Origin of the sequence: Streptomyces sp. AB3(2024) (assembly GCF_041862025.1) — a bacterium.
GTDB lineage: Bacteria > Actinomycetota > Actinomycetes > Streptomycetales > Streptomycetaceae > Streptomyces.
The window spans coordinates 1-42,337 of sequence record NZ_JBGWAB010000065.1; the positions used below are offsets into that span (position 1 = coordinate 1).

The following is a 42,337-nucleotide window of genomic DNA, read 5'->3' on the forward strand; positions in this document are numbered from 1 at the left end:
CATAGCGTTAGGGAAACGCCCGGTTTACATTCCGAACCCGGAAGCTAAGCCTTTCAGCGCCGATGGTACTGCAGGGGGGACCCTGTGGGAGAGTAGGACGCCGCCGAACAACCCGCCCTTTTAGCTCAGTCGGTAGAGCGTCTCCATGGTAAGGAGAAGGTCAACGGTTCGATTCCGTTAAAGGGCTCTGATAAAAAAGGCCCCCGCCATCAGGCGGGGGCCTTTTTTGCGTTGTGCCCACGACAGGGCCGGCGCCCGAAGAACAATGGCCGCATGACGACCGCCCTGATCCTCATCGACCTGATGCCCCGCATCGTCGCGCTGCCGTTGGCACCCCACACCGGGACGGAGGTCGAGGAGCGCTGCCGACGACTGGGCGAGGTGTTCCGGGCCGAGGGGCTGCCGGTGGCCGTGGTGCGGGTGGAGCGGCCGAACGTCGCGGAGCAGCCGCCGGGGAGCGGGCTCGTGGACGGGCTCCGGCAGCCGGGGGACATCGAGATCGTCAAGCGCACCGTGGGCGCCTTCCACGGGACCGGCCTGGACGAGCGGCTACGGGAGCGGGGCGTGGACACGGTCGTCGTCGCCGGTCTGGTCACCACCATGGGGGTGGAGTCGACGGCCCGAGCCGCCTGCGATCACGGCTACGACGTCGAGTTCGTCGAGGACGCCATGTCGGGGTTCGCGGCGGACGAGCACGCGTTCGCGGTGGACCGGATCTTCCCCAGGTTCGGGGCCGTCCGGACCACCGCCGACTACGTCTGAGACCGGGACGGTCAGTCGCCCGTGCGCTGGCCCGGAACGCGGAACGCCAGGATGGCCATGTCGTCCGAGGCCGGTTCCGCCGCGAAGCGCTCCACCGCCCGCAGGATGCGGGAGGCCACCGCGCCGGCGGTGAGGCCGGTGCAGGTGGTGAGGACGTCGGCCAGGCCGTCGTCGCCGAGCATGCGCGTGCCCTCGCGGCGCTCCGTCACCCCGTCTGTGACGCAGAGCAGTACGTCGCCCGGGTCGAGGGTCAGGGTCTGCTCGTAGAGGTCGAGGTCCTCGATGACACCGAGGAGCGGCTGTGGTTCGGCGGCCGGGGTGACCTCTCCGTCCGGGCGCAGGCGCAGCGGGAGCGGGTGGCCCGCGCAGACGACCTTCATCAGGGCGCCGCCGTCGGGCTGCGGGTGAAGTTCCCCGTAGAGGAGGGTGAGGAAGCGGCTGCGGGCGCCCTCGTCCAGGATGGCCGCGTTGAGGCGCTCCAGGACCGCCGGGCCGCCCAAACCCTCGCGGGCGAGCAGGCGCAGGGCGTGGCGGGCCAGGCCGGTGACGGCGGCGGCCTCGGGGCCCGTCCCGCAGACGTCGCCGATGGCGAAGCCGTACACGCCGTCGCGGATCGGGAAGACGTCGTAGAAGTCGCCGCCCACCTCGTTGCCCTCGCCGGCGGCGCGGTAGATGACCTCGACCTCCATGCCGGGGATCGCGGGGGAGCCGGGCGGCAGGAGGCTGCGCTGGAGGGAGCGGCTGATGGCGGTGCGCTCGGAGTAGAGGCGGGCGTTGTCGAGGGCCAGGGCGGCGCGGCGCGAGAGGTCGTCGGCGAGTTCGAGGATCTCCTGGCGGAAGTGCTCCTCGCTGGGCTTGCCGAGGGTGAGCAGGCCGATGACGCGGTTGCGGGCGAGGAGGGGCAGTACCACCGTCTCCCCGCCGACCGCGAGGGCGGCCTCCGCCCAGGGCCGGGCGCCGGCCTCGCGGACCGGGTCGGGCGGGCTGACCCGGGAGAGCAGGGCCTTGAGGCCGTCGATGCGTTCCTCGTCCTCGTGCAGGACGTAGGCGAGGGAGGGGTCGGAGGTCTGGTCGGCGATGGTGTAGACGGCGCACCAGGTGGCCAGGGTGGGGACGGTCATCTGGGCCATCAGGGCCAGCGTCTGGTCCCGGTCGAGGGTTCCGGCGAGCAGGTCGGAGGCCTCGACGAGGAAGGAGAGGGAGCCTCGGCGCAGCCGCTCCAGCTCGCCGAGCCGGGCGGACTCGACGGCGAGGGCGAGGCGGTCGGCGGCGAACTGGAGGCGCAGGGCCTCTTCGTTCGTGTAGCGGCCGGGGCCCTCGGCGGCCACGCCGAGGGAGCCGGTGAGCCGCCCCTCGACCTTGAGGGGGACGGTGACCACCGAGCGCATGCCGGTGGACTCCAGGAGCGGGACGGCTCCGGGCACGGCGGCGAGGTCGTCGTGGACGGCGGGCATCCGGGCCGATCCGTAGCGGCTGGCGCCGGCCTCGACGGGGACGCGGGCGAAGCGCTGCCGGGTGGAGGGCAGCCCGGTGGTGGCGCGGACCTCCAGTTCCGTCTCGTCGTCGGTGGCGAGGAGGAGGAAGGCGGCGTCGGCGTCGAGCATGTCGCGGGCCCGTTCCACGGTGCGCTGGAGCAGGCCCTCCAGATCGTCGGGGGCGGGGGAGCCGATGAACAGCTCGAAGGGGTCCGCGGCGCGCGGCTCGGTGAGCTGGCCGCCGTCGGATACGGGTACCCGGGCGGGGGTCTGGAGCAGGGCGCGCTCGTCGTCGTGGACGAGGAGGCAGACGATGGAGGGTTCGCCGTGGGCGTCGCGGACGCGCAGGTGGGAGGCGTAGACGGGGATGACGCGGCCGTCGGCGCCGCGGATGCCGTAGCTGCCCTCCCAGCGGGACAGGCGCAGGGCCTCGGCGACGCCGGTGCCGGTGCCGGGGGTCTGGGGCCAGGCGGCGAGCTCGGCGAGCGGGCGGCCCAGGGCCTTCTCGGCGGGGTGGCCGAAGATGTGCTCGGCGTCCTCGTTCCAGGCGGACACGGCGTCGGCGGAGTCGATCTGGACGACGGCCACGCGGACCCGGCTGTCGGCCAGGGGCAGCATCTGGTCGGGGACGACGGGTCCCGCGGAGCGGGTACCGACCGGCCGGTCCGGGAGGTCGAGGCGGAACCACACGTGTTTGTGGTTGGTGGTGTACTCGACGCCCCAGCGGGTGGCGAGGGCGGCGCAGAGCATCAGGCCGCGGCCGCTCTCGCGGTCGGGATCGGCGTACGGGCGCTGACCGGGGGGCTGGAGCGGGAGCTCGCGCTCCGGATAGCGGTCGGCGATCTCGACGCGTACGCCGTCCCCGGAGCGCAGGCAGAGGACCTCGGCCCGGGTGCCGGCGTGGACCACGGCGTTGGTGACGAGTTCGCTCGTCAGCACCACGGCGTCGTCGACGATGTCCGCGAAGCCCCAGCCCTGGAGCGTGTCGCGGACGAACGCGCGGGCGGCGGCGACCGAGCGCCCCTGTGGGTCGAAACTGGCAGCCGCCCGTGCCGTGATCACAAGTCTCCTTCGACGCGGTGGGACATCGGAAGCCAGGTTACTTACCTTCGTGGTCGTGAGGAGGCCGTCGTCGGGGATTCCACCCGCGGGGTGCTGCCGGTGTGCGATGGTGCCGGAGTGTTATGGCCTGGTTGGGCCGGGGTGAAACACTGGGCAGTCTTGGAGTGCCGGTCGTGGGTAGTCGGATGTCCGGTGGAACAACGGTCGACCCTTTCGGGAGGGACACGGTGGAGTCTGGCGCGGCGGTGCGGCGTACGGGAACGCGCCCGAAGGGCGGACGGTCCCGGCGGGGCGGCACGACGGAAGTCGATACCGCCGCGCTGAACCGGCTGCTCACGGCCCTGGTGTCGATGCGGGACGGGAACTTCCGCAAGCGGCTGACGGTGTCCGGCGAGGGCGAGATGGCGGAGATCGCCGCCGTCTACAACGAGGTCGCCGACCGCAACCTCCACCTGACCGGGGAACTGTCCCGGGTCCGGCGGATGGTGGGGCGCGAGGGGAAGCTGAGCGAGCGGCTGGAGACGGGTGCCTGTGAGGGCTCCTGGGCGGCCGCGATCGATGCCTCCAACCAGCTCGTGGACGATCTCGCCCGGCCGGTGTCCGAGGTGGGGAGGGTCCTGTCGGCGGTGGCCGAGGGTGACCTGGACCAGCGGATGGACCTGCGGACGCAGACCCCGGAGGGGGTCGGGCATCCGTTGCGCGGGGAGTTCCTGAAGGTCGGCCGGACGGTCAACAACCTGGTCGACCAGCTGTCGGCGTTCACCGACGAGGTGACGCGGGTGGCATTGGAGGTGGGCACCGAGGGCAAACTCGGCGGTCAGGCCCAGGTGCGCGGAATGTCCGGTTCTTGGAAGGACCTGACCGATTCCGTCAACACGATGGCGTACCGGCTCACCGCCCAGGTGCGTGACATCGCCCTCGTCACGACGGCGGTGGCGAAGGGCGATCTGTCGCGCAAGGTCACGGTGCACGTGGCCGGCGAGATGCTCCAGCTGAAGAACACCGTGAACACCATGGTGGACCAGTTGTCCTCCTTCTCCTCCGAGGTGACGCGCGTCGCCCGCGAGGTGGGTACGGAGGGCGAACTGGGCGGTCAGGCCAAGGTGCCCGGGGTCGCGGGCGTGTGGAAGGACCTGACCGACTCCGTCAACACGATGGCGGGCAACCTGACGGCCCAGGTGCGGGGCATCGCGCAGGTGACGACGGCCGTCGCGAACGGCGACCTGTCGCAGAAGGTGCGGGTCAGCGCGCGCGGAGAAGTGGCGCAGCTGGCCGAAACGATCAATCAGATGACCGAAACCCTACGGACCTTCGCGGACGAGGTCACGCGTGTGGCCAGCGAGGTCGGGGCCAAGGGTCTGCTCGGCGGCCAGGCGCAGGTGCCGGGGGCCGCAGGTACGTGGAAGGACCTCACCGATTCGGTGAACACGGTCTTCCGCAACCTCACCACTCAGGTGCGCGACATCGCGCAGGTGACGACGGCGGTGGCCAACGGCGACCTGTCGCAGAAGGTCACCGTCGATGTGGCCGGCGAGATGCTGGAGCTGAAGAACACCGTCAACACGATGGTGGACCAGCTCCAGTCCTTCGGTGCCGAAGTGACCAGGGTGGCCCGTGAGGTGGGCGTCGAGGGCGAGCTCGGCGGCCAGGCGCAGGTGCCGGGGGCCGCAGGTACGTGGAAGGACCTCACCGACTCGGTGAACACCGCCTTCCGCAACCTGACCGGGCAGGTCCGCAACATCGCGCAGGTGACGACGGCGGTGGCCAACGGCGACCTGTCGCAGAAGGTCACCGTCGACGTCTCCGGCGAGATGCTCCAGCTGAAGAACACCGTGAACACGATGGTGGACCAGCTGTCCTCCTTCGCCGACCAGGTCACGCGGATGGCCCGGGACGTGGGTACGGAGGGCCGGCTCGGCGGGCAGGCGCGGGTCGAGGGGGTGTCCGGCACCTGGAAGGAGCTGACCGACTCGGTCAACTTCATGGCCGGGAACCTGACGTCCCAGGTGCGTCAGATCGCGCAGGTCACGACGGCGGTGGCGCGCGGTGACCTGTCGCAGAAGATCGACGTGGACGCCCGGGGCGAGATCCTGGAGCTGAAGAACACCATCAACACGATGGTCGACCAGCTCTCCGCCTTCGCGGAGCAGGTGACCCGGGTGGCCCGGGACGTGGGGACGGAGGGCCGGCTCGGCGGGCAGGCGCAGGTTCCGGGAGTGGCCGGGGTCTGGCGCGATCTGACGGACTCGGTGAACGGCATGGCCGGGAACCTGACCTCGCAGGTGCGCAACATCGCGCAGGTCGCTACGGCGGTGGCGCGCGGTGACCTGTCGCAGAAGATCGACGTGGACGCCCGGGGCGAGATCCTGGAGCTGAAGAACACCCTCAACACGATGGTCGACCAGCTCTCCAACTTCGCGGAGCAGGTGACCCGGGTGGCCCGTGAGGTGGGCACCGAGGGCATCCTGGGCGGTCAGGCCGAGGTCAAGGGGGTCTCCGGGACCTGGAAGGACCTGACCCAGTCCGTCAACTTCATGGCGAACAACCTGACCTCGCAGGTGCGCAACATCGCCGAGGTGACCACGGCGGTCGCCATGGGCGACCTGTCGAAGAAGATCACGGTCGACGCCAAGGGCGAGATCCTCGAACTGGTCACCACCGTGAACACGATGGTGGACCAGCTGTCCTCCTTCGCGGAGCAGGTGACCCGGGTGGCCCGTGAGGTGGGCACCGAGGGCATCCTCGGTGGTCAGGCGCGGGTGCGCGGGGTCACGGGCATCTGGAAGGACCTCAGCGACAACGTCAACACGATGGCCGGCAACCTCACCGCCCAGGTGCGGGGGATCGCGCAGGTCTCGGCGGCCGTGGCGAACGGCGACCTGACGAAGAAGGTCACCGTCGAGGCGCGCGGCGAGGTCGCGCAGCTCGCCGACACGGTGAACACGATGGTCAAGACCCTGTCGTCCTTCGCGGACGAGGTCACGCGCGTGGCCCGTGAGGTGGGTACGGAGGGCCGCCTGGGCGGCCAGGCGCACGTCCCCGGGGTCTCCGGGACGTGGAAGGACCTCACCGACTCGGTGAACTTCATGGCCTCCAACCTGACCGGCCAGGTCCGGCAGATCGCCATGGTCACGACGGCCATCGCCAAGGGCGACATGACCAAGAAGATCGACATCGACGCGCGCGGCGAGATCCTGGAGCTCAAGACGACCATCAACACGATGGTCGACCAGCTGTCCTCCTTCGCCGACCAGGTGACCCGGGTGGCGCGCGAGGTGGGCACCGAGGGCATCCTCGGCGGCCAGGCCCGCGTCCGTGACGTGGACGGCACCTGGCGGGACCTCACGGAGTCCGTGAACGAGATGGCCGGGAACCTCACCCGGCAGGTGCGCGCCATCGCGGCCGTGGCCACCGCGGTGACCCGCGGCGACCTGAGCCTGAAGGTCGACGTGGACGCGGCGGGCGAGATCCAGGTCCTCCAGGACAACATCAACACGATGATCGTGAACCTGCGCGACACCACCCTGGCCAACAAGGAGCAGGACTGGCTCAAGGGCAACCTCGCCCGGATCTCCGCGCTGATGCAGGGCCGGCGGGAGCTGGACGACGTAGCTTCGCTGATCATGAGCGAGCTGACCCCGGTGGTCTCCGCGCAGCACGGCGCGTTCTTCCTGGCGCTGCCCACCGGCGGGAGCACCGAGATCGGGACGGACGGGCCCGGGGAGGGCTCGTACGAGCTGCGGATGCGCGGGAGTTACGCGTACGCGGGCGGTCAGATGCCCATCTCCTTCCGGCCCGGCGAGGGTCTGATCGGCACGGTCGCCGAGGAGAAGCGGACGATCCTGGTCGAGAACACCCCGCCCGGTTACCTGAAGATCTCCTCGGGGCTCGGGGAGGCCCCGCCCGCGCACGTGATCGTGCTGCCGGTGCTCTTCGAGGGGAAGGTGCTCGGCGTGATCGAGCTGGCGTCCTTCACGCCGTTCACGCAGATCCAGAAGGACTTCCTCAGCCAGATCGCCGAGATGATCGGTACGAGCGTCAACACCATCTCCGTCAACTCCAAGACGGAGATGCTCCTCAAGCAGTCGCAGGAGATGACCGAGCAGCTGCGCGAGCGTTCCGACGAGCTGGAGAACCGTCAGAAGGCCCTGCAGGCGGCCAACGCGGAGCTGGAGGAGAAGGCCGAGCTGCTGGCGCAGCAGAACCGGGACATCGAGGTGAAGAACACCGAGATCGAGGAGGCCCGGCAGGTCCTGGAGGAGCGCGCCGAGCAGCTCGCGGTCTCCATGCGGTACAAGAGCGAGTTCCTGGCGAACATGTCGCACGAGCTGCGGACCCCGCTCAACTCGCTGCTGATCCTGGCCAAGCTGCTCGCCGACAACGCCGACGAGAACCTCTCGCCGAAGCAGGTGGAGTTCGCCGAGACCATCCACGGCGCGGGCTCGGACCTGCTCCAGCTGATCAACGACATCCTCGACCTGTCGAAGGTCGAGGCGGGCAAGATGGACGTCTCGCCGACGCGGATCGCGCTGGTGCAGCTCGTCGACTACGTCGAGGCCACCTTCCGGCCGCTGACGGCGGAGAAGGGGCTCGACTTCTCGGTACGGGTCTCCCCGGAGCTGCCCGCCACCCTGCACACCGACGAGCAGCGACTGCTCCAGGTGCTGCGCAACCTCCTGTCGAACGCGGTGAAGTTCACCGACAACGGGGCGGTGGAGCTGGTGATCCGGCCCGCGGGCGGCGATGTGCCGGCGGCGATCCGGGAGCAGCTGCTGGAGGCCGGCTCGCTGCGCGAGGCGGACGCCGACCTGATCGCCTTCTCGGTGACCGACACCGGGATCGGGATCGCGGCGAGCAAGATGCTGGTGATCTTCGAGGCGTTCAAGCAGGCCGACGGGACCACGAGCCGGAAGTACGGCGGTACGGGCCTCGGTCTGTCGATCAGCCGGGAGATCGCCCGGCTGCTGGGCGGGGAGATCCACGCGGCCAGCGAGCCCGGCCGCGGATCCACGTTCACGCTGTACCTGCCGCTGCACCCGAGCGAACTGCCGCCGCAGGGGTACGCGCCGCCCACGCCGGGCGGGGCCCGCGGGGAGTACCGCAGGGCCGCCGACGGGGCGCGTCCCGCGCCCCAGCCGGTTCCGGCGGTGCCCGCCCCGCTCGCGCAGGCGCCGGTGCGCCAGGCGCTCCCGGCGGCGGAACCCGCCGGGCAGGGCTCGTCGGCGCTCTTCCGGCGGCGCCGCAAGCAGCTGACCGACGCGATGCCGCGCACCGAGGTGCCGGGGCAGCCGTACGGGGAGGGCTGGGAGACCGAGGAGCCGGCTCCGGCGGCGCCGCGGACGTACGACTTCCACGGGGAGCGGGTGCTCATCGTCGACGACGACGTGCGCAACGTCTTCGCCCTGACGAGCGTGCTGGAGCAGCACGGGCTCGCGGTGCTCTACGCCGAGAACGGGCGGGAGGGCATCGAGGTCCTGGAGCAGCACGACGACGTGTCCCTGGTCCTGATGGACATCATGATGCCGGAGATGGACGGGTACGCGACGACGTCCGCGATCCGGCGCATGCCGCAGTTCGCGGGCCTGCCGATCATCGCGCTCACGGCGAAGGCGATGAAGGGGGACCGGGAGAAGGCCATCGACTCCGGGGCTTCCGACTACGTCACCAAGCCGGTCGAACCCGACTACCTCCTGTCGGTGATGGAGCAGCACATGCGCGGAGACTGATCGGCGGGCGGGCGGTGACCGGAGGGCACGGGGGGAACCTTCTGCCCTCCCGTCACGTTTCCGCTTCGTGCACAGTGACATCTTGGTGACAGGGTGTGGCGATCTCGGGACTGGGGCTACGATGACCGGCACAAGGACGGACGGCGCAAGGATGCCGTCCTCTGGGGCGGGGCCCGGCGCGCATGCCGGAGCCAGGAGCCGGGGAGGCCCCATGCCGGGGCGAGGAGGACAGGGCATGGTGCAGAAGGCCAAGATCCTCCTGGTCGACGACAGGCCGGAGAATCTGCTGGCGCTGGAGGCCATCCTCTCCGCGCTCGATCAGACACTGGTCCGGGCGTCGTCGGGGGAGGAAGCGCTCAAAGCGCTGCTGACGGACGATTTCGCGGTCATCCTGCTGGATGTCCAGATGCCGGGCATGGACGGATTCGAAACGGCCGCGCACATCAAGCGGCGCGAACGGACCCGGGATATCCCGATCATCTTCCTCACCGCGATCAATCACGGTCCGCACCACACCTTCCGCGGTTACGCGGCGGGCGCGGTGGACTACATCTCGAAGCCGTTCGACCCGTGGGTGCTGCGCGCCAAGGTCTCGGTCTTCGTCGAGCTCTACACCAAGAACTGCCAACTGCGGGAGCAGGCGGCCCTGCTGCGCCTGCAGCTTGAGGGCGGCGGCTCCCACAACGGCGACGGCCGCAAGGAGACCGCCGGGCTGCTGGCCGAGCTCTCCGCGCGGCTCGCCGCGGTCGAGGAGCAGGCCGAGGCCCTGACCAAGCAGCTCGGCGAGGACGAGGCCGATGCCGCGGTCGTGGCCACCGCCGCGCACCTGGAGCGCAAGCTGACCGGGCTGCGCCGGGCCCTGGACGCCCTGGAACCGGGCGCCGGCGGCGGGGCGCCGATGCTGCCCGCCCAGGGCTGACGGACGGCGGGGCGCGCGGCGCCGTGCCGCCGACGGGCCCGAGGTCCGCAAGCGGTGCTTCCGTGACGGTGCCTGGCCGGGTGTCAGGTGTGCCGGTACGTCAAAGCGCCTACGGACGGGGCGACACGAACGGGTGAAGGGGTGGGCACGCGTGTCCACCGGGGTGCGCACCGGTAATCTCGGGCCCATGGCCTCAAGTACGTCCGGCAAGGGTTCCCAGAGCACCGCGGGCACCGCGAAGGGCCGCACCGGCCGTACGACGGCGCCGGCGAAGAAGGCGGCTCCCGCCCGCAAGCCTCCCGCGAAGAAGGCCGCGGCGGCCAAGCGGCCCCCGGTCAAGAAGGTCGCCGCCAAACCGGCGGCGTCCCCCACGGGGGGCGTGCTGCGGCTCGTGCGCGCCTGCTGGCTCGGTCTCGCGCACGCCATCGGCGCGGTCCTGCGCGGGCTCGGCCGCGGCGCGAAGAACCTCGACCCCGCGCACCGCAAGGACGGGGTCGCGCTGCTGTTGCTGGCCCTGGCGCTGATCGTCGCCGCCGGGACCTGGTCGAACCTGAGCGGGCCCGTCGGGGACCTGGTCACGATGCTGGTCACCGGCGCGTTCGGGCGCCTGGACCTGCTCGTGCCGGTGCTGCTGGGCGTCATGGCGGTGCGGTTCATCCGCCACCCCGAGCAGACCGACGCCAACGGCCGCATCGGCGTCGGCCTGACCGCCCTGGTCATCGGTGTCCTCGGGCTGGTCCACATCGCCTGCGGGGCGCCGGGCCGCGACGAGGGCACCACCGCGATGCAGAACGCGGGCGGGCTGATCGGCTGGGGTGCCTCCAAGCCGCTGATCTTCACCATGGGCGCGCCGCTGGCCGTGCCGATGCTGGTGCTGCTCACCGTGTTCGGGCTGCTCGTGGTCACCGCGACCCCGGTCAACGCGATCCCGCAGCGGCTGCGGGCGCTCGGGATCCGGCTCGGGATCATCGCGCCGAACGAGTACGACGAGAGGTACGCCGAGCAGGAGGCCGCCGGGCGCCGGGACCGCCACGACGCCGAGCAGTGGCGGGCCCGCACCGGGGCTCTCGCGGGCCCCGGCGGACCGAGTGGTCCGGACGATCCCGCCGACGCCGCCGAGGAAGCGGCGTTGGCCCGGCGGCGCAGGCCGCGGCGCACCGCCGCGCGGCCCGGCGGGCGGGAGATGGACGCGGTCGACGTGGCCGCGGCGGCCGCCGCCGCGCTGGACGGGGTGGTCTACGGGGGGCTGCCCCCGTCCCCGCTGGTCGCCGACCTCACCCAGGGGATCTCCGTGGAGCGCGAGGGCGTCGAGGTCACCGCTCCGGTGCCGCCCGCCCGCGAGGAGCGGCCCGCGGCCTCCGCCTCCGCGGCCTCCGTCGCGCCCGTCGTCCCGGCCGGGGCCGAGGCGCCGCACGAGCGCACCGCCGCGGCCTCCGGGACCCTGTCGGTGCCCGACCTGACGAAGGCGCCGCCGGAGGCCCAGCCGCTGCCGCCCCGCGCCGAACAGCTCCAGCTGCGCGGGGACATCACGTACGCACTGCCTTCGCTGGACCTGCTGGAGAAGGGCGGGCCCGGCAAGACCCGCAGCGCCGCCAACGACTCGGTGGTCGCCGCGCTGACGAACGTCTTCACCGAGTTCAAGGTCGACGCGCAGGTCACCGGCTTCACCCGGGGCCCGACGGTCACCCGCTACGAGGTGACGCTCGGCGCCGCCGTGAAGGTCGAGCGGATCACGGCGCTGGCGAAGAACATCGCCTACGCCGTGGCCTCTCCGGACGTGCGGATCATCAGCCCGATCCCCGGCAAGTCGGCGGTCGGCATCGAGATCCCGAACACCGACCGGGAGATGGTCAACCTCGGCGACGTGCTGCGCCTGGCCGACGCCGCCGAGGACGACCACCCGATGCTGGTCGCGCTCGGCAAGGACGTCGAGGGCGGCTACGTCATGGCCAACCTCGCGAAGATGCCGCACGTGCTGGTCGCCGGCGCCACCGGCTCCGGCAAGTCCTCCTGCATCAACTGCCTGATCACCTCGATCATGGTGCGGGCGACGCCGGACGACGTGCGGATGGTGCTCGTCGACCCCAAGCGCGTCGAGCTCACCGCGTACGAGGGCATCCCGCACCTGATCACGCCGATCATCACCAACCCCAAACGGGCCGCCGAGGCCCTCCAGTGGGTGGTGCGCGAGATGGACCTGCGCTACGACGACCTGGCGGCCTTCGGCTACCGGCACATCGACGACTTCAACCGGGCGATCCGGGACGGCAAGATCAAGCTCCCGCCGGGCAGCGAGCGGGAGCTCAGCCCGTACCCGTACCTGCTGGTGATCGTCGACGAGCTCGCCGACCTGATGATGGTGGCCCCGCGCGACGTCGAGGACTCGATCGTCCGCATCACCCAGCTCGCCCGCGCGGCCGGCATCCACCTGGTGCTCGCCACCCAGCGGCCCTCGGTGGACGTGGTCACCGGCCTGATCAAGGCGAACGTGCCCTCGCGGCTCGCCTTCGCCACCTCCTCGCTCGCCGACAGCCGGGTCATCCTGGACCAGCCCGGCGCCGAGAAGCTGATCGGCAAGGGTGACGGACTGTTCCTGCCGATGGGGGCGAACAAGCCGGTCCGCCTCCAGGGCGCCTTCGTCACCGAGGACGAGATCGCCGGGATCGTGCAGCACTGCAAGGACCAGATGGCGCCCGTCTTCCGGGACGACGTGACCGTCGGGCAGAAGCAGAAGAGGGAGATCGACGAGGAGATCGGCGACGACCTCGACCTGCTGTGCCAGGCGGCGGAGCTGGTGGTCTCCACCCAGTTCGGCTCCACCTCCATGCTCCAGCGCAAGCTGCGCGTGGGCTTCGCGAAGGCCGGCCGGCTCATGGACCTGATGGAGTCCCGGGGCGTGGTCGGTGCGAGCGAGGGCTCCAAGGCGCGTGACGTCCTGGTCAAACCCGACGAACTCGACGCGATCCTCGCGGTGATCCGGGGCCAGGACGCACCCTAGAACGGGGATCCGTCAGGCTCACCCGACCGTATGGGATCGGCGGGCAACCGTTTCCCCCGGGCGTGCGTCAAGTTGAGGGAGGCAGCGGCGGGTGTTCCCGAAGCCATTCGGATGGCGTAGGGAGTGCACCCCTCCGGTTGCCCCACCCTTTCGTCACCCCCCTAGACTGGGAAGCCAGCAGGTGGCTACACGCTCGAAAGGCGCCCTCGTGTCCATCGGCAACTCCAACTCCCCCGAAGAAGAGCGTCCTTCGACCGACGACCGGTCCGAGGACCGCATCGTCGAACCTTCCGTCGAAGGACCGTCCATCGGGACGGCCCTCAAGAAGGCCCGGATCGCCGCCGGGCTGACAGTCGACGAGGTCAGTTCCACCACCCGCGTGCGCATCCCGATCGTGCACGCGATCGAAGAGGACGATTTCACGCGGTGCGGCGGCGACGTCTACGCCCGCGGCCACATCCGTACGCTCGCCCGCGCCGTGCACATCGATCCGGCACCCCTGATCGACAGCTACGACGCGGCCCACGGCGGCCGGCCGGCACCCACCCCCGCCGCGCCGATGTTCGAAGCCGAGCGGATCCGACCCGAACGGCAGCGGCCCAACTGGACCGCCGCCATGGTCGCCGCCATCGTCGCCGTGATCGGCTTCGTCGGCTTCACCGCCTTCAGCGGCGGCGGCGACGGTCAGGGCAAGCGGCCGGTGGCGGAAGGTTCCGCCGCTCCGAAGTCCGCACTCAAGCAGCCCGCGGGCAAGCCGGCCGCCCAGCCCCAGCAGACCCCGTCGGCACCCAAGCCGGAGCCCTCCGACAGCGCCATCGCCGCGGCCCCCAAGGACCTCGTCACGGTCGTCCTGACGGCCGACACCGGCGAGAGCTGGATCTCCGCGAAGGACCACAGCGGCCGGCTGCTCTTCGACGGAACCCTCGCGCAGGGCGAGTCGAAGACCTTCACGGACAAGGAGTCCGTGGACCTGGTGCTCGGCGACGCCGGGGTCGTCAAGCTGTTCGTGAACGGCAAGGAGATCAAGGAGCGCTTCCAGGCCGGTCAGGTGGAACGTCTCACCTACACCAAGGACGACCCGCGCCAGGGCCAGGCCCAGGCGGGCTGACCAGCGCGGAATAAAAAGTTCCAGATCCCCGGGATCCCGCGCGGCACCTGCCGCCGGCCCCGGGGATCTTGTTCTGGGGGGACTTGGGCGGGGGCCCGCGTCCGGACGAAGTAGTCTTGAGTCCATGCCCGAACGCCGTACCGTCGCCCTTGTCACTCTTGGCTGCGCCCGTAACGAGGTGGACTCGGAGGAGCTCGCAGGCCGCTTGGCGGCGGATGGCTGGGAGCTCGTCGAGGACGCCGCCGACGCGGACGTAGCCGTCGTCAACACCTGTGGCTTCGTCGAAGCCGCCAAGAAGGACTCCGTAGACGCCCTGCTGGAAGCCAACGATCTCAAGGATCACGGCAAGACCCAGGCCGTCGTCGCCGTCGGCTGTATGGCCGAGCGCTACGGCAAGGAACTCGCCGAAGCGCTCCCCGAGGCCGACGGGGTCCTCGGCTTCGACGACTACGCCGACATCTCCGACCGCCTCCAGACCATCCTCAACGGGGGCGTCCACGCCTCCCACACCCCGCGCGACCGGCGCAAGCTGCTGCCGATCAGCCCGGCGGAACGCCAGGACACCGCGGTGGCCCTGCCCGGACACGCCCAGGAGCCCGAGGCCGCCCCGGCGGACCTCCCCGAGGGCCTCGCGCCCGCCTCCGGGCCGCGCGCCCCGCTGCGCCGCCGCCTCGACAAGAGCCCGGTCGCCTCGGTCAAGCTCGCCTCCGGCTGCGACCGCCGCTGCTCCTTCTGCGCCATCCCGTCCTTCCGCGGCTCCTTCATCTCCCGCCGCCCCAGCGACGTGCTGGGCGAGACGCGCTGGCTCGCCGAGCAGGGCGTCAAGGAGATCATGCTGGTCTCCGAGAACAACACCTCGTACGGCAAGGACCTCGGCGACATCCGCCTGCTGGAGACCCTGCTGCCCGAGCTGGCCGAGGTGGACGGCATCGAGCGCGTCCGCGTCAGCTACCTTCAGCCCGCCGAGATGCGGCCCGGCCTGATCGACGTGCTCACCTCGACCCCCAAGGTCGTGCCGTACTTCGACCTGTCCTTCCAGCACTCGGCCCCCGACGTGCTGCGCGCCATGCGCCGCTTCGGTGACACCGACCGCTTCCTGGAGCTGCTGGACACCATCCGCAGCAAGGCCCCGCAGGCCGGCGTCCGGTCCAACTTCATCGTCGGCTTCCCCGGCGAGACGGAGTCGGACTTCGCCGAGCTGGAGCGTTTCCTCACCCACGCCCGCCTCGACGCCATCGGCGTCTTCGGCTACTCCGACGAGGACGGTACCGAGGCCGTCGGCTACGAGAACAAGCTGGACGCGGACACCATCGCCGAGCGCCTCGCGCACATGCAGCGGCTCGCCGAGGAGCTCACCTCCCAGCGCGCCGAGGAGCGGATCGGGGAGACCTTGGAGGTCCTCGTCGAGACGGTCGTGCCGCTGGACGAGGCGGAGGAGGGCGAGGGCGCCTACGGGCGCGCCGCCCACCAGGCGCCCGAGACGGACGGCCAGGTGGTCTTCACGGACGGCGCGGGTCTGGTGCCGGGGCGTATCGTCACGGCCAAGGTGGTCGGAACGCTGGGTGTGGACCTGGTGGCGGAGCCCCTGGACCTGCACCTTGAGGAGGAGGCCGGATGACCGGAGTCCCGGCATCGGCGGCGGGCGGGACCGGCCGCCGGCCCACGCCCGGCGCGAAGCTCGGGACTGCGGCCGTCAATCAGGCCAGCCTCTGGAACATCGCCAACATCCTGACGATGATCCGGCTCGTGCTCGTGCCGGGATTCGTCCTGCTGCTGCTCGCCGACGGGGGCTACGACCCCGTCTGGCGGGCGCTGGCCTGGGCGGCCTTCGCCGTCGCCATGATCACGGACATCTTCGACGGGCACCTGGCCCGGACGTACAACCTGGTCACGGACTTCGGGAAGATCGCCGACCCCATCGCCGACAAGGCGATCATGGGGTCGGCCCTGGTGTGTCTGTCCTGGCTCGGCGACCTGCCCTGGTGGGTGACGGCGGTGATCCTCGGGCGCGAGCTCGGGATCACGCTGATGCGCTTCTGGGTGATCCGGTACGGAGTGATTCCTGCCAGCCGGGGCGGCAAGCTCAAGACCCTGGCCCAGGGCACCGCCGTGGGCATGTACGTGCTCGCCCTGACCGGGCCGCTGGCGACCATGCGGTTCTGGGTGATGGGGGTCGCCGTCGTGCTGACCGTGGTCACCGGCCTGGACTACGTCCGGCAGGCCGTGGTGCTGCGCCGGGCCGGGCTGGCGGAGGAGCGGGCCGCGAAGTGACGTACGGGGCGGGGGACGCGCCGGAGACCTCCGGAGCGGCGGAAGACGCGGCGGAGACGGCCGGCGTGGCCGGGGACGTGCTGCGGATGCTTGCGGAGCGTGACCAGACGCTCGCGGTGGCGGAGTCGCTGACCGGCGGCATGGTCGCCGCCGAGATCACGGCGGTGCCGGGGGCCTCGCGCTCCTTCCTCGGCTCGGTCACGGCGTACGCCACGGAACTCAAGCACCGGGTCCTCGGGGTGGACGCGGCGCTGCTCGCGGCCGAAGGCGCGGTGAACGCGCAGGTCGCAGTCGAGATGGCGAGCGGAGTGCGGAGCCTGACGGGTGCATCGTGGGGGATCGCGACCACCGGAGTGGCCGGTCCGGACCCTCAGGACGGGCAGCCGGTGGGCACGGTTTTCATCGCCGTGGCCGGCCCTGCGGGCAGGAAATCGGCCCGGCTGCGGTTGAACGGCTCCCGTGCGGAAATTCGTAGGGAGAGTGCACGGACAGTGCTCGAACTCCTCTCAAGCGAACTCCGCGAGAATCTGCGGGGGCAGGATACGGAACGGAACGGGGGGATTTGATGTTTGCAGCCCTGAGTGAACACGACATCGCTCCCCGCACGGCCGCGGCGCGAGGCGGTACGGTGGGGCGTGAAGGTTACGGCTACACGGTCAGAGGAGGGAGCCACCGATGATTCTGCTCCGTCGCCTGCTGGGTGACGTGCTGCGTCGGCAGCGCCAGCGCCAGGGCCGTACTCTGCGCGAAGTCTCCTCGTCCGCCCGAGTTTCGCTCGGCTATCTCTCCGAGGTGGAGCGGGGGCAGAAGGAGGCATCCTCCGAGCTGCTCTCCGCGATCTGCGACGCGTTGGACGTACGGATGTCCGAGCTGATGCGCGAAGTCAGTGACGAGCTGTCGCTGGCGGAGCTTGCGCAGTCGGCCGCCGCAAGCGAACCGGTGCCGGCACCGGTGCGCCCGATGCTCAATTCGGTTTCCGTGGCCTCGGTCACGGGCGGACCGGAGCGGGTGACCATCAAGGCGCCCGTGGAAGCGGTGAACGTCGTCGCCGCTTGAGCGCGAGTCAAGCATGTGAGCGTGGCGGGAGCCCCGGAGGGTGCGTGAGCACCGGCCGGGGCTCTTTGCCGTCCGGGGGCCGGTGGGGCGAAGCGGCGGGCGTTCTGGGTGCGGGGGCCGCGGTCCTGCGGGAGGATGGGCCCGTCCCCGATCAGGCCCTTCCCCGGACTCCGTCCGGGGGGACCCCGTGGAGGTGGCCGTGCGGCGGTTGCTCATACCCCTCGCCCTGGCAGTGGGCGTCCTCTGGTGGTGGGCCGTGCTGCGGCTCGCGCTGGCGCCCGAGGACACCGGGCCCGTGGAGGGTGCCGTGGCGGTGGGCGGATGGGGGCTGGGGCTCCTGCCGGTGCACTGCACGGGGCAGATCCCCGTACGCAGGGCCCGGGCGGCCGCAGGGGCTGCCGGGGCGTCGGCCGCCGCGGTGGGGCAGCGGCTCACCAGGGCATCGATACTCCGCCGTTCGGACGAAGGATCTGGCCCGTCGTGAAGGACGAGGCGTCGCAGGCCAGGTAGAGCACCGCCTGGGCGATGTCCTCGGGCTCCCCGACCCGGCGCAGCGGGGACATCCGGACCATGGCCTCCTCCGTCCGCTGCTGGACCTCGGCGCCGTGCCGGCCGGTCATGGGGGTGCGGATCCAGCCCGGGGCGACGGCGTTGACGCGGATGCCGTGCGGGCCGGCCTCGGTCGCGAGGGTCTTCGTGAGCTGGACCACGGCGGCCTTGGCGGCGCTGTAGCAGAGCAGCCCCGGCTGGGCGGCGTCCACGGCGCCGGAGGCCATGGTGACCACCGAGCCGGGGCGGCCGGCGGCGATCATGGCGCTGACGGCCTCCTGGCAGGTGCGCAGCACCCCTTTGAAGTTGATGTCCAGGATCCGGTCGAGGTCCTCGTCGGTGGTCTCCAGGACGCTGCTGGTGTGCATCACGCCGGCGATGGCGGCGGCGATGTCCAGCGGTCCGGCCGCGGCGACGGCGGCCCGCAGCGCGGCGCGGTCGGTGACGTCGAGGGGGTGGGCGGTGGCGGTGCCGCCACTCTTGGCGATCAGGGCCGCGGTCTCCACGAGGCCCGGCTCGTCGCGGTCCGCGCAGTGCACGACGGCGCCGGCGCGGGCGAGGAGGAGGGCGGTGGCGCGGCCTATCCCGCTCGCGGCTCCGGTGACGAGCGCGGTGCGGCCGGTGAGGTCGTACGGGCTGGGTGTGGGCATGCAGGGACCGTACGAGCGGATCTGACGGGCCGTCAACTAGTGCGTCGGAGCCGGGCCGGATTGGCAGCTCGGGCACCAGTACGCGGGTCGGCCGTCCTGTACGCCCTCGCGCACCGGGGTGCCGCAGCGCAGGCAGGGACGCCGGGCGCGGCCGTAGACGAACAGCTCCCGGCCGGGGCGGCGGCTGCCGGTGGTGTTGCGGCGCCGGGGCCGCGCGGGGTCGCCGGTGTTCGCGGCCAGCAGGCGCTGCGCGGCGGCGGCCAGGCGGGGGAGGGTGACCGGCGGGTCGGGGAGTTCCCCGACCGGGGTCCAGGGGGTGGCCCGGGCGAGGAAGCAGAGCTCGGCCTTGTAGATGTTGCCGATGCCCGCCAGGTTGCGCTGGTCGAGCAGGGCCTCGCCCAGGGGTCGTGCGGGGTCGGCGAGGAGGTTGGCCGCCGCCCCGGCGGGGTTCCAGTCGGGGCCGAGCGGGTCGGGGCCGAGGTGGCCCACCACGCGGTCCTCGTCGGTGGTGCGGAGCAGTTCGAGGACGGGCAGGCGGTAGCCGACGGCGGTGGCGTCGGCGGTGGCCAGGACCGCCCGGATCTCGTGTGCGGGGCCGCCGCGCCACTTCTGGCCGGGGGCGAAGACGTACCAGGCGCCGTCCATGCGCAGGTGGCTGTGGAGGGTGAGGCCGCTGTCGAGGCGGGTCAGGAGGTGCTTGCCGCGCGGGGTGACGTCGAGGACCGTGTGCCCGGTGAGGTCGGCGGTGGCGAAACGGGGGACGCGCAGGTCCGCGTGGGTGAGGCGCTTGCCCGCGAGGGCGGCGTGCAGGCGGGCCGCGACGCGGTGGACGCTGTCTCCTTCGGGCATGCGGCCATTGTCGCGCCGCCGGCCCGGGGAACGCGGAACCCCCTGGGCGGGATGGCCGCCGCAGGGGGTTCGCGGATCAGGAGGCGTGAGGGCCTGATGGGCCGCTCATCACTTCCAGGTGAGGCCCTTCTGGGCGGGGCTGCTCAGGTTGTTGTACGGGTCGCCCCAGTACTCGGCGCCGGTGACCTTGGCGCCGGTCGGCGCGAGCGCGATGGCGCAGGAGGTCTGGGTCTTGCCGTTGGTGAAGCCCTGCGGCAGGGATTCGTTCGGGCACTTCTCGAACTTGCCGATGGTCAGCAGGACGCCGGACTCGGCGCCGCCGTCGAGCAGGCCCTTGATGTGGCCGACGCTGGCGAAGGACAGGTCCGACGTACCGGTGTTCTTGACCGTGTAGTGGATGTAGAAGGGCGTCTGGCCCTTCACCTTGTCGGCGACGTTCAGGGGCGCCAGGTCGGCCGGGTTTCCCGCGTCGATGCTGGTGACCGTGAGGGCGAGCTGGCCGGTCTTGCCGCCGGAGGTGAACGGGACCGTCGCCGCCTCGCCGATCTTGAAGGCCTGGCCCGACTTGGCCACCGCGCCGCTGCCGCCGGCGGCGGGTGCGCCGCTGGAGCCGGCGGAGCCGCCCGCGGACGGGGAACCGGCCGGGGAGCTGGCGTAGCCGGAGGGCTGGCCCGCCGGCTGCGAGGGCTGGCTGGACGGGGCCGCCGGGGTGATCTCCTCGTTGCCGTCCTTGCAGCCCGTCAGGACCAGGCTCGCGGCGACGGCGAGGCCGGCCGCGACCACGGTGGTCTTGCGCATGCTGATGGTGCTCACTGTTCTTCTCCCCCATGACTGTGCACCGCCAATGCGGTGCCTGTGATCACCTTTGATAAGCCATGAATAAGCATCAGTGCCAGCTCAGGAGCGGCTGGCAGCGGTTTCGTGACATGGCCAAGACATACGTGGCCGAGTCGAGACTGGAGCGAGTCCGGGCCGTTTCCCCACAAGGGGCTTCCTGCGGCTGCCTAGTTGCGCAGGCGCAGCCCCCGCGGGGTGGCGTGGAAGCCGGCCGATTCGAGGGACTTGCCGAGCGGGGCGGTCAGGGCCGGGGTGGCGTTGACCCGCTCCACCGTCAGGTCCGGAAGGGTGCCCGCGCGGGAGGCCGCCACCAGGGCGGACGTCGCCGCCGCGAGGCGCGGATCGTCGGCCTCCGGCCAGGCCAGCAGGGTCTTGCCGCCGCGCTCCAGGTAGAGGGTGAGCTCGCCGTCGACCAGGACCACCAGGGAGCCCGCCTTGCGGCCCGGCTTGTGGGTGGCGCCGGCCGGGGGCTCCGGCCAGCCCAGGGCCGCCCCGTACGCGTTCGCCGGATCGGCCGCGGCCAGCACCACGGCCGCCAGCGGCGGCGGGGTCCGCTCGGCGGCCCGCAGGCGGTCCACCGCGCCGTCCATCGCGAACTGGGCCGCGCCCAGCCCCTCCACCACGTACCCCCGCCGGGCCTGCCCGCTGTCCTCGAACGCGGACAGGATCCGGTACACCGCGCTGAACCCGCCCTCGACCCCCTCCGCGGCCACCGCCCCGCGGGTGACCACGCCGTGCCGGTCCAGCAGGGTCCGGGCCAGCGCGTGCGCCCGGTGCGTCGGGTCGGGCGCGGGCGCGGGCAGCAGCGACCAGCGGCCCGAGACCGTGGGCGGGCCCGTACGGGAGACGGTGGCGCTCAGGGTCCCGTACCGGCCGCGCGGCACCGTACGGCGGGCGCGGTGCGCGGTGGCACCCGCCGTGCGGCCCGAGCCGAGCAGGGAGCGCAGCGGGGCCAGGGTGTCGTTCGTCACCCGACCCGACCAGGCCAGGTCCCACAGGGCCGAGGACAGCTCCGGGTCGGAGGCGTCCGGGAGCCCGGCGCGGACCGATTCCGCCAGCTGCCGGAAGAACAGGGCCCGCCCCGAGGAGAGGGCCTCCAGCACCCCCTGGTGCAGCGGGGACGGCTCCAGAGGGTGTGCCGGGGGCAGCAGCAGGGGCGCCGCGTCCGCCAGGTAGAGGGAGATCCAGCCGTCCTTGCCCGGCAGGGCTCCGGCTCCGGCCCACACCACCTCGCCCGTCGTGGTCAGCTCGTCCAGCAGGGCCGGGGAGTACCCGGCGACCCGCGAGGGCAGGATCAGCCGCTCCAGGGCCGAGGCCGGGACCGGCGCGCCCTGGAGCTGCTCGATGGCGCGGGCCAGGCCGTCGATGCCGCGCAGCCCGCCGCCCAGGTGCTGCCACTGGGGCAGGAAGGTGGCCAGCGAGGCCGGCGGGACGGGCTCCAGTTCCTGGCGCAGCGCGGCCAGCGAGCGGCGCCGCAGCCTGCGCAGCACCGTCGCGTCGCACCACTCCTGGCCGATGCCCGCCGGATGGAACTCGCCCTGCACCAGCCGGCCCGGCGCCGCGAGCCGGTGCAGGGCGCCCTCCGTCACCGCCGTGCCCAGGCCGAATCGGGCGGCGGCGGTGGCGGTGGTGAACGGGCCGTGGGTGCGCGCGTAGCGGGCCAGGAGATCGCCGAGGGGGTCCTTGACCGGCTCGGTGAACGCCTCCGGGACCCCCACCGGCAGGGCCGTGCCCAGCGCGTCCCGCAGCCGGCCGGCATCCTCGATCGCCGCCCAGTGGTCCGCGCCGCCGATCCGGACCCGGATCGCCCGGCGGGCCGCCGCCAGCCCGGGGGCCCAGCCGGGCTCGGCGCCCCGCTCGGCCAGCTCGGCGTCGGTCAGCGGGCCCAGCAGGCGCAGCAGGTCGGCCACCGACTCGGCGTCCTTGGCCCGGCGGTCGGCGGTCAGCCACTGCAGCTCCCGCTCCAGCTCCTCCAGCACCTCGGCGTCGAGCAGTTCGCGCAGCTCGGCCTGGCCCAGGAGCTCGGCCAGCAGCCGGGAGTCGAGCGAGAGCGCCGCCGCGCGCCGCTCGGCGAGCGGTGAGTCCCCCTCGTAGAGGAACTGGGCGACGTACCCGAACAGGAGGGAGCGGGCGAAGGGGGAGGGTTCGGGGGTGGTCACCTCGACCATGCGCACGCGGCGCGCCTCGATGTCCCCCATCAGCTCCGTCAGCCCCGGCACGTCGAAGACGTCCTGGAGGCATTCCCGTACGGCTTCCAGCACGATCGGGAACGAGCCGAACTCCGAGGCCACCTGGAGCAGCTGCGAGGCCCGCTGGCGCTGTTGCCACAACGGGGTGCGCTTGCCCGGGCTGCGGCGCGGCAGCAGCAGCGCGCGGGCCGCGCACTCGCGGAACCGGGAGGCGAACAGGGCCGAACCGCCGACTTGGTCTGTGACGATCCCGCTGACCTCGCCCCGCTCGAAGGCGACGTCGGCCGCGCCGAGCGGCGCCCGGTCGTCGTCGAACGCGAAGTCCGTGGGGTGCGAGGGGTCGTGGTCGAGGAGGTCCACGGAGAGCAGGTCGGCGTCCGGCAGGCGCAGGACGATCCCGTCGTCGGCGTGCATGACCTGGGCGTCCATGCCGTACTTCTCGGCGAGGCGGGCACCGAGCGCCAGGGCCCAGGGGGCGTGCACCTGGGCGCCGAAGGGGGAGTGGACCACCACCCGCCAGTCGCCCAGTTCGTCGCGGAACCGCTCGACCACGATGGTCCGGTCGTCCGGTACGTGGCCGCAGGCCTCGCGCTGCTCGGCCAGGTAGGCGAGGACGTTCTGCGCCGCGCGGGCGTCCAGGCCGGCCGCCAGCAGCCGCAGCCGGGCGTCCTCCTCGGTCAGCCCGCCCAGTTCGCGCAGGAACGCGCCGACCGCACGGCCCAGTTCGAGGGGGCGGCCCAGCTGGTCGCCCTTCCAGAACGGCAGCCGGCCCGGTACCCCGGGGGCCGGGGTGACCAGGACCCGGTCGCGGGTGATGTCCTCGATCCGCCAGGAGGTGGTGCCCAGGGTGAACACGTCGCCCACGCGGGACTCGTAGACCATCTCCTCGTCCAGCTCGCCGACCCGGCCGCCGCCCTTCTTGGGGTCCGAGCCGGCGAGGAAGACCCCGAAGAGACCGCGGTCCGGGATGGTCCCCCCGGAGGTGACCGCGAGCCGCTGGGCGCCGGGCCGGCCGGTGACCGTCCCCGCCACCCGGTCCCAGACCACCCTGGGTCTGAGTTCCGCGAAGGCGTCGGAGGGGTAGCGGCCCGCCAGCATGTCCAGCACCGCCGTGAACGCCGATTCCGGCAGCGCCGCGAAGGGCGCCGCCCGCCGTACCAGGGCGAGGAGGTCGTCCAGCTGCCAGGTGTCCATCGCCGTCATGGCGACCAGCTGCTGGGCGAGGACGTCCAGCGGGTTGGAGGGGATGCGCAGGGACTCGATCGCCCCGGTGCGCATCCGCTCGGTGACCACGGCCGCCTGGACCAGGTCCCCGCGGTACTTGGGGAAGACCACCCCCTTGGAGACGGCGCCCACCTGGTGTCCGGCGCGGCCCACGCGCTGGAGCCCGGAGGCCACCGAGGGCGGCGACTCCACCTGCACCACCAGGTCCACCGCACCCATGTCGATGCCGAGTTCCAGGCTGGACGTGGCGACCACGGCGGGCAGCCGGCCCGCCTTCAGGTCCTCCTCGACCAGGGCCCGCTGCTCCTTGGAGACCGAGCCGTGGTGCGCGCGGGCCAGCAGGGGAGGCGCCCCGCGGGCCGCGCCGGACTGGGCCATGATCTCGGCGGGCGGCGCACCCTGGGGCAGGGGCTCGCCCACGGCCCGCTCGTAGGCGATCTCGTTGAGCCGGTTGCAGAGCCGCTCCGCGAGACGGCGGGAGTTGGCGAACACGATCGTCGAACGGTGGGCCTGCACCAGGTCCGCGATCCGCTCCTCCACATGCGGCCAGATCGACGGCTTGTCACCGCCCTCGCGGCCCTCGGTGGCGGGGGAGCCCCCCAACTCGCCCATGTCCTCGACGGGTACGACCACCGACAGGTCGAACTCCTTGTCCGAGGGCGGCTGCACGATCTCCACCCGGCCGCGCGGGGCGAGGTAGCGGGCGACCTCCTCCACCGGCCGGACCGTCGCCGACAGCCCGATCCGGCGGGCCGGGCGCGGCAGCAGCTCGTCCAGCCGCTCCAACGACAGGGCCAGGTGCGCCCCGCGCTTGGTCCCCGCGACGGCGTGCACCTCGTCCAGGATCACCGTCTCGACCCCCGCCAGCGCCTCCCTGGCCGCCGAGGTCAGCATCAGGAACAGCGACTCCGGGGTGGTGATCAGGATGTCCGGCGGTCTGACGGCCAGCGCGCGGCGCTCGGCGGGCGGGGTGTCCCCGGAGCGGATGCCCACCCGGATGTCCGGCTCGGGCAGGCCCAGGCGCGCCGATTCCTGCCGGATCCCGGTCAGGGGGCTGCGCAGGTTGCGCTCCACGTCCACGGCGAGGGCCTTGAGCGGGGACACGTACAGGACGCGGCAGCGCTTCTTCGGTTCGGCGGGCGGCGGGTCCGCGGCGAGCCGGTCGAGGGCGGCGAGGAAGGCGGCGAGGGTCTTGCCGGAACCGGTCGGTGCCACGACGAGCACGTCCGAGCCCTCCCCGATCGCCCGCCAGGCGCCCTCCTGCGCGGCGGTGGGCGTACGGAAGGCCCCCGTGAACCAGGAGCGGGTCGCGGGGGAGAACGAGTCGAGCGCAGCGCCTGCCATGCCCCCATCGTGCACCCCGCCACTGACAACGCACCGGACCTGCGCGGACACCCCCGGCGGCGGCGCGCAAAATGGGGTCATGGGCACGGACGGAACGCACGACGGGCGCCGGGAGTGGGCCCGCCACTGGCAGTACCCGCAGTTGCCGGGGCTGGACCTGCTGCGCGCCCACTACGTCCGCCACACCTTCCCGCGCCACGCGCACGACGGCTACGTCATCGCGGCCGTCACCGGCGGCGTCGAGGAGATCGGCCTGCCCTCCGGCACGGTCCGGGCGGGGCCGGGCAGCGTGGTGCTGATCAACCCGGAGGTGGCGCACACCGCGCGCGCCGGGGCGCCCGAAGGCTGGGCGTACGCCACCCTCTACCCCTCCCGGGACCTGATCGCCGAGGTCGCCGCCGAGATCGGCGGCCTGCGCGGCACCCCCGGCTTCACCGCCGACATGGTCCCCGACCCGGAGGCCTCCAGGGCCATCACGGACGTGCACCGGGCCGCGGAGGCCGGCAACGCGCTCGCCGCCGACACCCTGCTGCGGGGCGTCGTGGCGCGGATGCTCACCCGGCACGCGGGCCCGCTGCCCGCCCGCCCGCCGCGGCGCGCGGGCGCGGCCGACGCGGAACGGGCCCGGAGCGTGCTGGAGGAGCGGATGGCCGAGCCGCCCTCGCTGGAGCGCCTCGCGGAGGAACTGGGCACCAGCCCCTTCGCCCTGCTGCGCGCCTTCCGGGACCGGTACGGGATGCCGCCCCACACCTGGCTCACCGACGCCCGGGTCCGCCGGGCGCGCCTGCTGCTCGACGCGGGCACCGCGCCCGCCGAGGCGGCGGTCACCGTCGGCTTCACGGACCAGCCGCACCTGAACCGGCACTTCACCCGGATCGTCGGGGTGCCCCCGGGCGCGTACCGGCGGGAGCGGGCCGCGGGCTAGTGCCGTGGCCGGACGGGTTCACCGGGTCACGGGGCCCGGCCGGGCCCCTGCCTGCGGCGACGGGTCGCCGGGCGGGTGCAAGAACGTACAAGACCGGCCGGCCGCGCCCCGCGTACGTTCGGGGCGTGGGAGAGAACCAGATGGTGATACGAGAGGCCCCCGTCCACGACGGGGGACCGACCCCCGGGCGGCCGCGGGCCGCCGTCGTCCGCGACGCCCTCGGGGTGGGAGTGGCCGTCGGCCTGTCGGGGTTCGCCTTCGGCGTGACCGCCGCCGGGGCCGGGATCAGCGTGCTGCAGGCCTGTGTGCTGAGCCTGCTCGTCTTCACCGGAGCCTCGCAGTTCGCCCTGGTCGGCGCGCTCGCGGCGGGTGGCAACCCCTTCACCGCGGCCGCCGGGGCCTTCTTCCTGGGCACCCGCAACGCCTTCTACGGGCTGCGGCTGTCCCAGCTGCTCGCGCTGCCCCGGGCCGTGCGCCCCTTCGCCGCGCACTGGGTGATCGACGAGACCACCGCCGTGGCGCTGGCGCAGCCCGACCGCAAGGCCGCCCGGCTCGGGTTCACCGTCACGGGGCTCAGCCTCTACCTGCTGTGGAACCTCACCACCCTGCTGGGCGCGCTCGGCGCCGAGGCCATCGGGGACACCTCCGCCTGGGGGCTGGACGCGGCCGGGCCCGCCGTGTTCCTCGCGCTGCTCGCGCCGATGCTGAAGACCTCCACCGAGCGGGCCGTCGCGGGCCTGGCCCTGGTCCTCGGACTGGGCTTCCTGCCCGTCCTGCCCTCCGGGGTGCCCGTGCTGATCGCCGCGCTGGCCGCGCCCGCCGTGCTGTGGATGAAGGGACGCCGCTCGTGAACGTCTGGATCGCCATCGCACTGACCGTCTTCGGCTGCTACGCCGTCAAGCTCGCCGGACTCCTCGTGCCCGCCGGGGCCCTGGAGCGGCCCCTGGTGCGCAGGCTGTCCGGCCTGCTTCCGGTCGCGCTGCTCGCCGCGCTCACCGCTCAGCAGACCTTCAGCACCGGCCACGAGCTGGTGCTCGACGCCCGCGCCGCCGGGCTGGCCGCCGCCGCGCTCGCCCTGCTGCTGCGCGCCCCGTTCCTGGTGGTGGTCGGGGCGGCGGTGGTGGTCACCGCGGGCGTGCGGGCGCTGGGGGGCTGACCGCGCCGACCGGGCGCCCGTACGCCCGCAGCGTCAGCAGGGCCTCCAGGGTGACGATCGGCCGCCGCTCCAGCGAGCTGCCCGGCGCCCAGGCGCGGCGGCGCACCGGCCAGCCCCCGTCCGGCTGCTGCTCCGCCGTGAGGAAGTCCAGCGAGCGGCGCATCTCCTCGTCGGTGAACCAGCTCCGGGCCAGTGACTCCGGGCGCCGGGCGTAGTCGTACGGGAAGAGCAGCTCGCCCGGCGCGTAGCCGGGGGCGGGCGCGTACTCCTCGCGCCGACCCGGGTCGAGCACGACGAGGTGCCGCTCGCGCACCAGCCGTCCCAGCCGGTCCGCGGCCGCCGCCGCGCGGGCCCGGTCGGGGGCGCCGTCGAGGAAGGCCACCGCGCTCTGGACCTCGTAGGGGTGAGAGTGGCGCAGCGTCTCGATCCGCTCCCAGCAGAAGTCCGTGGCCCGGAACAGCCAGGCGTGCCAGATCCGGTTGCGGTGCAGCACGCCGACGACGGGCCCCGTGGTCAGCAGCTCGCCCGGCGGGTCGTCGCGCACCGGGTGGTAGGGGGCCACGGGATGGTCGTGCGGGGCCGGGCGGACCAGGGGGAGCGCGCCCTCGGGGGTGGAGAGCCCGGTCAGGTGGCGGCAGAGCCGCTCGATGCGCTGGCCGGCGCAGCGGCCGAGGCTGTCGAGGACCCGCAGGGCGTGCGCGGTGTGCAGGGGCTGGCTCAGCGGGCCGCGCAGGTCCGGGTCGAGCGCGTGTCCGTAGCCGCCGTCGTCGCCCAGGTACGCGCCGAGGGCGGCGTCCACCGCGTCGGCGTCCCCGCCGAGGAAGTGGAAGGCGAACCGCCGCTGCTCCAGCACCCGGGCCGTGAGCCAGATGAACTGTTCCGCGCGGGCCAGCGGGGCCGGCGGGGGAGATTCGTCTCCAGGCATGCGTGACACCGTAGGGCGCCGGGCGCGGGAGCAGGGGGCCAACGGGACGGGTGCACTCTCCCGGGCGGGATACTGGGGGCATGCGGTTGACGATTTTCTGGGAGCGGATGGCGGAGCACTTCGGTGCGGGCTACGCGGAGTCCTTCGCCCGGGACCACGTGATGGCGGAACTCGGCGGGCGCACCGTGCACCAGGCACTGGACGCGGGCTGGGAGACCAAGGACGTGTGGCGCGCGGTGTGCACGGCGGTGGACGTTCCGGCCCCGCTGCGCTGAGGCGGACACCGCTTCGTGATTCGGGAAGCGGGTGGGACAGACTGGGCGGCGTGGCAGTCAGAGATGAGACGACGACGACCGGCCCGACCCCGGAGGCCCCCGACGACGGGGACGCCCCGGACGGCGGGGACGCACCGCAGGCCCCGGACGCCGGGGACTCCGGGGACGTGTCCGCCGGGACCGCTCCCGCCCGGGGGGAGGCGCGGATGCCGCGCTGGCTGCCGCGCGCGGTGGTCCTCGTACTGGCCCTGGTCGCCTGCTTCCAGCTCGGCAGCTGGGCCTTCCACCAGCTGATCGGGCTGCTGGTCAACATCCTGATCGCGTTCTTCCTGGCGCTCGCGATCGAACCCGCCGTGGCCAGGATGGCGGCCCGCGGCATGCGCCGTGGGCTCGCCACCTTCCTGGTGTTCCTCGGTGTGTTCGTCGCGACGGCGGGCTTCCTCGCACTGCTCGGCTCGATGCTCGCCGGACAGATAGTCGACATGGTGGAGGGCTTCCCGCGCTACCTCGACTCGGTGATCAGCTCGATCAACGCCACGTTCCACACCGAGCTGTCCCGCCTGGAGATCCAGGACAGCCTGCTGCACTCCGACTGGCTGCAGAAGTACGTGCAGAACAGCGCGACCGGTGTGCTCGACGTGTCCACCACCGTGCTCGGCGGGCTCTTCAGGCTGCTGACGGTCGGCCTGTTCTCCTTCTACTTCGCCGCCGACGGGCCCCGGCTGCGCCGCGCGCTGTGTTCCGTGCTGCCGCCCGCGAAGCAGGCCGAGGTGCTGCGGGCCTGGGAGATCGCCGTCGCCAAAACGGGCGGCTACCTGTACTCCCGGGGCCTGATGGCGCTGATCTCCGGCATCGCGCACTACGTCGTCTTCGAGTTCCTCGACCTGCCGTACGCGCCCGCCCTGGCGGTCTGGGTGGGGCTGGTCTCCCAGTTCATCCCCACCATCGGCACCTACCTGGCGGGCGCGCTGCCGATGCTGATCGCCTTCACGGTCAACCCGTGGTACGCGCTGTACGTGCTCGGGTTCGTGGTGGTCTACCAGCAGTTCGAGAACTACATGCTCCAGCCGAAGCTGACCGCGCGGACGGTGGACATCCATCCTGCGGTGGCCTTCGGGTCGGTGATCGCGGGCACCGCCCTGCTGGGCGCGGTCGGGGCGCTGATCGCGATCCCGGCCGTCGCGACGCTGCAGTCCTTCCTCGGCGCGTACGTCAAGCGCTACGAGGTCACGGACGCGGCTCCGGCGCCGGCGGCTGCGCGGACCCGTCGAGCACGGAGGCCAGGAGTGCGGTGATGCGGGCCTCGGTCTCGGCCTTGTCGAGTCCGAGGCCGCTCAGCACGCCGTCGCCGTCCTCCAGTTCGAGGAGGGCGAGCAGGATGTGCTCGGTGCCGACGTAGCCGTGGCCCAGGCGCAAGGCCTCGCGGAAGGTGAGCTCCAGGGCCTTCTTGGCGCCCGCGTCGAAGGGCACGAGGTCGGGGACGGGGGCGCCGGAGGGTTCCGGCAGGGCTGCCGTGGCGGCGGCGCGGAGGTCGGCGGCGGTGAGCCGGCGGGCGGTGAGGGCGGTGATCCACAGGCCCTCGGGCTCGGCGAGCAGGCCCAGGAGCAGGTGCTCGGGGCGGATCTCGGTGTGGCCGGCCGCGCGGGCCTCGTTCTGGGCGCTGACGACGACGTTGCGGGCGCGGGGGGTGAAGCGTCCGAAGCCCTGGTTCGGGTCGAGGCCGGGGTCGCCCTCCTTGTCGGCCTTGGGGACGAAGCGCTTCTGCGCCGCCTGGCGGGTGACGCCCATGCTGCGGCCGATGTCGGTCCAGGAGGCACCGGAGCGGCGGGCCTGGTCGACGAAGTGGCCGATGAGGTGGTCCGCCACGTCACCGAGGGCCTCGGCGGCGACCACGGCGCCGCTGAGTTGCTCCAGGGTGTCGGAGTGGACCTTCTTGATGGCCTCGATCAGGTCGTCGAGGCGGACCGGATTGGTCATGCGGACGGGTTCCACGGGTTCCACGGAAGGGTTCGTCATGAGTGCAACCCTAGGTTGACAGTCCATGGAGTGTCAACCGTTGGTTGTCAGTCGCGGCGGGGTCGTCGTATAGGGCCGGAATGTGGGGGTGCGGTACACCTGGCGCCCATGAGCGTGGACACGACTACCGAAGAGATCACCGGCCGGCCGGCCGCCCTGCGCACGCTCGCCGGGCGGGCGCCCGCGCCGGTCGCACCCGCCCGGGCCACCGCCCTGGTCAGCGGCGGGGTGGCGGCCGCGGCGCTGCTGGCGCTCGTCGGCATCGGTGCGCTGCTGCGCGAGCCCGTCCTGATCCCGCCGATCGCGGCGAGCGCGGCCATCGTCTACGGGGTGCCCGCACTGCCCCTGGCGCAGCCGCGCAGTGTCGTCGCGGGGCACCTCCTGTGCGCGGCCGTCGGCTACCTGGCGCTGGCGCTGCTCGGTGGCGCGCCGTGGGTGGCGGCGCTCGGGGCGGGGGTGGCGGTGGGGGTCATGACGCTGGCCCGGACCCCGCACTCGCCGGCGGCGGCGACCACCGTGGTGGTGGTGCTGCAGGCGCCGGACCCGGCGTGGTTCCTGCCGCTGCTGACCGGTGCGGCGGTCGTGCTGGTGCTGGCGGGGATGGCGGCGTCGCGGGCGCGGCCGGGGGCCGTCCGGTATCCCGTGTACTGGTGGTGAGGCGGGGTGCGCGCCGGGGGCGGAGGGGCTGGGGACGTGGCCCCCTCCACCCGCCGGCTCGGGGCCACCGTCAGGCGGTCGGCTGGGGCTGTCCGTTCAGCAGGGCGACCACCTGGTCCATCTCGTCCCGCCAGATGCGGTGCACGTTCATCCGCGTCGGCTTCACGTGGCCGGGGAGCATGATGCGGAACGAGCTCCAGAGGGCGTTGCGGTTGACGTCGGTGACGGTGCCGACGGCCTGGGCGGGCGGTATCGCGAAGACGATCTCCTGCGGGCGGTTGCTCAGCCGGCTCGCCTTGTGGAGGACCACCGCCTGCTCGGTCACCGTGACGAAGTAGTAGGTGAGGAACGCCTGGCCGATGAGGCCGAGCATGCTCATCAGCCACACGCTGGGGCCCGCGATGGCCTGGATGGTGACGATGGGCCGGTCGGTGGGGTTCGCCTGGGTGAGGGCGTCTGCCACCTGCTGCTGGATCGTGGCCTTCTTGATGGCCATGGGTCCTCCTGAGCGGAATCTCGGTGCCCCCCTCGTCGGGGGCACCGCAGGGTATCGGCCATGAACAGGTCACATTCGGCCAGGTGGTGACGGTGGCCCTTGCGCCCCGGTATGGGGTCCGGTGTCCGGCCCGTGCGCCGTTGGGAGGGGTTGGGGGGAGAAGCGTCCACGGCCGTACCGGTCGCCTGTTCCTCAACTGTCAAGGCCCTCTTGTGAGTTGACTCAGGTCAACTGAGAATGCGCATGACAACCGAAGGATCTTCGGTCGCATTCGTCACCAGAGGGGAACCCCCACATGAACAAGCCTCTCACCGGCCTCCTGCTCTCCCTGCTCCTCACCGGAGCGGCGGCGGCGCCGGCCGTGGCCTCCGCCCCCCAGGACACGGACCGGGCAACGGCCAAGAACCCGCAGGCCGTGGCCGTCACGTACGCGGGCACCGTCGCGCTCAGCAACTGTTCCGGCTCGGTCGTCCGCACCCCCGCCTCGCAGCCGAACGACCCCGCGCTCGTCCTCTCCAACGGGCACTGCCTGGAGACCGGCTTCCCGGCCGCCGGCGAGGTCCTGGTCAACCGCGCCTCCAGCCGCTCGTTCTCGCTGCTCAACGCTTCCGGCTCCAAGGTCGCGACGCTGCGCGCCAGCAAGATCGCGTACGGGACGATGACGGACACGGACGTCTCGCTGTACCAGCTGACCAAGACCTACGCGCAGATCCAGAGCCAGTACGGCATAGGCGCGCTCACCCTCAACGACGCCCGCCCGACGCAGGGTTCGTCGATCAAGGTGGTGTCCGGGTACTGGAAGCGGACCTACAGCTGCAGCGTCGACGGGTTCGCGTTCCGCCTCAAGGAAGGCGCCTGGACCTGGAAGGACTCGGTCCGCTACACCTCGTCCTGCAACACCATCGGCGGCACCTCCGGTTCCCCGGTGATCGACACGACGACCGGCAAGGTCGTCGCCGTGAACAACACGGGCAACGAGGACGGACAGCGCTGCACGGACAACAACCCGTGCGAGGTGGACGAGAACGGCAACGTGACGGTCCGACAGGGCATCAACTACGCCCAGGAGACGTACGTCCTCGTCCCCTGCATCGGCCCCGGCAATCAGATCGACCTGAACCGCCCCGGCTGCGCCCTGCCGAAGCCGTAACGGCGGCAGCGGCCGTACCCGCCCGACCCCCGCACCACCCCGGCCCCGCCGACACCACCATCGGCGGGGCCGGTCCCGTTCCGGGCGGACTTGCGGCAAGGCCCGGGCGGTGCCGCAGAATCGATCCTCGAAGCGATGAGCTGCACGAACACAGGGGGAACGCAATGGTCGACGTAATCGACGTGATCGTCGCCGGTGGTGGACCGACCGGGTTGATGCTGGCCGCCGAACTGCGGCTGGCCGGGGTGCGGACGGTCGTGCTGGAGAAGCTGACGGAGCCGTCCGGCCTGTCCCGCGCGCGCGGGCTGCACGTGCGCAGCGTCGAGGTGATGGACCAGCGCGGCCTGCTGGAGCGGTTCCTGGCGCACGGAGAGCGGTTCCGGGCCGGCGGCTTCTTCTCGGCCATCATCAAGCCGTGGCCCGACGGGGTGGACACGGCGCACCCGTACGGTCTCGCCATCGAGCAGACGGTCACCGAGCGGCTCCTCACCGAGCGGGCCGTCGAGCTCGGTGCCGAGATCCGGCGCGGCGCCGAACTGGCCGGGCTGGCGCAGGACGAGGACGGGGTGGACGTCGAGCTGGCCGACGGCACGCGGCTGCGCTCGCGCTTCCTCGTCGGCTGCGACGGCGGCCGCAGCACGGTGCGCGGGCTGCTCGGCGTCGGCTTCCCCGGTGAGCCGACCAGGATCGAGACGCTGCTCGGCGACGTCGAGTTGACCGCGGAACCGGCGGAGCTGGCCGCCGTGATCGGGGAGATCCGCAAGACCCACGTCCGGTTCGGGGCCGTTCCCCTGGGCGGCGGGGCGTACCGCGTCATCGTGCCCGCCGGGGGGCCGGTGGGGGACCGTACGACCGCGCCGACCTTCGAGGAGTTCACCGCGCGGCTGCGGGAGTTCGCGGGCACCGACTTCGGCGCGCACTCGCCGCGCTGGATCTCGCGGGTCGGCGACGCCACCCGGCAGGCCGAGCGCTACCGGGTCGGCCGGGTGCTGCTGGCCGGTGACGCGGCGCACATCCACCCGCCGACCGCCGGGCAGGGCCTCAACCTCGGTGTCCAGGACGCGTTCAACCTCGGCTGGAAGCTGGCGGCGGAGGTCAACGGCTGGGCGCCCGAGGGGCTGCTGGACAGCTACCACGACGAACGGCACGCGGAGGGCGCCCGCGTGCTGGACAGCACCCTCGCGCAGGGGGTGCTGCTCGGGGCGGATCCGGCCGCGCGGGCGCTGCGGGAGTTCGTTTCGCAGTTGATGGACTTCGAGGTGGTGAACCGGTACGTGACCGAGCAGATCACCGCGGTCGGGGTCCGCTACGACCTGGGCGAGGGCCACGATCTGCTCGGCCGGCGCATGCGGGACCTGGAGCTGAAGCAGGGGCGCCTCTACGAGCTGATGCGCGGCGGTCGCGGGCTGCTGCTCGACCGGACCGGCCTGCTGTCGGTGGCGGGCCGGGCGGACCGGGTCGACCACGTGGTCGACGCCGGCGGGGAACCGGACGCGCCCGCCGTGCTGCTGCGGCCGGACGGGCACGTGGTGTGGGTCGGTGCGGACCAGGAGGGTCTGCTCGGCGCGCTGGCGCGGTGGTTCGGCGCCGCCGCCGGCTGACCGGACGGGGGCCGGGCCGGCGGCGCACCTCGCGCCGCGGGCCCGGCGGCGAACCGTCATGGAACAGGCGAGCGAAAAGAATGGGCCACTGGCACATGCCAGAAGCACTAAACCAATCCCGTACAGGCTCCATCAGATGTGGTGAACTCCGCAGCTCAGAGGAGTGATCACGCCGAATCGCCCGCCATGATGACGTCGTCTCCCCCCACCCCTCCCGCAAGGAGCACGACCATGTCCGAGACGGCCGAGCCCAACGTCGGTTCGTTCACCCTCGGCGGTCCGCTGACCGCCGAACCCTCCGCGCCGATCGAGGTGCCGGATCACGAGGAGTGGGCCCTTCCGAACGGCTTCGCGTGGGTCTTCCTCGGCGAGGGCAACCGCCACCTCACCCGGCCCGTGATCATGGCCGACGGCTTCAACCTCGGCCGCAGCAAGCTCGACGTCCTCTACCAGGGGCTGGAGGGCGGCTTCCCGTTCATCAGCGAGCTGCGCCGGCGCGGCAGGGACGTGATCCTTCTCGGCTTCGAGGAGCGCAGCGCGTCGATCCTGGACAACGCGGAGGCGGCCGTGGCCGTCATCCTGCGGGCCGGCGCCGAGCAGGTGGGCGGCGCCCGTCTGGTCGTCGGCGGCTTCAGCATGGGCGGCATCGTCACCCGCTACGCGCTCGCCAAGCTGGAGACGCAGCGGATGGACCACCGCACCGCGCTGTACTTCTCCTACGACAGCCCGCACCGCGGCGCTTCCATCCCGGTCGGTGTGCAGGCGTTCTCGCACTTCATCCCGTTCCCGAACGACTTCGCGCGGCAGATGAACAGCCCCGCCGCGCGCCAGATGCTGTGGCAGCACTACGACAAGGACTCCGGCAAGATCGGAGTCGCCCCGGAGCGCACCGAATTCCTGGCGGCCCTGGACCGGGTCGGCGGCTGGCCGCAGATCCCGATGAAGATCGGTGTGGCCAACGGACGCGCCGACGGGATCGGCCTGCCGGACGTGAAGCCCGGCGAGGTCGCGCTGCGGATCGACAAGATCTACCCGGGCACCACCTTCTACACCCAGGCCCAGGGCGACGACGTGACGGCCGCCTACCTCAACCGCAGGTTCCCCAAGGCCGAGAAGACCATCACGACCAGCGGCTTCCCGGAGCTGGACGGCGCGCCGGGCGGAACCCTGCACACGTACGGGATCCTTGCCGAGTCGATGGAGAAGCTCGGTGGCAAGGTCGACCTGCGGCACGAGGACGTGTGCTTCGTCCCCTCGGTCAGCGCGGTCGCGATTCGCGACATCGACACGCAGGACGACCTGTACGCGAAGATCGGCTCGCTCGGCCCGGAGGAGAGCGAGCTGGACGACTTCCGCTGTTCGTCCACGACCACCGCGCACACGGCCATCACCGAGGAACTGGCCACCTGGATCACGGACCGACTCCCCGACTGATCCCCGCCGCCCCCACCGGGGCCGCCGTCCGCCCCCACCCGGCGGACGGCGGCCCCGCTGTCGTCCGTCCCCCCGGCGGTCGGGCCGCGGGGGCGTGCGCCGGCGTCCGGACCGTCCCGGGAGGGGGGTGGCGTGGTGCGCTTGACAGGAAAATCGAACATCCATTCTGATGGGTTATCCACAGCCGGAACGGGTGTGGGAGCGCATTGTCAGTGGCAGGCGTTAGCGTCAATGGCGTGAAGCGATCGACTCAAGCAAACCGGGTGGAACCCATGGCAGGCACCGACCGCGAGAAGGCTCTCGACGCCGCGCTCGCACAGATTGAACGGCAATTCGGCAAGGGTGCGGTCATGCGCCTCGGCGACAAGCCGAACGACCCCATCGAGGTCATCCCCACCGGGTCGACCGCTCTGGACATCGCCCTCGGCGTCGGCGGGCTGCCCCGCGGCCGTGTGATCGAGGTGTACGGGCCGGAGTCCTCCGGTAAGACCACCCTCACCCTGCACGCCGTGGCCAACGCGCAGAAGGCCGGCGGCACCGTCGCCTTCGTGGACGCCGAGCACGCGCTCGACCCCGAGTACGCCAAGGCCCTCGGCGTGGACACCGACAACCTCATCCTGTCCCAGCCGGACACCGGCGAGCAGGCGCTGGAGATCGTCGACATGCTGGTGCGCTCCGGCGCGCTCGACCTGATCGTCATCGACTCCGTCGCGGCGCTCGTGCCGCGCGCGGAGATCGAGGGTGAGATGGGCGACTCGCACGTCGGTCTCCAGGCCCGCCTGATGAGCCAGGCGCTCCGCAAGATCACGGGTGCGCTGAACCAGTCCAAGACCACCGCGATCTTCATCAACCAGCTCCGCGAGAAGATCGGTGTGATGTTCGGCTCGCCCGAGACCACCACCGGTGGCCGCGCGCTGAAGTTCTACGCCTCGGTGCGCCTGGACATCCGCCGCATCGAGACCCTCAAGGACGGCACCGACGCGGTCGGCAACCGCACCCGCGTCAAGGTCGTCAAGAACAAGGTCGCGCCCCCCTTCAAGCAGGCCGAGTTCGACATCCTCTACGGCCAGGGCATCAGCCGCGAGGGCGGCCTGATCGACATGGGCGTGGAGCACGGTTTCGTGCGCAAGGCCGGCGCCTGGTACACGTACGAGGGCGACCAGCTGGGCCAGGGCAAGGAGAACGCCCGCAACTTCCTGAAGGACAACCCCGACCTCGCCAACGAGATCGAGCGGAAGATCAAGGAGAAGCTGGGCGTGGGTGTCCGCAAGGACGCCGCCGCCGGCGACGAGCCGGCCGCCGCATCGGCCGACTCCGCGGCCGCCGTGCCCGCCCCGGCGTCGAAGGCCAAGACGTCGGCCAAGGCCGCCGTCGCCAAGAGCTGACCCGTGCGGGAGCAGGAGAGGGGCGGCGCGAGCGGCGGGCGTGAGGGCCGCCAGGAGCTGCCGCCCCAGAGTCCCGAGGAGCAGGCGCGGGCGATCTGCCTGCGCCTGCTCACCGGGATGCCGCGGACCCGGCGCCAGCTCGCGGACGCCCTGGAGAAGCGGGGCATCCCCGAGGAGGTGTCGCAGGAGGTCCTCTCCCGGTACGAGGAGGTGGGCCTGATCGACGACGCCGCCTTCGCGGGGGCCTGGGTCGAGTCCCGGCACCGCGGCCGGGGGCTCGCCCGCCGGGCGCTCGCGCAGGAGCTGCGGACCAAGGGGGTGCACACCGCCCTCGTGCAGGAGGCGCTGGAACAGCTGGACTCCGAGCAGGAGGAGCACACGGCCCGGGAGCTCGTGGAGCGCAAGCTCCGCTCCACCCGGGGCCTGGAGCGGGACAAGCGGATCCGGCGCCTCGCCGGGATGCTCGCCCGCAAGGGGTACCCGGAGGGCATGGCCCTGCGGGTGGTCCGGCGCGCCCTGGAAGCGGAGGGCGAGGACGCCGACGACCTCGGGTACCCGGGAGGTCCCGGGCTCTGAGGCCCCGGTCCTGGACCCGCGCGTCCGAAAGCCGGGTCCGAGACCCCGGCCCCGAAACCGATGGGGCGGCCCGGCGTCAGGCGGGAACGACGGGGAGGCCGGCCGCCTTCCAGGCCTGGAAGCCGCCCGTCAGATCCGTCGCCCGGTGCAGCCCCAGGGCGTGCAGGGAGGCCGCGGCCAGCGTGGAGGCGTACCCCTCGTTGCAGATCACCACCACCCGGAGGTCGTGACCGGTGGCCTGCGGGAGACGGTGGGAGCCCTGCGGGTCGAGCCGCCACTCCAGTTCGTTGCGCTCGACGACCACCGCGCCGGGGATCAGCCCGTCCCGCTCGCGCAGCGCCTGGTAGCGGATGTCCACCAGCAGGGCCCCGTCGAAGAACGCCTCGCGGGCGGCCCGCGGTGCGATGCGGGTGTAGCCCGCGCGGACCCGTTCCAGCAGCTCGTCGATGCCGACCGGGGCGCTCACTGCCAGTCCGCCGGGCGCTCGACCTGCTCCAGGGTGAGGACGGGGCCGCTGCGGCCGTAGCGGCGGATCAACGGCAGCGGCGGGTAGTAGGCGTGGACGGAGACCGCGTGCCCGTCCGTCGACTCGTTGAGGACCTCGTGGACGTGGTGCTCCCCGAAGCCGCGTCCCGCGCCCGCGGTCAGGGTGCGGCTGCGGTCCACGCCGGGAGCCAGCTCCAGGCTCTGCCAGCCCTCCGAGGGGAGCCGTACCGCCAGGGAGCGCTCGGTGAGCCGGCCCCGCGCGGTCGCGAAGGCGCCCCGCGATTCGGCGTGGTCGTGCCAGCCGGTACCGGTGCCGGGAGGCCAGCCGATCAGCCAGGCCTCACTGCCGCCCGGACCGTCGAGCCGGATCCAGGTGCGGCCCTGCGGATCCAGCGGCAGGGAGTCCACGACCGCCGGGTCGGCGGCGGTGCGCAGGGCGAAGGCGAGGAGTTCCGCCGCCGTCGGCGCGGCGGTGCGGGCAGGGGCGTGCGTGGGCGCGGGGGCAGACATGCGATGACCGTCCTGGGAGTTCGCGACAGGTGCGCGCGGGCCCGGAAGGGCACTGAGCGCGCGGAGGGAAGGCGAATCAGCAGGAAGGGCGACACACGCAGCCCGCGTAGCGGAGCAGGTCCATGTGAACCCTCCGCCACAGGCGTACGTCGTTGCCGGTCATGTCGGTGAGTGAACCACGCGTGCCCGGGAGCGTCAATCGATCACGGCTGTGGGCGTGGTGGAGGGCGCGACGGAGGGAGCCGCCGCGGGGGCGCCCTCCGGGGCGCCGGCCCGGACCGCGTCCGCCGCCTCGTACAGCTCCGCCGGACGGACCCCGGCGAAGGTGGCCGCCAGGTGCCCGTCGGGCCGGACGAGGAGCACGGTGTGGGCCGGAGCCCCCGGGTAGGAGTCCGCGACCAGCAGCTCGGTGCGGACCGGGAGGGCGCTCACGGCCGCCGCGAGCCGGGGCATCAGCCCGGCCCCCACCCAGTGCCGCCGGTCCCACACCCCGGTGCCCGGGGCGACGAGCAGGACCAGCAGCCTGCCCCGCCCCAGCAGGTCGCGCAGCGGCACGGTGGCCCCGTCGGGTGCCGTGACGGGTACGTTCGCCACCGGCCCGCCCGGCTCCGTCGCCGTGGGGACCTCCCGTACGGCCACCGGCGGGGCGTACACCGGCTCCGCGCCGAGCGGGCCCCGGCCCAGGTGCCCGTCGGTGAGCAGGGCCTCGGCGGAACGTGCGGATCCGGGAAGCAGGGTGCGCAGGCCGCTGCCGCCCCGCAGGGCGGGCATGGCCTGGTCGGCGGCGCGCAGCCGGGCGGCGACGGCGGTGCGCCGCTCGCCCTCGTAGCTGTCGAGCAGGGCCTCGGAGGCGCCCTGGTGCCAGGCCAGGGCCAGCTTCCAGGCGAGGTTCTCCGCGTCGCGCAGCCCCTCCTCCACGCCCTGGGTGCCGAGCGCGCCCAGCAGGTGCGCCGCGTCCCCGGCGAGGAAGGCGCGGCCGTCGCGCCAGCGCCGGGCGAGACGGTGGTGCAGGGTGTGCACCCCGGTGTCGATCAGGTCGTACGGGGGAGTGGTGCCCCCGCACCACCCCGCGAGGGTGTCCCGGATGAGGGTGACGAGGGCGTCCGGGGTGACCAGCTCGCCGCGCGCGGCCAGTAGCCAGTCCAGCCGCCAGACCCCGTCGGGCAGCGGCCGGGCGGTGACCTCCTCGGGCCCGGAGGGCGGGTTGCGGTGCAGCAAGGCCTCGCCGGGCCAGGGCAGTTCGGCGCGCAGCGCGGCGACGGCGTGGCGTTCCACGGCGGTCCGGCCCGGGAAGCGGATGCCGAGCAGCTTGCGCACGGTGGAGCGGGCCCCGTCACAGCCGACGAGGTGGCTGCCGCGCCACCAGGTGGCTTCGGCGCCCCGGGTGTGCGCGGTGACCCCGTGGCCGTCCTGCTCCAGGGAGTCCAGCCTGCAGTCGGTGACCAGCTGGACGAGGGGGTGCGCGGCGGCGGCGTCGCGCAGGCCGCGCGTGAGGGCGTGCTGGGGGAGGTGCAGGGGCGCGGGCCGGTCCTCGAAGGTGATCCGGCGCATCTCCTGACGGCGCCTCATGGTGCGCCAGGCCGCGAAGTGCGCCCCCTCGTCGCGCAGGGTGGCGCAGCCCAGCCGGTGCACCATCGTGGCGGTGTCGCCGTGCAGGACGACGGAACGGGCGGGCCGGGGTTCGTCCTTGCCGGGCCCCTCGTCGAGGAGGACGGAGGGCACGCCGTGGCCGGCCAGGGCGAGGGACAGGGACAGTCCGACCGGGCCCGCGCCGACGACGATCACCGGGTCCATGGCAGGGCTCCCGATGTCCGGTATGTGATCACAGAACGTATGCAACCCACTGGAGGTGCCTGCGTCAAGTGACACCCGTCCGGACGTAGCGGTGGGGGGGGGGGGGGGGGGGGGGGGGGGGGGGGGGGGGGGGGGGGGGGGGGGGGGCCGGCGCCGGGGGGGGGGCCCGGCCCGGGGCGGCGGCGGGGGGCGGGCCGCCCCGCCCCCCCCCCCCACCACACAGGTTACGTCGTGTCGCTGACCCGGCGTCAGACCGCCCGGCCGGTGGCCATGTCGCTGACCTCCGCGACGCCGACCACGGCGCCCGTGCTCTTGGTGGACTTGCGCAGCCGCCCCTCCAGCCAGGAGGCGAAGCTGGTGAGCGCGAAGTTCACCGCGATGAAGATCAGGGCGATGACCACGAGCGAGGCGATGGTGTTGCTGTAGTTCGCCGAGATCTGCCGGTTCATCGACAGCAGTTCCGTCAGGCCCAGCAGCGACCCGCCGAGCGCGGTGTCCTTCAGGATGACCACGAGCTGACTGACCAGCGCGGGCAGCATGGCCGTGACGGCCTGGGGGATCAGTACGTGGACCATCGTCTGGCCCTTGCGCATGCCGATCGCCTTGGCTGCGTCGGTCTGGCCGCGCGGCAGGGAGAGCACACCCGCCCGGACGATCTCGGCGATGACCGCGGAGTTGTACAGGACCAGGCCCACGATGACGGCGTACAACGGCCGCGAGTCGGAGGGCACGGTGGTGAACTGGACGAAGAAGGCGGAGCTGAAGAGCATCAGCATCAGCACCGGGATGGCGCGGAAGAATTCGACGACCGTGCCGATCGGGCCGCGGACCCAGGCGTGGTCGGAAAGTCGGCCGATGCCGAGCAGGGCGCCCAGCGGGAGGGCGATGACCATGGCGATCGCGCCGGCCTGCAGGGTCTTCAGCAGACCGGGGATCAGGAAGGTCGTCCAGATCCGACTGTCGGTGACGAAGGGGCTCCACTTGTCGGCGGCGAGCTGGTTCTTCTCCGCCATGACGGACAGGATCCACCAGGCGCCGAGCCCGAACAGGACGAGGAAGACTCCGGCGTATATCCAGTTGCGCGCCTTGGCCCGGGGGCCCGGGACGTCGTACAGCACGGAGCTCATCGCTTCACCGCCACTCGCTTGGCCACCCAGCCCAGCAGCAGGCCGGTGGGCAGGGTCAGCAGACAGAAGCCGAGCGCGAATATCCCGAAGACGGCGAAGAGCGCCTGCGGCTCGTTCTCGACCATTTCCTTCATCAGCAGGGCCGCTTCGGCCACGCCGATGGCCGCCGCCACCGTGGTGTTCTTGGTGAGCGCGATCAGTACGTTGGCGAGCGGCGCCACGACCGCCCGGAAGGCCTGGGGGAGCACGATCAGGGTGAGCACCTGGAAGAAGTTCAGCCCCAGTGCGCGGGCGGCCTCGGCCTGGCCGACGGGCACGGTGTTGATGCCCGAACGCAGCGCTTCGCAGACGAAGGTGCCGGTGTAGGCGATCAGTGCCAGGACGGCGAGCCGGAACCCGGTCTCCTTGGAGGTGTCGCCGCCCAGATTGATGGTCAGGGTCTGGTACAGACCCAGCGAGCACCCGATCACCAGCAGGGTCAGCGGCGTGTTGCGGACCAGGTTGACGTAAGCGGTGCCGAAGCCCCGCAGCAGCGGGACCGGGCTGACCCGCATCCCGGCCAGGACGGTGCCCCAGATCAGGGAGCCCACCGCCGAGTAGAGGGTGAGCTGAACCGTCACCCAGAAGGCTCCGAGCAGGTCGTACTGCCCGGAATCAAGAAAGTCGAACACGTTGCCCTGCGCTCTCCCCAGAGTGGCCGGTGGGGGGGGGGGGGGGGGGGGGGGGGGGGGGGGGGGGGGGGGGGGGGGGGGGGGGGGGGGGGGGTTTGGGGTGTTGTTGTGGGGTTGGAGGATTTTATTTTGTG

At 72.6% G+C, this 42,337-nt stretch carries 34 protein-coding genes, 1 tRNA gene and 1 rRNA gene; 22 read left to right on the forward strand and 14 right to left on the reverse strand.

What is annotated here, in order from left to right; translation table 11 throughout:
• The 3 genes from rrf to ACEPPI_RS23640 all read left to right on the forward strand — a co-directional run.
• Positions 1 to 109: ribosomal RNA gene (gene rrf / locus ACEPPI_RS23630) — 5S ribosomal RNA — on the forward strand; the annotation flags it as partial.
• 5 nt (positions 110 to 114) lie between these two features.
• Positions 115 to 187: transfer RNA gene (locus tag ACEPPI_RS23635), tRNA-Thr, on the forward strand.
• An 86-nt stretch (positions 188 to 273) separates the two neighbouring features.
• A complete protein-coding gene (locus tag ACEPPI_RS23640; protein WP_373917257.1) occupies positions 274 to 762 on the forward strand; it encodes an isochorismatase family protein in 489 nt (162 codons plus the stop codon).
• Between the two features lie 11 nt (positions 763 to 773).
• On the opposite strand, the gene ACEPPI_RS23645 is transcribed toward ACEPPI_RS23640, so the two are convergent.
• A complete protein-coding gene (locus ACEPPI_RS23645; protein WP_373917258.1) occupies positions 774 to 3,299 on the reverse strand; it encodes a SpoIIE family protein phosphatase in 2,526 nt (841 codons plus the stop codon).
• A 185-nt stretch (positions 3,300 to 3,484) separates the two neighbouring features.
• Between ACEPPI_RS23645 and ACEPPI_RS23650 the strand changes: the two genes are divergently transcribed.
• The 8 genes from ACEPPI_RS23650 to ACEPPI_RS23685 all read left to right on the forward strand — a co-directional run bounded on the left by ACEPPI_RS23650 (position 3,485) and on the right by ACEPPI_RS23685 (position 17,377).
• On the forward strand, positions 3,485 to 9,025 hold the full coding sequence (locus ACEPPI_RS23650) for a HAMP domain-containing protein (protein ID WP_373917259.1): 5,541 nt from the start codon (positions 3,485 to 3,487) through the stop codon (positions 9,023 to 9,025).
• A gap of 235 nt (positions 9,026 to 9,260) precedes the next feature.
• The gene (locus tag ACEPPI_RS23655) at positions 9,261 to 9,944 is read left to right on the forward strand and encodes a two-component system response regulator (RefSeq protein WP_373917260.1); all 684 of its coding nucleotides are present in this window, start codon (positions 9,261 to 9,263) and stop codon (positions 9,942 to 9,944) included.
• Positions 9,945 to 10,131: 187 nt separating this feature from the next.
• A complete protein-coding gene (locus ACEPPI_RS23660) occupies positions 10,132 to 12,942 on the forward strand; it encodes a DNA translocase FtsK (RefSeq protein WP_373917261.1) in 2,811 nt (936 codons plus the stop codon).
• A 208-nt stretch (positions 12,943 to 13,150) separates the two neighbouring features.
• Positions 13,151 to 14,050, forward strand: a complete 900-nt coding sequence (locus tag ACEPPI_RS23665; RefSeq protein WP_373917262.1) for a helix-turn-helix domain-containing protein — start codon at positions 13,151 to 13,153, stop codon at positions 14,048 to 14,050.
• 124 nt (positions 14,051 to 14,174) lie between these two features.
• On the forward strand, positions 14,175 to 15,668 hold the full coding sequence (gene rimO, locus ACEPPI_RS23670; RefSeq protein ID WP_373917263.1) for a 30S ribosomal protein S12 methylthiotransferase RimO: 1,494 nt from the start codon (positions 14,175 to 14,177) through the stop codon (positions 15,666 to 15,668).
• Entirely contained in the window at positions 15,665 to 16,321 is a 657-nt protein-coding gene (pgsA, locus tag ACEPPI_RS23675) for a CDP-diacylglycerol--glycerol-3-phosphate 3-phosphatidyltransferase (RefSeq protein ID WP_373917264.1), read from the forward strand. Before rimO ends, pgsA begins: the two co-directional genes overlap by 4 nt.
• Before the next feature lie 86 nt (positions 16,322 to 16,407).
• A complete protein-coding gene (locus ACEPPI_RS23680; protein WP_373917283.1) occupies positions 16,408 to 16,887 on the forward strand; it encodes a CinA family protein in 480 nt (159 codons plus the stop codon).
• Positions 16,888 to 16,996: 109 nt separating this feature from the next.
• Complete coding sequence (locus ACEPPI_RS23685; protein WP_007266936.1) at positions 16,997 to 17,377, forward strand: helix-turn-helix domain-containing protein; 381 nt, start codon at positions 16,997 to 16,999, stop codon at positions 17,375 to 17,377.
• 431 nt (positions 17,378 to 17,808) lie between these two features.
• On the opposite strand, the gene ACEPPI_RS23690 is transcribed toward ACEPPI_RS23685, so the two are convergent.
• The 4 genes from ACEPPI_RS23690 to ACEPPI_RS23705 all read right to left on the reverse strand — a co-directional run bounded on the left by ACEPPI_RS23690 (position 17,809) and on the right by ACEPPI_RS23705 (position 25,019).
• A complete protein-coding gene (locus ACEPPI_RS23690) occupies positions 17,809 to 18,576 on the reverse strand; it encodes an SDR family NAD(P)-dependent oxidoreductase (RefSeq protein ID WP_373917265.1) in 768 nt (255 codons plus the stop codon).
• Between the two features lie 36 nt (positions 18,577 to 18,612).
• Positions 18,613 to 19,425, reverse strand: coding sequence for an Fpg/Nei family DNA glycosylase (locus ACEPPI_RS23695; protein ID WP_373917266.1), 813 nt, complete (start codon positions 19,423 to 19,425; stop codon positions 18,613 to 18,615).
• A 108-nt stretch (positions 19,426 to 19,533) separates the two neighbouring features.
• Entirely contained in the window at positions 19,534 to 20,238 is a 705-nt protein-coding gene (locus ACEPPI_RS23700) for a hypothetical protein (protein WP_373917267.1), read from the reverse strand.
• A 191-nt stretch (positions 20,239 to 20,429) separates the two neighbouring features.
• On the reverse strand, positions 20,430 to 25,019 hold the full coding sequence (locus ACEPPI_RS23705; RefSeq protein ID WP_373917268.1) for an ATP-dependent helicase: 4,590 nt from the start codon (positions 25,017 to 25,019) through the stop codon (positions 20,430 to 20,432).
• A 79-nt stretch (positions 25,020 to 25,098) separates the two neighbouring features.
• Between ACEPPI_RS23705 and ACEPPI_RS23710 the strand changes: the two genes are divergently transcribed.
• The 3 genes from ACEPPI_RS23710 (at position 25,099) to ACEPPI_RS23720 (ending at position 27,100) form a co-directional block, all read left to right on the forward strand.
• Positions 25,099 to 25,944, forward strand: a complete 846-nt coding sequence (locus ACEPPI_RS23710) for an AraC family transcriptional regulator (protein WP_373917269.1) — start codon at positions 25,099 to 25,101, stop codon at positions 25,942 to 25,944.
• A 140-nt stretch (positions 25,945 to 26,084) separates the two neighbouring features.
• Positions 26,085 to 26,795 (forward strand): AzlC family ABC transporter permease, encoded by a 711-nt coding sequence (locus ACEPPI_RS23715; protein WP_373917284.1) that lies wholly within the window; start codon positions 26,085 to 26,087, stop codon positions 26,793 to 26,795.
• A complete protein-coding gene (locus ACEPPI_RS23720) occupies positions 26,792 to 27,100 on the forward strand; it encodes an AzlD domain-containing protein (protein ID WP_373917270.1) in 309 nt (102 codons plus the stop codon). The genes ACEPPI_RS23715 and ACEPPI_RS23720 overlap by 4 nt, the downstream gene beginning before the upstream one ends.
• Here the strand turns inward: ACEPPI_RS23720 and ACEPPI_RS23725 are convergent.
• A complete protein-coding gene (locus ACEPPI_RS23725; protein ID WP_373917271.1) occupies positions 27,069 to 28,025 on the reverse strand; it encodes a hypothetical protein in 957 nt (318 codons plus the stop codon). The genes ACEPPI_RS23720 and ACEPPI_RS23725 overlap by 32 nt on opposite strands.
• An 80-nt stretch (positions 28,026 to 28,105) precedes the next feature.
• Here ACEPPI_RS23725 and ACEPPI_RS23730 point away from each other — a divergent pair, with 80 nt between their 5' ends.
• Both ACEPPI_RS23730 and ACEPPI_RS23735 read left to right on the forward strand, forming a co-directional pair.
• On the forward strand, positions 28,106 to 28,300 hold the full coding sequence (locus tag ACEPPI_RS23730) for a DUF3046 domain-containing protein (RefSeq protein ID WP_373917272.1): 195 nt from the start codon (positions 28,106 to 28,108) through the stop codon (positions 28,298 to 28,300).
• Positions 28,301 to 28,506: 206 nt separating this feature from the next.
• The gene (locus ACEPPI_RS23735; protein ID WP_373917285.1) at positions 28,507 to 29,595 is read left to right on the forward strand and encodes an AI-2E family transporter; all 1,089 of its coding nucleotides are present in this window, start codon (positions 28,507 to 28,509) and stop codon (positions 29,593 to 29,595) included.
• On the opposite strand, the gene ACEPPI_RS23740 is transcribed toward ACEPPI_RS23735, so the two are convergent.
• Positions 29,528 to 30,316 (reverse strand): Clp protease N-terminal domain-containing protein, encoded by a 789-nt coding sequence (locus tag ACEPPI_RS23740; protein WP_373917273.1) that lies wholly within the window; start codon positions 30,314 to 30,316, stop codon positions 29,528 to 29,530. The two genes, ACEPPI_RS23735 and ACEPPI_RS23740, sit on opposite strands and share 68 nt — an antisense overlap.
• Positions 30,317 to 30,424: 108 nt before the next feature.
• Between ACEPPI_RS23740 and ACEPPI_RS23745 the strand changes: the two genes are divergently transcribed.
• Entirely contained in the window at positions 30,425 to 30,973 is a 549-nt protein-coding gene (locus ACEPPI_RS23745) for an HPP family protein (RefSeq protein WP_373917274.1), read from the forward strand.
• A gap of 70 nt (positions 30,974 to 31,043) precedes the next feature.
• Here the strand turns inward: ACEPPI_RS23745 and ACEPPI_RS23750 are convergent, their stop codons facing one another.
• A complete protein-coding gene (locus tag ACEPPI_RS23750) occupies positions 31,044 to 31,469 on the reverse strand; it encodes a hypothetical protein (RefSeq protein WP_373917275.1) in 426 nt (141 codons plus the stop codon).
• 295 nt (positions 31,470 to 31,764) lie between these two features.
• Here ACEPPI_RS23750 and ACEPPI_RS23755 point away from each other — a divergent pair, with 295 nt between their 5' ends.
• From ACEPPI_RS23755 to recX, 5 genes are all read left to right on the forward strand, one after another.
• Complete coding sequence (locus tag ACEPPI_RS23755; protein WP_373917276.1) at positions 31,765 to 32,619, forward strand: serine protease; 855 nt, start codon at positions 31,765 to 31,767, stop codon at positions 32,617 to 32,619.
• Between the two features lie 164 nt (positions 32,620 to 32,783).
• Positions 32,784 to 34,220 carry a rifampin monooxygenase gene (gene rox, locus ACEPPI_RS23760; RefSeq protein ID WP_373917277.1) on the forward strand — a complete coding sequence of 479 codons (1,437 nt, stop codon included), beginning with the start codon at positions 32,784 to 32,786 and terminating at the stop codon, positions 34,218 to 34,220.
• Positions 34,221 to 34,451: 231 nt separating this feature from the next.
• Positions 34,452 to 35,654: an esterase/lipase family protein gene (locus tag ACEPPI_RS23765; protein WP_373917278.1), complete on the forward strand. Its 1,203-nt coding sequence runs from the start codon at positions 34,452 to 34,454 to the stop codon at positions 35,652 to 35,654.
• A gap of 272 nt (positions 35,655 to 35,926) precedes the next feature.
• Positions 35,927 to 37,039 (forward strand): recombinase RecA, encoded by a 1,113-nt coding sequence (recA, locus tag ACEPPI_RS23770; protein ID WP_266842769.1) that lies wholly within the window; start codon positions 35,927 to 35,929, stop codon positions 37,037 to 37,039.
• Between the two features lie 3 nt (positions 37,040 to 37,042).
• Entirely contained in the window at positions 37,043 to 37,615 is a 573-nt protein-coding gene (gene recX, locus ACEPPI_RS23775; RefSeq protein ID WP_373917279.1) for a recombination regulator RecX, read from the forward strand.
• Positions 37,616 to 37,691: 76 nt separating this feature from the next.
• Here recX and ACEPPI_RS23780 read toward each other — a convergent pair whose 3' ends face one another.
• The 6 genes from ACEPPI_RS23780 to ACEPPI_RS23805 all read right to left on the reverse strand — a co-directional run bounded on the left by ACEPPI_RS23780 (position 37,692) and on the right by ACEPPI_RS23805 (position 42,203).
• Positions 37,692 to 38,081 (reverse strand): rhodanese-like domain-containing protein, encoded by a 390-nt coding sequence (locus tag ACEPPI_RS23780; RefSeq protein ID WP_373917280.1) that lies wholly within the window; start codon positions 38,079 to 38,081, stop codon positions 37,692 to 37,694.
• A complete protein-coding gene (locus ACEPPI_RS23785; RefSeq protein ID WP_373917281.1) occupies positions 38,078 to 38,611 on the reverse strand; it encodes a cysteine dioxygenase in 534 nt (177 codons plus the stop codon). The genes ACEPPI_RS23780 and ACEPPI_RS23785 overlap by 4 nt, the downstream gene beginning before the upstream one ends.
• Positions 38,612 to 38,687: 76 nt before the next feature.
• Positions 38,688 to 38,774 (reverse strand): putative leader peptide, encoded by an 87-nt coding sequence (locus ACEPPI_RS23790; RefSeq protein ID WP_311318651.1) that lies wholly within the window; start codon positions 38,772 to 38,774, stop codon positions 38,688 to 38,690.
• A gap of 32 nt (positions 38,775 to 38,806) precedes the next feature.
• Positions 38,807 to 40,405: an FAD-dependent monooxygenase gene (locus tag ACEPPI_RS23795; RefSeq protein ID WP_373917282.1), complete on the reverse strand. Its 1,599-nt coding sequence runs from the start codon at positions 40,403 to 40,405 to the stop codon at positions 38,807 to 38,809.
• Positions 40,406 to 40,653: 248 nt separating this feature from the next.
• Positions 40,654 to 41,532 (reverse strand): amino acid ABC transporter permease, encoded by an 879-nt coding sequence (locus tag ACEPPI_RS23800; protein ID WP_285526568.1) that lies wholly within the window; start codon positions 41,530 to 41,532, stop codon positions 40,654 to 40,656.
• Positions 41,529 to 42,203 (reverse strand): amino acid ABC transporter permease, encoded by a 675-nt coding sequence (locus tag ACEPPI_RS23805; RefSeq protein WP_280914043.1) that lies wholly within the window; start codon positions 42,201 to 42,203, stop codon positions 41,529 to 41,531. The genes ACEPPI_RS23800 and ACEPPI_RS23805 overlap by 4 nt, the downstream gene beginning before the upstream one ends.
• Between the last annotated feature and the right edge of the window lie 134 nt (positions 42,204 to 42,337).

Excerpts from the sequence above, each read along its gene's own strand:
- ACEPPI_RS23655 (WP_373917260.1), top strand. The coding sequence starts at position 9,261 with ATGGTGCAGAAGGCCAAGATCCTCCTGGTCGACGACAGGCCGGAGAAT.
- ACEPPI_RS23685 (WP_007266936.1), top strand. The coding sequence starts at position 16,997 with ATGATTCTGCTCCGTCGCCTGCTGGGTGACGTGCTGCGTCGGCAGCGC.
- ACEPPI_RS23790 (WP_311318651.1), bottom strand. The coding sequence starts at position 38,774 with ATGACCGGCAACGACGTACGCCTGTGGCGGAGGGTTCACATGGACCTG.
- ACEPPI_RS23785 (WP_373917281.1), bottom strand. The coding sequence starts at position 38,611 with ATGTCTGCCCCCGCGCCCACGCACGCCCCTGCCCGCACCGCCGCGCCG.
- ACEPPI_RS23750 (WP_373917275.1), bottom strand. The coding sequence starts at position 31,469 with ATGGCCATCAAGAAGGCCACGATCCAGCAGCAGGTGGCAGACGCCCTC.
- ACEPPI_RS23660 (WP_373917261.1), top strand. The coding sequence starts at position 10,132 with ATGGCCTCAAGTACGTCCGGCAAGGGTTCCCAGAGCACCGCGGGCACC.
- pgsA (WP_373917264.1), top strand. The coding sequence starts at position 15,665 with ATGACCGGAGTCCCGGCATCGGCGGCGGGCGGGACCGGCCGCCGGCCC.
- ACEPPI_RS23740 (WP_373917273.1), bottom strand. The coding sequence starts at position 30,316 with ATGACGAACCCTTCCGTGGAACCCGTGGAACCCGTCCGCATGACCAAT.
- rox (WP_373917277.1), top strand. The coding sequence starts at position 32,784 with ATGGTCGACGTAATCGACGTGATCGTCGCCGGTGGTGGACCGACCGGG.
- ACEPPI_RS23695 (WP_373917266.1), bottom strand. The coding sequence starts at position 19,425 with ATGCCCGAAGGAGACAGCGTCCACCGCGTCGCGGCCCGCCTGCACGCC.
- ACEPPI_RS23705 (WP_373917268.1), bottom strand. The coding sequence starts at position 25,019 with ATGGCAGGCGCTGCGCTCGACTCGTTCTCCCCCGCGACCCGCTCCTGG.
- ACEPPI_RS23650 (WP_373917259.1), top strand. The coding sequence starts at position 3,485 with ATGTCCGGTGGAACAACGGTCGACCCTTTCGGGAGGGACACGGTGGAG.
- ACEPPI_RS23745 (WP_373917274.1), top strand. The coding sequence starts at position 30,425 with ATGAGCGTGGACACGACTACCGAAGAGATCACCGGCCGGCCGGCCGCC.
- ACEPPI_RS23765 (WP_373917278.1), top strand. The coding sequence starts at position 34,452 with ATGTCCGAGACGGCCGAGCCCAACGTCGGTTCGTTCACCCTCGGCGGT.
- rimO (WP_373917263.1), top strand. The coding sequence starts at position 14,175 with ATGCCCGAACGCCGTACCGTCGCCCTTGTCACTCTTGGCTGCGCCCGT.
- ACEPPI_RS23640 (WP_373917257.1), top strand. The coding sequence starts at position 274 with ATGACGACCGCCCTGATCCTCATCGACCTGATGCCCCGCATCGTCGCG.
- ACEPPI_RS23680 (WP_373917283.1), top strand. The coding sequence starts at position 16,408 with ATGCTTGCGGAGCGTGACCAGACGCTCGCGGTGGCGGAGTCGCTGACC.
- ACEPPI_RS23795 (WP_373917282.1), bottom strand. The coding sequence starts at position 40,405 with ATGGACCCGGTGATCGTCGTCGGCGCGGGCCCGGTCGGACTGTCCCTG.
- recA (WP_266842769.1), top strand. The coding sequence starts at position 35,927 with ATGGCAGGCACCGACCGCGAGAAGGCTCTCGACGCCGCGCTCGCACAG.
- ACEPPI_RS23710 (WP_373917269.1), top strand. The coding sequence starts at position 25,099 with ATGGGCACGGACGGAACGCACGACGGGCGCCGGGAGTGGGCCCGCCAC.
- ACEPPI_RS23730 (WP_373917272.1), top strand. The coding sequence starts at position 28,106 with ATGCGGTTGACGATTTTCTGGGAGCGGATGGCGGAGCACTTCGGTGCG.
- ACEPPI_RS23715 (WP_373917284.1), top strand. The coding sequence starts at position 26,085 with ATGGTGATACGAGAGGCCCCCGTCCACGACGGGGGACCGACCCCCGGG.
- ACEPPI_RS23735 (WP_373917285.1), top strand. The coding sequence starts at position 28,507 with ATGCCGCGCTGGCTGCCGCGCGCGGTGGTCCTCGTACTGGCCCTGGTC.
- ACEPPI_RS23800 (WP_285526568.1), bottom strand. The coding sequence starts at position 41,532 with ATGAGCTCCGTGCTGTACGACGTCCCGGGCCCCCGGGCCAAGGCGCGC.
- ACEPPI_RS23755 (WP_373917276.1), top strand. The coding sequence starts at position 31,765 with ATGAACAAGCCTCTCACCGGCCTCCTGCTCTCCCTGCTCCTCACCGGA.
- ACEPPI_RS23690 (WP_373917265.1), bottom strand. The coding sequence starts at position 18,576 with ATGCCCACACCCAGCCCGTACGACCTCACCGGCCGCACCGCGCTCGTC.
- ACEPPI_RS23725 (WP_373917271.1), bottom strand. The coding sequence starts at position 28,025 with ATGCCTGGAGACGAATCTCCCCCGCCGGCCCCGCTGGCCCGCGCGGAA.